53 protein-coding genes (1 of these 53 running past the window's edge) are annotated in these 57,671 nt (G+C 67.8%); 33 read left to right on the top strand and 20 right to left on the bottom strand.

Annotated elements, in window-relative coordinates; all coding sequences use genetic code 11:
• Positions 1–1,217, top strand: partial view of an ABC transporter substrate-binding protein gene (locus tag ACFTWF_RS25130; RefSeq protein WP_378463877.1) — the 3' portion only. Its footprint begins 106 nt before the window's first position; only the last 1,217 of its 1,323 coding nucleotides appear in the window; its start codon lies beyond the left edge, outside the window; its stop codon occupies positions 1,215–1,217.
• A gap of 61 nt (positions 1,218–1,278) precedes the next feature.
• On the opposite strand, the gene ACFTWF_RS25125 is transcribed toward ACFTWF_RS25130, so the two are convergent.
• Genes ACFTWF_RS25125 through ACFTWF_RS25110 form a run of 4 tightly spaced genes read right to left on the bottom strand, consistent with a single transcriptional unit; the run spans position 1,279 to position 5,446 of the window.
• Positions 1,279–2,073 (bottom strand): ABC transporter ATP-binding protein, encoded by a 795-nt coding sequence (locus tag ACFTWF_RS25125; protein WP_378463876.1) that lies wholly within the window; start codon positions 2,071–2,073, stop codon positions 1,279–1,281.
• Positions 2,070–3,089: an ABC transporter ATP-binding protein gene (locus tag ACFTWF_RS25120; RefSeq protein WP_378463875.1), complete on the bottom strand. Its 1,020-nt coding sequence runs from the start codon at positions 3,087–3,089 to the stop codon at positions 2,070–2,072. Before ACFTWF_RS25120 ends, ACFTWF_RS25125 begins: the two co-directional genes overlap by 4 nt.
• Positions 3,082–4,071 carry a branched-chain amino acid ABC transporter permease gene (locus ACFTWF_RS25115; protein WP_378463874.1) on the bottom strand — a complete coding sequence of 330 codons (990 nt, stop codon included), beginning with the start codon at positions 4,069–4,071 and terminating at the stop codon, positions 3,082–3,084. The genes ACFTWF_RS25120 and ACFTWF_RS25115 overlap by 8 nt, the downstream gene beginning before the upstream one ends.
• A gap of 4 nt (positions 4,072–4,075) precedes the next feature.
• Positions 4,076–5,446, bottom strand: coding sequence for a branched-chain amino acid ABC transporter permease (locus ACFTWF_RS25110; protein ID WP_378463873.1), 1,371 nt, complete (start codon positions 5,444–5,446; stop codon positions 4,076–4,078).
• Positions 5,447–5,670: 224 nt separating this feature from the next.
• Here ACFTWF_RS25110 and polA point away from each other — a divergent pair, with 224 nt between their 5' ends.
• On the top strand, positions 5,671–8,415 hold the full coding sequence (gene polA / locus ACFTWF_RS25105) for a DNA polymerase I (protein WP_378463872.1): 2,745 nt from the start codon (positions 5,671–5,673) through the stop codon (positions 8,413–8,415).
• Between the two features lie 19 nt (positions 8,416–8,434).
• Here polA and trxA read toward each other — a convergent pair whose 3' ends face one another.
• Positions 8,435–8,803, bottom strand: a complete 369-nt coding sequence (trxA, locus tag ACFTWF_RS25100) for a thioredoxin (RefSeq protein WP_378463871.1) — start codon at positions 8,801–8,803, stop codon at positions 8,435–8,437.
• 72 nt (positions 8,804–8,875) lie between these two features.
• Positions 8,876–9,874 carry a helix-turn-helix domain-containing protein gene (locus tag ACFTWF_RS25095; RefSeq protein WP_378463870.1) on the bottom strand — a complete coding sequence of 333 codons (999 nt, stop codon included), beginning with the start codon at positions 9,872–9,874 and terminating at the stop codon, positions 8,876–8,878.
• Positions 9,875–10,068: 194 nt separating this feature from the next.
• Between ACFTWF_RS25095 and ACFTWF_RS25090 the strand changes: the two genes are divergently transcribed.
• On the top strand, positions 10,069–10,974 hold the full coding sequence (locus ACFTWF_RS25090) for a DMT family transporter (protein WP_378463869.1): 906 nt from the start codon (positions 10,069–10,071) through the stop codon (positions 10,972–10,974).
• On the opposite strand, the gene ACFTWF_RS25085 is transcribed toward ACFTWF_RS25090, so the two are convergent.
• A complete protein-coding gene (locus tag ACFTWF_RS25085; protein WP_185724332.1) occupies positions 10,975–11,496 on the bottom strand; it encodes a 2'-5' RNA ligase family protein in 522 nt (173 codons plus the stop codon).
• A 19-nt stretch (positions 11,497–11,515) separates the two neighbouring features.
• On the opposite strand from ACFTWF_RS25085, the gene ACFTWF_RS25080 reads away from it, so the two are divergent.
• The 4 genes from ACFTWF_RS25080 (at position 11,516) to ACFTWF_RS25065 (ending at position 15,450) form a co-directional block, all read left to right on the top strand.
• On the top strand, positions 11,516–12,610 hold the full coding sequence (locus tag ACFTWF_RS25080; protein ID WP_378463868.1) for an isocitrate/isopropylmalate dehydrogenase family protein: 1,095 nt from the start codon (positions 11,516–11,518) through the stop codon (positions 12,608–12,610).
• Between the two features lie 148 nt (positions 12,611–12,758).
• Positions 12,759–13,688: an ABC transporter substrate-binding protein gene (locus tag ACFTWF_RS25075; protein ID WP_378463867.1), complete on the top strand. Its 930-nt coding sequence runs from the start codon at positions 12,759–12,761 to the stop codon at positions 13,686–13,688.
• 20 nt (positions 13,689–13,708) lie between these two features.
• Positions 13,709–14,692 (top strand): amino acid ABC transporter permease, encoded by a 984-nt coding sequence (locus ACFTWF_RS25070; protein WP_378463866.1) that lies wholly within the window; start codon positions 13,709–13,711, stop codon positions 14,690–14,692.
• Complete coding sequence (locus ACFTWF_RS25065; RefSeq protein ID WP_378463865.1) at positions 14,689–15,450, top strand: amino acid ABC transporter ATP-binding protein; 762 nt, start codon at positions 14,689–14,691, stop codon at positions 15,448–15,450. The genes ACFTWF_RS25070 and ACFTWF_RS25065 overlap by 4 nt, the downstream gene beginning before the upstream one ends.
• Before the next feature lie 39 nt (positions 15,451–15,489).
• Here ACFTWF_RS25065 and ACFTWF_RS25060 read toward each other — a convergent pair whose 3' ends face one another.
• Positions 15,490–16,383 carry a class I SAM-dependent methyltransferase gene (locus tag ACFTWF_RS25060; protein WP_378463864.1) on the bottom strand — a complete coding sequence of 298 codons (894 nt, stop codon included), beginning with the start codon at positions 16,381–16,383 and terminating at the stop codon, positions 15,490–15,492.
• Positions 16,384–16,632: 249 nt separating this feature from the next.
• On the opposite strand from ACFTWF_RS25060, the gene rpsA reads away from it, so the two are divergent.
• Complete coding sequence (gene rpsA, locus ACFTWF_RS25055; RefSeq protein ID WP_378463863.1) at positions 16,633–18,117, top strand: 30S ribosomal protein S1; 1,485 nt, start codon at positions 16,633–16,635, stop codon at positions 18,115–18,117.
• A gap of 162 nt (positions 18,118–18,279) precedes the next feature.
• Here rpsA and ACFTWF_RS25050 read toward each other — a convergent pair whose 3' ends face one another.
• Positions 18,280–18,498: a hypothetical protein gene (locus tag ACFTWF_RS25050; RefSeq protein WP_378463862.1), complete on the bottom strand. Its 219-nt coding sequence runs from the start codon at positions 18,496–18,498 to the stop codon at positions 18,280–18,282.
• Between the two features lie 169 nt (positions 18,499–18,667).
• On the opposite strand from ACFTWF_RS25050, the gene coaE reads away from it, so the two are divergent.
• Complete coding sequence (coaE, locus tag ACFTWF_RS25045; RefSeq protein ID WP_378463861.1) at positions 18,668–19,882, top strand: dephospho-CoA kinase; 1,215 nt, start codon at positions 18,668–18,670, stop codon at positions 19,880–19,882.
• Position 19,883: 1 nt separating this feature from the next.
• Here coaE and ACFTWF_RS25040 read toward each other — a convergent pair whose 3' ends face one another.
• Positions 19,884–20,402: a DUF402 domain-containing protein gene (locus ACFTWF_RS25040; protein WP_378463860.1), complete on the bottom strand. Its 519-nt coding sequence runs from the start codon at positions 20,400–20,402 to the stop codon at positions 19,884–19,886.
• Between the two features lie 78 nt (positions 20,403–20,480).
• On the opposite strand from ACFTWF_RS25040, the gene uvrB reads away from it, so the two are divergent.
• The 3 genes from uvrB (at position 20,481) to ACFTWF_RS25025 (ending at position 24,202) form a co-directional block, all read left to right on the top strand.
• Positions 20,481–22,643 (top strand): excinuclease ABC subunit UvrB, encoded by a 2,163-nt coding sequence (gene uvrB, locus ACFTWF_RS25035; RefSeq protein WP_378463859.1) that lies wholly within the window; start codon positions 20,481–20,483, stop codon positions 22,641–22,643.
• A gap of 46 nt (positions 22,644–22,689) precedes the next feature.
• Positions 22,690–23,562: a hypothetical protein gene (locus ACFTWF_RS25030; RefSeq protein WP_378463858.1), complete on the top strand. Its 873-nt coding sequence runs from the start codon at positions 22,690–22,692 to the stop codon at positions 23,560–23,562.
• Positions 23,563–23,749: 187 nt separating this feature from the next.
• Positions 23,750–24,202, top strand: coding sequence for a universal stress protein (locus tag ACFTWF_RS25025; RefSeq protein ID WP_005247414.1), 453 nt, complete (start codon positions 23,750–23,752; stop codon positions 24,200–24,202).
• Between the two features lie 13 nt (positions 24,203–24,215).
• Here ACFTWF_RS25025 and ACFTWF_RS25020 read toward each other — a convergent pair whose 3' ends face one another.
• From ACFTWF_RS25020 to ACFTWF_RS25005, 4 genes are all read right to left on the bottom strand, one after another.
• Positions 24,216–24,602: a DUF732 domain-containing protein gene (locus tag ACFTWF_RS25020; protein WP_378463857.1), complete on the bottom strand. Its 387-nt coding sequence runs from the start codon at positions 24,600–24,602 to the stop codon at positions 24,216–24,218.
• Positions 24,599–26,881, bottom strand: coding sequence for a HelD family protein (locus ACFTWF_RS25015; RefSeq protein ID WP_378463856.1), 2,283 nt, complete (start codon positions 26,879–26,881; stop codon positions 24,599–24,601). Before ACFTWF_RS25015 ends, ACFTWF_RS25020 begins: the two co-directional genes overlap by 4 nt.
• Positions 26,882–27,040: 159 nt before the next feature.
• The gene (locus ACFTWF_RS25010) at positions 27,041–28,003 is read right to left on the bottom strand and encodes a DoxX family membrane protein (RefSeq protein ID WP_378463855.1); all 963 of its coding nucleotides are present in this window, start codon (positions 28,001–28,003) and stop codon (positions 27,041–27,043) included.
• 170 nt (positions 28,004–28,173) lie between these two features.
• Positions 28,174–28,863 carry an MBL fold metallo-hydrolase gene (locus ACFTWF_RS25005; protein WP_378463854.1) on the bottom strand — a complete coding sequence of 230 codons (690 nt, stop codon included), beginning with the start codon at positions 28,861–28,863 and terminating at the stop codon, positions 28,174–28,176.
• Between the two features lie 151 nt (positions 28,864–29,014).
• Between ACFTWF_RS25005 and uvrA the strand changes: the two genes are divergently transcribed.
• Complete coding sequence (gene uvrA, locus ACFTWF_RS25000; RefSeq protein WP_378463853.1) at positions 29,015–32,005, top strand: excinuclease ABC subunit UvrA; 2,991 nt, start codon at positions 29,015–29,017, stop codon at positions 32,003–32,005.
• A 6-nt stretch (positions 32,006–32,011) separates the two neighbouring features.
• On the opposite strand, the gene ACFTWF_RS24995 is transcribed toward uvrA, so the two are convergent.
• Positions 32,012–32,758, bottom strand: coding sequence for an alpha/beta fold hydrolase (locus ACFTWF_RS24995; RefSeq protein WP_378463852.1), 747 nt, complete (start codon positions 32,756–32,758; stop codon positions 32,012–32,014).
• A gap of 119 nt (positions 32,759–32,877) precedes the next feature.
• Between ACFTWF_RS24995 and ACFTWF_RS24990 the strand changes: the two genes are divergently transcribed.
• On the top strand, positions 32,878–33,579 hold the full coding sequence (locus ACFTWF_RS24990; protein WP_378463851.1) for a helix-turn-helix transcriptional regulator: 702 nt from the start codon (positions 32,878–32,880) through the stop codon (positions 33,577–33,579).
• 7 nt (positions 33,580–33,586) lie between these two features.
• Here ACFTWF_RS24990 and ACFTWF_RS24985 read toward each other — a convergent pair whose 3' ends face one another.
• Together ACFTWF_RS24985 and ACFTWF_RS24980 are read right to left on the bottom strand one after the other, a co-directional pair.
• Positions 33,587–34,000 carry a DUF1801 domain-containing protein gene (locus ACFTWF_RS24985; protein WP_378463850.1) on the bottom strand — a complete coding sequence of 138 codons (414 nt, stop codon included), beginning with the start codon at positions 33,998–34,000 and terminating at the stop codon, positions 33,587–33,589.
• Position 34,001: 1 nt separating this feature from the next.
• Entirely contained in the window at positions 34,002–34,385 is a 384-nt protein-coding gene (locus tag ACFTWF_RS24980) for a DUF1844 domain-containing protein (protein ID WP_378463849.1), read from the bottom strand.
• 401 nt (positions 34,386–34,786) lie between these two features.
• On the opposite strand from ACFTWF_RS24980, the gene infC reads away from it, so the two are divergent.
• The 17 genes from infC to ACFTWF_RS24895 all read left to right on the top strand — a co-directional run bounded on the left by infC (position 34,787) and on the right by ACFTWF_RS24895 (position 53,172).
• A complete protein-coding gene (gene infC, locus ACFTWF_RS24975) occupies positions 34,787–35,431 on the top strand; it encodes a translation initiation factor IF-3 (protein ID WP_185729731.1) in 645 nt (214 codons plus the stop codon).
• A gap of 58 nt (positions 35,432–35,489) precedes the next feature.
• A complete protein-coding gene (gene rpmI, locus ACFTWF_RS24970; RefSeq protein ID WP_005247390.1) occupies positions 35,490–35,684 on the top strand; it encodes a 50S ribosomal protein L35 in 195 nt (64 codons plus the stop codon).
• Positions 35,685–35,748: 64 nt separating this feature from the next.
• Positions 35,749–36,138 carry a 50S ribosomal protein L20 gene (gene rplT, locus ACFTWF_RS24965; protein WP_005247385.1) on the top strand — a complete coding sequence of 130 codons (390 nt, stop codon included), beginning with the start codon at positions 35,749–35,751 and terminating at the stop codon, positions 36,136–36,138.
• Between the two features lie 38 nt (positions 36,139–36,176).
• A complete protein-coding gene (locus ACFTWF_RS24960; protein WP_378463848.1) occupies positions 36,177–36,986 on the top strand; it encodes a TrmH family RNA methyltransferase in 810 nt (269 codons plus the stop codon).
• A 94-nt stretch (positions 36,987–37,080) separates the two neighbouring features.
• Entirely contained in the window at positions 37,081–38,166 is a 1,086-nt protein-coding gene (pheS, locus tag ACFTWF_RS24955) for a phenylalanine--tRNA ligase subunit alpha (protein WP_378463847.1), read from the top strand.
• A 67-nt stretch (positions 38,167–38,233) separates the two neighbouring features.
• Positions 38,234–40,720, top strand: a complete 2,487-nt coding sequence (gene pheT / locus ACFTWF_RS24950; RefSeq protein WP_378463846.1) for a phenylalanine--tRNA ligase subunit beta — start codon at positions 38,234–38,236, stop codon at positions 40,718–40,720.
• A gap of 44 nt (positions 40,721–40,764) precedes the next feature.
• Positions 40,765–41,163, top strand: a complete 399-nt coding sequence (locus tag ACFTWF_RS24945) for a hypothetical protein (RefSeq protein ID WP_378463845.1) — start codon at positions 40,765–40,767, stop codon at positions 41,161–41,163.
• A gap of 68 nt (positions 41,164–41,231) precedes the next feature.
• A complete protein-coding gene (argC, locus tag ACFTWF_RS24940) occupies positions 41,232–42,287 on the top strand; it encodes an N-acetyl-gamma-glutamyl-phosphate reductase (RefSeq protein WP_378463844.1) in 1,056 nt (351 codons plus the stop codon).
• Complete coding sequence (gene argJ, locus ACFTWF_RS24935) at positions 42,284–43,528, top strand: bifunctional glutamate N-acetyltransferase/amino-acid acetyltransferase ArgJ (protein ID WP_378463843.1); 1,245 nt, start codon at positions 42,284–42,286, stop codon at positions 43,526–43,528. The genes argC and argJ overlap by 4 nt, the downstream gene beginning before the upstream one ends.
• On the top strand, positions 43,525–44,451 hold the full coding sequence (gene argB, locus ACFTWF_RS24930; protein WP_378463842.1) for an acetylglutamate kinase: 927 nt from the start codon (positions 43,525–43,527) through the stop codon (positions 44,449–44,451). Before argJ ends, argB begins: the two co-directional genes overlap by 4 nt.
• On the top strand, positions 44,448–45,647 hold the full coding sequence (locus tag ACFTWF_RS24925; RefSeq protein WP_378463841.1) for an acetylornithine transaminase: 1,200 nt from the start codon (positions 44,448–44,450) through the stop codon (positions 45,645–45,647). The genes argB and ACFTWF_RS24925 overlap by 4 nt, the downstream gene beginning before the upstream one ends.
• An 8-nt stretch (positions 45,648–45,655) precedes the next feature.
• Positions 45,656–46,591, top strand: a complete 936-nt coding sequence (argF, locus tag ACFTWF_RS24920) for an ornithine carbamoyltransferase (protein WP_378463840.1) — start codon at positions 45,656–45,658, stop codon at positions 46,589–46,591.
• Complete coding sequence (locus ACFTWF_RS24915; RefSeq protein WP_378463839.1) at positions 46,588–47,127, top strand: arginine repressor; 540 nt, start codon at positions 46,588–46,590, stop codon at positions 47,125–47,127. Before argF ends, ACFTWF_RS24915 begins: the two co-directional genes overlap by 4 nt.
• Before the next feature lie 47 nt (positions 47,128–47,174).
• Positions 47,175–48,374 carry an argininosuccinate synthase gene (locus tag ACFTWF_RS24910; RefSeq protein ID WP_378463838.1) on the top strand — a complete coding sequence of 400 codons (1,200 nt, stop codon included), beginning with the start codon at positions 47,175–47,177 and terminating at the stop codon, positions 48,372–48,374.
• A 2-nt stretch (positions 48,375–48,376) separates the two neighbouring features.
• Entirely contained in the window at positions 48,377–49,825 is a 1,449-nt protein-coding gene (gene argH, locus ACFTWF_RS24905) for an argininosuccinate lyase (RefSeq protein ID WP_378463837.1), read from the top strand.
• Between the two features lie 111 nt (positions 49,826–49,936).
• The gene (locus ACFTWF_RS24900; RefSeq protein ID WP_378463836.1) at positions 49,937–52,921 is read left to right on the top strand and encodes an acyl-CoA synthetase; all 2,985 of its coding nucleotides are present in this window, start codon (positions 49,937–49,939) and stop codon (positions 52,919–52,921) included.
• A gap of 38 nt (positions 52,922–52,959) precedes the next feature.
• Positions 52,960–53,172 carry a Trm112 family protein gene (locus ACFTWF_RS24895; protein ID WP_378463835.1) on the top strand — a complete coding sequence of 71 codons (213 nt, stop codon included), beginning with the start codon at positions 52,960–52,962 and terminating at the stop codon, positions 53,170–53,172.
• Here the strand turns inward: ACFTWF_RS24895 and ACFTWF_RS24890 are convergent, their stop codons facing one another.
• The 3 genes from ACFTWF_RS24890 to ACFTWF_RS24880 are packed head-to-tail and all read right to left on the bottom strand — an operon-like array spanning position 53,173 to position 55,282.
• Positions 53,173–53,799: a TetR family transcriptional regulator gene (locus tag ACFTWF_RS24890; protein WP_378463834.1), complete on the bottom strand. Its 627-nt coding sequence runs from the start codon at positions 53,797–53,799 to the stop codon at positions 53,173–53,175. It abuts the gene before it with no gap.
• A complete protein-coding gene (locus ACFTWF_RS24885; RefSeq protein ID WP_378463833.1) occupies positions 53,796–54,551 on the bottom strand; it encodes an ABC transporter permease in 756 nt (251 codons plus the stop codon). The genes ACFTWF_RS24890 and ACFTWF_RS24885 overlap by 4 nt, the downstream gene beginning before the upstream one ends.
• Positions 54,551–55,282: an ABC transporter ATP-binding protein gene (locus ACFTWF_RS24880; RefSeq protein ID WP_378463832.1), complete on the bottom strand. Its 732-nt coding sequence runs from the start codon at positions 55,280–55,282 to the stop codon at positions 54,551–54,553. The genes ACFTWF_RS24885 and ACFTWF_RS24880 overlap by 1 nt, the downstream gene beginning before the upstream one ends.
• 92 nt (positions 55,283–55,374) lie before the next feature.
• On the opposite strand from ACFTWF_RS24880, the gene ACFTWF_RS24875 reads away from it, so the two are divergent.
• Positions 55,375–55,992, top strand: coding sequence for a DNA-3-methyladenine glycosylase (locus tag ACFTWF_RS24875; protein ID WP_378463831.1), 618 nt, complete (start codon positions 55,375–55,377; stop codon positions 55,990–55,992).
• Positions 55,993–56,000: 8 nt separating this feature from the next.
• Positions 56,001–57,278 (top strand): tyrosine--tRNA ligase, encoded by a 1,278-nt coding sequence (gene tyrS, locus ACFTWF_RS24870; protein ID WP_378463830.1) that lies wholly within the window; start codon positions 56,001–56,003, stop codon positions 57,276–57,278.
• Positions 57,279–57,671 lie beyond the last annotated feature (393 nt).

Below are 57,671 nucleotides of genomic sequence, written 5' to 3'. Positions count from 1 at the left end.
GCAGCTCTGCCTCGGCCACCACTGTCTCCACCGACTGCACCCCCGAACAAGCGACGGCAGCGGGGGCACCGTCCACCGCGCCCCTGAAGATCGGCACCCTGCTCCCCGACACGGGAAGTCTCTCCTTCCTCGGACCGCCGATGGTGGCAGGCACCCAGCTCGGTGTCAACGACGTCAACGCCGCCGGTGGGGTTCTCGGTCAGCCCGTCCAACTGATTCCCGGCGACTCGGGCGACACCACCACCGACACCGCGAACACCACCGTGGACCGGGAACTGGCCGCGGGCACTCAGGTGATCATCGGCGCGGCGTCGTCGTCGGTGTCGCTGAAGGTCATCGACAAGGTGTCCAGCGCCGGCGTCGTGATGTTCTCCCCGGCCAACACGTCCGACCAGTTCGTCTGCTACCCGGACAAGGGCCAGTACTTCCGCACCGCGCCCACCGACGTGCTGCAGGCTCAGGCCGTGTCGCAGCTCATTTCGGACGACGGCGGCCAGCGAGTGTCCATCCTGGCGCTCAACGACCCGTACGGAACCGGGCTCGCCGACAACATCCAGAAGAACCTGGTCGATGCCGGCATCCCCGAGGACCAGATCCAGAAGATCATCTACGACCCCAACGCGCAGTCCTTCAACTCCGAGGTCGATCAGGTCAAGGACTTCGCACCCGACGCCGTCGCCGTGGTCGGATTCGAGGAGTCGGCGAAGATCATCACCCGCATGCACGAGGTGGGCATCGGCCCGTCCGACGGCATGAAGGTCTACGGCGTCGACGGCAACATGGGTAACGCGCTCGGCGAATCGGTCGCCGCACCGCTGCTCGACGGCATGCAGGGCACCACGCCTCTCACCGACGTCGGTCCGGCTTTCCAGGATCGCCTCAAGGCCATCAACCCGGGGTTGATCGACTTCAACTACGCCGGTGAGTCCTACGACGCCGTGGTCATCTCCGCGCTCGCCGCAGAGGCCGGGAAGTCGACGGCGGGTCGCGACATCGCCGCCAACATCAACGCCGTCACCGAGGGTGGCACCCCGTGCACGTCGTACCAGGAGTGCCTGCCGCTCGTGCAGGCCGGAACGGACATCGACTACAACGGCATCACCGGCAAGCTCGACTTCGCCGCGGCGGGCGAGCCGTCCATCGGTTCGTACGGCAAGCTGAAGTTCGGCGCCGACAACAAGCTGACGACGGAGGGATACATCGTCGTCGGCGGGTGATCGGACACATCTGAAACGGACTGTGGGCCAGGGAAACCTGGCCCACAGTCGTGTGGTGGAACTACTTCTTCTCCTGACTTCCCGCCAGGGTCCCGAGGTACAGCTCGATCACCTTCGGGTCGTGCATCAGGTTGAGGCCGGAGTCGGTGTAGGCGTTGCGGCCCTGGTCCAGGACGTACCCGCGGTCGCAGATCTGCAGACAGCGGCGGGCGTTCTGTTCCACCATGATCACCGAGACCCCCGCCGCGTTGATCTTCTTGCAGCGGATGAACACCTCGTCCTGGAACATCGGGGACAGCCCGGCGGACGGCTCGTCGAGCAGCAGCACGGACGGGTCCATCATCAGCGCGCGGCCCATCGCGACCATCTGGCGTTCGCCGCCGGACAGGGCGCCGGCCTTCACCTTCTTCCGCTCGACGAGCAGCGGGAACAGGTCGCCGACGAAGGCGAACCTTTCGGCGAAGAGCTTGGGGCGCAGATACATCCCCATCTCGAGGTTCTCCTCGATGGTGAGCGAGGGAAAGACGTTCTGCGTCTGCGGGACGTAGCCGACGCCCTTCTGGACGAGGACGTGGGCCGGCTGGGACGTGATGTCCTCGCCGCGCAGGGTCACGGCGCCCTCCCGCACCGGGATCAGCCCGAACAACGACTTCAGGAGCGTGGATTTTCCGGCGCCGTTGGGGCCGATGATGCCGACGATCTCCCCCTCGCGCAGGAAGAAGTTGCATTCACGCAGGATGTTGACGCCGGGGATGTAACCGGCCACCACCCCGTCCGCGCGGACGAGGGCCCCTTCGGCGAGCCGGGCATGCTCCTCGGGGGTGGCCGCGAATTCCGCTGGTGTCGGTTCGGTCATGGGTGCTCACGCCTCAGCTCGGTGATGTCGGGTTCGGAGAGGTCGCCGCCGGTCTCGAGGGTTTCGGCCTCGGCGCTCTCGAGCGCTTCGGCGAGGACCGCCGTCGCGCCCACCGGGTTGCCCTCGGCGTCGAACTCGAGTGCCTGATCGTGGTGGCTGCCGAGATAGGCGTCGACCACCGCGGTGTTGGTCGAGAGATGCTCCGGCGTGGATTCGGCGATCACGCTGCCCTGCGCCATCACGACCACCCAGTCGCTGATGTCGCGGATGACGTCCATGTCGTGCTCCACGAACACAACGGTCATGCCCTCGTCCCGCAGCGACTTGATGTGCCCCAGGAGACTCTGTGTCAGTGCGGGATTCACCCCGGCCATCGGCTCGTCGAGCATCACCACCGTCGGCTCCGTCATCAGTGCCCGCGCCATCTCGAGGAGCTTGCGCTGACCGCCGGACAGCGAACCGGCGAGATCGTCGGATTTGGCGTCGAGCTTGAATCGCGCGAGCAGTTCGTTGGCGCGCTCGGTGACGGCCCGCTCCTGCCCCTTCCACGTCCACGGCAGCAGGGTGTTGACGATGCGTTCGCCGCGCTGCCCGGTGGCGCCGAGCCGCACGTTGTCGAGCACCGTCAACTTCGACAGCGCCTTGGTGAGCTGGAACGTGCGGACGACGCCACGGCGCGCCACCTGGTGCGGGTACATCCGGCCGAGGGACTGCCCGTCCATCGACCAGGTGCCGCTGTCCGGCCGGTCGAAACCGGTGAGCAGGTTGAACAGGGTCGTCTTGCCGGCGCCGTTCGGACCGATCAGACCGGTGATGCAGCCGCGCTGAATCTCCAGATGCGCTACGTCGACGGCCTTGAGTCCGCCGAATGTGCGGGACACGTCGTCGACCACGAGGATCGGGTCGGGTTTGGGTGCGCCGGGGGAGTGCGGGACGTCGGCGAAGATGGAGGCCCGTTCCTCGGCGGTGAGCCCGGTCTCGGTCTGCAGACGATCCGGCAGTCTGTGGTCAGGCATTGAGCTGCACCTCCCGCTTGTTGCCCAGTATGCCCTGCGGCCGGAAGACCATCAGCACCGCGATCATGATGCCGAGGAGGACGAACCGCATGGCGCCGACCTGCTGTTCCGTCAGCGGCAACAGCGGGTCGGGACCGGAGATCGCCTGCCGCAACAGGGCGTCCGGGATGGCCAGCAGGAACCAGAACAGCATCGCCCCGACCACCGGTCCGAAGACGGTCGCGGCGCCGCCGAGGATGAGCGCGCCGAACGCGAAGAACGTCTGCGCGGTGGAGTAGAAGTCGGGGTTGATCGACTTGGTCTGCAGCGCGTTGAACACACCGCCGAGCCCACCGATCATGCCGCCGAGGACCAGCGCCTGCATCTTGTAGACGAAGACGTTCTTGCCGAGTGCGCGTGCGGCGTCCTCGTCCTCGCGGACGGCCTTGAGGACGCGGCCCCACGGGCTGTGCGTCAGGAGGTACACGAACCCGCACAGCACCAGGACGAGGGTCCAGCCGACGACCATCGACCACAGGTCGTCGCCGTAGAACTTCACACCGAGGAAGTTGTACTGCTTACCCGAGTCGAACGGGCTGAGCGTGGTGAACGGATCGGCGAAACCGAACAGGCCGTTGGTGGATCCGGTGATGGAATCCGAAGCGGTGGAACGGAAGATCAGCCGCAGGATCTCCGACGCGGCGATGGTGACGATGGCGAGGTAGTCGGCCCGCAACCGCAGTGTCGGGATACCGAGGACGACGGCCAGCAGCCCGGCGGCGGCGAGACCGACGAGGATGCCGACCCACAGCGGCTGATGGTACGTGACGGTCATGATCCCGACGCCGTAGCCGCCGAGGAGTGCGAAACCGATCTGGCCGAAGTTCAGCAGTCCGGCGTAGCCGAAGTGCAGGTTGAGGCCGATCGCCAGCAGCGCGTAGAAGATCGCCGACGGGCCGATCAGCTGGGCGAGCGAGACCTGGAGTGCTCCGGTGACGTCCATGCCCTCACCCGATCCTTTGCCGGCTGCCGAGAATGCCCTGAGGCCGGACGATCAGGATGACGATCAAGATGAGCAGTCCTCCGATGTACTTGAGGTCGGGGTTGATCACCAGCGTCGACAACTGGACGAGCAGGCCGACGATCACGCAGCCGAGCAGCGCGCCGTAGGCGGTGCCGAGCCCACCGAGCGTGATGCCGGCGAACATCAGCAGCAGGAGCTTGAAACCCATCTCCCACTGCACGCGTCCGCCGAGTTCGGAGATGCCGAACAGGACACCGCCGAGTGCGGCGAGCCCGCCGCCGAGACCCCACACGAAGCGGATCACCCGTTCGACGTCGATACCGGACGACGCGGCCAGGTCGCGGTTGTCGGACACCGCGCGCATGGCCTTGCCGATGCGGGTCTTCTGCAGCAGCAGGGCCACTCCGACGAGGACGACGAGACTGATGACGATGCACACCAGGTTGGCGTCGGTGATCGCGATCGGCCCCCAGTGCCGTTCGACCTGCGCCTGGTAGTCGACGAACGGCTCCGCGCGATCGGAGAAGAAGATCAGGATCAGGTACCGCAGGGAGATCGCGAGGCCGATCGACACCACCAGCTGCGCGATCAGGCCGGTCTTCCGCTTCCGCAGCGGTTTCCAGATCGCGGCGTTGTTCAGGAGACCGATCAGGATTCCCACGATCACGGCGAGGACGGTGGCCGGAATCAGCTGCACCCCGAACGTCACGTTGATCCCCCACGCCGCGACCGCGCCGAGGGTCACGAGCTCGCCGTGCGCGAAGTTCGTCAGGCCGGTGGTGCCGTAGATCAGGCTCAGTCCGACGCCGGCGATCGCGATGACGAGACCGAATCGGAGTCCGTCGATGGTCTGGCGAATCAGTTTCTCGTAGAACGGGACCGCGGAACCGGTGCGGGCCTCGCCGAACGAGAAGATCACCGTGTTGGAGCGACCGGCCACCACGTCACGTTCCACCGTGGCCTGCACACTGACGTTCTCGGGAAGGGTGTCCGCGACGATCTCGAAGGTGTAGGTGCCGGGCGCGACCTGAAGTTCCCAGCGGCCGCTGGACTCCGACGTCGCCTTCGCGACCTCGGTGCCCGAGGAGTCGAGCGCGCGCACCTCGACGCCCGCGAGCCGCTCGCCGGCGTTGTTGAGATTGCCGCTGACCCGCACCGCGTTCGCGGGGGGCGCCGGTTGCTCACTGCTCGCGGGCGGTGGGGGCGGTGGGGTGGGTTCCTGTGCCGCCGCGGGACCGCCGAGAGCGATCGCCGCGACGAGGCCGAACAGGACGAGGACGAACGCACGGCCGAGCTGCCGGCTGACCGGCCCTCGTCTCGTGCGTCTCCTCGCGGATGTCGGTCGCGTCCTCACTGCAGGGAGTCGCTTCCTCACGGTTGGGGCCACGCAGGTCCTCCGGGGACGTGTAGTCGGTCAGGAACATGCGGTGACGGACTCGACTACCGAGCCCGTGCCGCGATTTCCGGACTCTAACGGCTCCGGCCGCACGAAATGGGGTTCTCGGATTTCCGGCACGTTTCGGTTGGGTATCGCATCCGGCTGATCGGTGTCGGATCCGCTCCCTAGACTGGGCAACCGTGAGCCCTGCAACCACCCCCCGGTCCACCACGTCCTCCGCGTCCGGCGCCGCCGCGTCGTCCGACGATCGCCCCACCCTGATGCTGCTCGACGGCCACTCGCTGGCCTTCCGTGCGTTCTACGCCCTGCCCGCCGAGAACTTCAAGACGCACAGCGGACAGGTCACCAACGCCGTCTACGGGTTCACCTCAATGTTGATCAACCTGCTGCGCGACGAGCAGCCCAGCCACGTGGCGGCGGCGTTCGACGTGTCCAGGCAGACGTTCCGGGCGGAGAAGTTCCCCGAGTACAAGGCCAATCGCAGCACGGCCCCGGACGAGTTCAAGGGGCAGGTCGAGATCACCAAGGACGTCCTCGGTGCGCTCGGCATCCCGGTGATGGCCGAGGCAGGCTTCGAGGCCGACGACATCATCGCCACGCTCACCACCCAGGCCGAGGCGCTCGGGTACCGCGTTCTCGTCGTGACCGGCGACCGTGACTCGCTCCAGCTGGTCACCGACGGCGTGACGGTGCTCTACCCGAAGAAGGGCGTCTCGGACCTCACCCGGTTCACGCCGGCGGCCGTCGAGGAGAAGTACGGGCTCACACCTGCGCAGTACCCCGATTTCGCCGCCCTGCGCGGCGACCCGAGCGACAACCTGCCGGGCATCCCGGGGGTGGGGGAGAAGACCGCCACCAAGTGGATCAAGGAGTACGGCGATCTCGTCGGCCTGGTCGACAACGTCGACAAGGTCCGCGGCAAGGTCGGGGACGCGTTGCGGGAGAACCTGCCGAACGTCCTGCTCAACCGGGAACTCACCGAGATGGTGCGCGACGTCCCGCTGCCGTATACCCCGGACCAGTTGATGCTTGCGCAGTGGGATCGGGACAAGATCCACGCGCTGTTCGACGATCTCGAGTTCAAGGTGCTGCGCGATCGGCTGTTCGCCACGCTCGCCCCGGTCGAAGCCGAGGCCGAGGAGGGGTTCGAGGTCCGCGGGAGTGCGCTCGATCCCGGAGCGGTCGCGGACTGGTTGTCGGCGCACGCGTCGACGGGTGAGCGGTCCGGCGTGTCGGTCGTCGGCACCCGCAGCCCGTACGGCGGCGACGTGACGGCGATCGCCATCGCGGCTGCCGACGGCGAGGGCGCCTACATCGCCACCGCGTCCGCCACCCCGGAGGACGAGAAGGCGCTCGGCAGCTGGCTCGCGGACGTGGACAAGCCGAAGGCCCTGCACGAGGCCAAGTGGGCGATGCACGCGCTGCGCGGACGCGGCTGGGTGCTCGGTGGCCTCACCAGCGACACCGCGCTGGCCGCCTACCTGGTTCGCCCCGGGCAGCGGACGTTCAACCTCGACGACCTGTCGCTGCGGTACCTGCGCCGGGAACTGCGGGTGGAAGAGACCGGCCAGGAGCAGCTGTCGCTGCTCGACGACGCCGACCAGGTCGACGCGGAAGCCGCCGAGACCGAAATTCTCAGCGCCCGCGCCGTCCTCGACCTCGCGGACGCGCTCGACACCGAACTCGCGACCATCGAATCGACGGCGCTGCTGTCCGAGATGGAGCTGCCGCTGCTGGCGGTGCTGGCCGACATCGAGGCGTCCGGTATCGCCGTCGACGGCGACCACCTGCACGACCTGCAGAGCCGGTTCGCGGCGCAGGTCTCCGAGGCGGCGGACGCGGCCTACGGGGTCATCGGCAAGCAGATCAACCTGGGGTCGCCCAAGCAGTTGCAGGTCGTGTTGTTCGACGAGCTGGAGATGCCGAAGACGAAGAAGACGAAGACGGGCTACACCACCGACGCCGAGGCGCTGCAGAACCTGTTCGAGAAGACGTCGCACCCGTTCCTCGAGCACCTCCTCGCGCACCGCGACGCGACGCGGCTGAAGGTGACCGTCGACGGTCTGCTGAAGACGGTCGCCGAGGACGGCCGCATCCACACGACGTTCAACCAGACCGTCGCGGCCACCGGCCGGCTGTCGTCCACCGAACCCAACCTCCAGAACATCCCGGTGCGCACCGACGCGGGCCGGCAGATCCGGGACGGTTTCGTCGTCGGCGAGGGGTACGACTCGCTGCTCACCGCCGACTACAGCCAGATCGAGATGCGGATCATGGCGCACGTGTCCGGTGACGAGGGTCTGATCGAGGCGTTCAACACCGGAGAAGACCTGCACAGCTTCGTCGGCGCGCGGGCCTTCGGCGTGCCGATCGAGGAGGTCACCCCGGAGCTGCGCCGCCGCGTGAAGGCGATGTCCTACGGCCTGGCCTACGGGCTCAGCGCCTTCGGGCTGGCAGCCCAGCTCAAGATCTCCACCGAGGAGGCCAAATCGCAGATGGAGGCGTACTTCGCGCGGTTCGGCGGAGTCCGCGACTACCTGCACGAGGTCGTCGAACAGGCCCGCAAGGACGGCTACACGTCCACGCTGTACGGGCGCCGCCGCTACCTGCCCGACCTCACCAGCGACAACCGTCAGCGCCGGGAGGTCGCCGAGCGCGCCGCGCTCAACGCCCCCATCCAGGGCACCGCCGCCGACATCATCAAGGTCGCGATGATCGACGTGCAGCGTGCGCTGCGCGAGGCGGGCCTGAAGTCGCGGATGCTGCTGCAGGTTCACGACGAACTCGTGCTCGAGGTCGTCGACACGGAACGGGCGCAGGTGGAACAGTTGGTCCGCGACAAGATGTCCACGGCCATCGAACTGTCGGTGCCGCTCGACGTGTCCGTCGGCACCGGTCGCAGTTGGGACGCCGCCGCACACTAGGCGGCGGCGGTCCGCCGCCCTATTCGGCCGGCGCCTGCTCGGCGATCTGCTTGCGCACCTCGTCCATGTCGAGGGCCTTGACCTGCGTGACCAGATCCTCGAGCGCCGCCGGCGGCAACGCGCCCGGCTGGCTGAACACCAGCACACCCTCGCGGAACGCCATGATCGTCGGGATCGAGCGGATGTTCGCCGCGGCGGCGATGCCCTGCTCCGCTTCGGTGTCGACCTTGGCGTGCACCACGTCGGGGTGCTGCTCGGACGAGGCCTCGAAGGTGGGTGCGAAGGAGCGGCACGGTCCGCACCACGACGCCCAGAAGTCGACCAGAACGACATCGTTGCCGGTCACGGTCTCGTCGAAGTTCTGCTGAGTCAGAGTTGTGGTGGCCACGAGGGTCCTTTCGTTCGGTGATTGTGTTGCCTGTGCAACGCCGGATCGCCGACGATTCTTCCCCGCGCGTTCTCAGCCGGTGCGCTCCGTGTCGCGGAACGTGCGGCGGTACGCCTGCGGGGTCGTGTGGCGGAGTCGCAGGAAATGCTGCCGCAGCACCGCACCGCCGCCGAAGCCGACGCGCTCGGCGATCACGTCGACCGAGAGGTCCGAGTTCTCGAGCAGGTGCTGCGCGGCCAGTACCCGCTGGTCGCTGAGCCACCGGGCGGGTGTGGTCCCGGTCTCGGCCTGGAAGCGCCGCGCGAACGTGCGGGGCGACATGTTGGCCTTGGCGGCCACGGCGGTCACCGACAGATCGAGGGCGAGGTGCTCGGTCATCCAGTCGAGCAGCGGTCCGAGGGTGTCGATCGTCGTCGACGGCAGTGGCATCGCCACGTACTGCGCCTGACCGCCGTCCCGGTGCGGCGGGACCACCATGCGCCGCGCGATCCCGTTCGCTACCCTGCTGCCTTGTTCCTTGCGGACGATGTGCAGGCACAGGTCGATGCCGGCGGCCGTGCCCGCGCTGGTCAGAACGGGATCGTCGTCGACGTAGAGGACGTTCGGGTCGACGGTGGCCGCCGGGTGGAGGTCGGCGAGCCGCTGGGCGTGCCGCCAGTGGGTGGTGCACTTGCGGCCGTCCAGCAGTCCCGCCGCACCGAGCACGAACGCGCCGCTGCACAGGCTGGCGACCTTGGCGCCCCGGTTGACCGCAGCCCGGAGTTTGTCGAGGAGGGGGTCCATGCAGGGATCGGGGTCCTTCGCGCAGACGAAGGTGCCGTCCGACTCGGCGTAGGTTCCGCCCGCGGGGACGACGATGAGGTCGGCGTCGTCGAGCCGGTCCAGGTCGTACGGGACGTCGATGCCGTATCCGAAGCGGGTGCGGATGGGTTCCGTCGAGCCGGCGACGAGGGAGAAATCGTAGGTGGGCAGTCCGTCGTCGGATCGGTCGAAGCCGAAGACCTCGCAGGCGACGCCGAGTTCGAACGCCTCGGTGAGCGGCATGAGCGGCACGACGACCTTTTTCAGCACCTCGCCAGTATGGCAGAAATATGACTAACAATGTCTTTTCTGCCACTTTTTCTTCGGGCCCGGTGGAACAAGGCTGAAGACATGACAATCCTGGTCGTGATACTCCTCGTGTTCCTGGCGCTCGACGCGCTGGCGCTCGCCGGCCGCACGCCCGACACCCACAACGAAGTCATCCAGCACGGGGACTTCCGGTTTTGAAAGGGAATCTGGCGGTCCAGTACGCGAGCACGGCGCTCGCCTGGGGCGCGAGTTTCCTCTTCATCAAGGTCGGGCTCGAGGGCCTGTCCTTCACCCAGGTCGTCCTCTGGCGGCTGGTGTTCGGGGCGGTGACCCTCGGTGCCGTGCTCGGGCTCACCCGGACGCGGCTGCCGCGTGACGCGGCGACGTGGGCGCACCTGTCGGTGCTGGCGCTCGCGCAGTGCCTGGTGCCCTGGTTGCTGTTCAGCTGGGCGGAGCAGAGCATCAGCTCGGGTCTGGCCAGCATCTACAACGCGACCACACCGCTCATGACGATGTCGGTGGCCCTGGCGTTCCTGCCGGGTGAGAAGCTCACCGACGCAAAGCTGTTCGGCCTCCTGCTCGGATTCACCGGGGTGGTCGTGGTGCTGGCGCCGTGGCAGGCGGGAATCGTCGGCAGCGTGCCCGCCCAGCTCGCGTGCCTGGGGGCCACCGCGTCGTACGGCGTGGCATTGGTCTACCTGCGGCGGTTCATCCTTCCGCGGGGCGTCGGCACACCCACCATCGCGTTCATGCAGGTGTCGATCGCCGCGGCCGCCATGGTCCTCGCCACCCCGTGGGTCGCGAGCACGCCGATGCACCTTACCCCCGCGATCGTCGCGTCGATGATCGGACTGGGGGCGTTCGGAACCGGGCTGGCGTTCGTGTGGAACACGAACGTGGTGCGCGGCTGGGGGCCCACCGCGGCCTCCACCGTCACCTACCTGACGCCGGTGGTCGGAGTCGTGCTGGGCGCGGTCGCCCTCGACGAGCACATCTCGTGGAATCAGCCCGTCGGCGCGCTCGCGGTGATCGCGGGGATCGTCGTGACCCAACGGTCTTCGCGCAAGGCCGCCGCGATGGTCACCGCGCCCACACCGTGATCACGGAGGAGCCGTGACGACCCACTCGCGTTTGGCCTCCCCGTCCCAGCGGCGCACCACCGACGCCCGGCCGATGATGTCGCCGCCGTCGAGGAGCCGTGCGGCTTCCGGAATCTGATCGGCAGGCAGTCGCCGCGCGAGGGTCACGTGCGGTGTCCACTCGCCGGGGCGGATGTGCGGCGTGATCTCGGTGGCGCGTTCAGCGAGATCGAACACGCTGCGGTGCAGGGACAGCAGGGCTCTCGACGGAACCACCAGCCGGGACAGCGTGACGTGCCTGCCGCCGAACATCACGAGTCCGCCCAACCTGATGTGGAAGGAGGGCGTCGCGATCCGCCGCCCGAGCAACTCGTCGATCTCCGGTGGGATATGGCGCGCCACGAACAGGGTGATGTGGGGCCGATTCGACTCCGCGCGAACGCGTGTGCGGCTGGGCATGCCCGCATCCCACAGACGTTGCCACTCGGCGCGCACGGCAACGTCGGTCGCTTCGTCGAACAGCAGTTCCACCGACTGGACCATGGTAGGCAATGATGGCCTCATGAGCGGTGGTACGGCAAACATTTCCGATACCCGGATCGGGGTGCTCCTCGGCGACGGCATCGGTCACGAGATCGTTCCGGCGACCCAGCGGGTGGTCTCGGCGGCGGTGACGGCAGCGGGAGGCGGCGTCGACTGGGTGGAACTGCCTCTCGGCCTGGGCGCCATCGAATCGCACGGAACGCCGATTCCCGACTCCACGCTCGCGGCGCTGGACGAACTCGACGCCTGGATCCTGGGCCCGCACGACAGCGCCGCCTATCCGGAACCGTTCCACGGCCGGCTGACCCCCGGCGGGGTGGTCCGCAAACGATTCGGCCTCTTCGCGAACATCCGGCCCGCGCGCTCGCTCGAGGGCGTCGCCGCCACGGTGCCCGACATGGACCTGGTGATCGTCCGGGAGAACACCGAAGGGCTGTACGCGGACCGGAACATGTTCGCCGGCAGCGGCGAGTTCATGCCGACTCCCGACGTGGCCCTGGCCGTCGGCGTCGTGACGAGGACGGCATGTGAGCGCATCGCGCACACTGCATTCGCGCTGGCGCGCACGCGCGGCCGACACGTCACGATCGTCCACAAGGCCAACGTGTTGTCGATGACCACGGGACTGTTCCGGGACGTGTGCCGCGAGGTGGGGGAGCGCGACTACCCGGACGTCCGGATCGACGACGAGCACGTCGACGCCATGACGGCGCACCTGGTCCGCAGGGGGCGAGACTTCGATGTCGTGGTGACGGAGAACATGTTCGGCGACATCCTGTCGGATCTGACGGGTGAGCTGTCCGGCTCGCTCGGCACGGCGCCGTCGATCAACACGTCCGAAACCCAGGTGATGGCGCAGGCGGCGCACGGCGCCGCGCCCGACATCGCCGGTCACAACCGCGCCAACCCGACGGCGCTGATGCTGTCCGCCGCCATGATGCTGGACTGGCTCGCGGACCGTCACTCGGACCGGCATCTGGCCGGCGCGGCCCACCGGATCCGTGACGCCGTGCGCGCGACGATCGCATCCGGAGTCGCCACGGCTGACCTGGGTGGACTCGCGTCGACCAGTGAATTCACGGAGACCGTCCTCGCTCGCACACTCCGTCGCTGAAACCGCCGTCACGGGCCGCGGTCGGCCGTTAGTGTTCGGTAACGACGTCCGCAGATGTGGGTGTCGTGACCTACCGTTCGACTATTCGGAGTTCGAGAGTTCTCCGTCGCCGTAGCTCGCTCGGTGAACCACGATCTTCTGGGAGGACATGCCAGTGTCTGGTCGATCCGTCTTCGCGCGAGGCCGCGTGGCCCGCACCATTTGCGCACTGGCGGGCGGCAGTGCTCTGCTGCTCGCGGGATGTGCCAGTAACACGGAGGGCGGTGGATCGCCGTCCGGAAACGACACCGTCGCCGTGGAAGTCGACAAGGTGGATGCGATCGCGGCGACCCTACCGGAGAAGATCGCCTCGTCCGGCAAGATCATCGTCGGCGTCAATATTCCGTACTCGCCCAACGAGTTCAAGGATCCGAGCGGCAAGATCGTCGGGTTCGACGTCGACCTCGTGGATGCCGTCGGCAAGGTGCTCGGCGTGACGCCGGAGTACACCGAGGCGGACTTCGACAAGATCATCCCGTCGATCCAGGCCGGCAGCTACGACATGGGTATGTCGTCGTTCACCGACACCAAGGAACGCGAGCAGTCCGTCGATTTCACGACGTACTTCAGCGCCGGCGTGCAGTGGGCGCAGCCCGCCGGGAAGTCCGTCGACCCCACCAACGCGTGCGGACTGAGGGTGGGCGTGCAGACGACCACGATCGAGGATCTCGAGGAAGTGCCCGCCAAGAGCGCGGCGTGCGTCGCGGCCGGTAAGCCGCCCATCGAGATCGTGAAGTTCGACAGCCAGGACGACGCCGCCAACGCCGTCGCCCTCGGCAAGGTCGACGCGATGTCCGCCGACTCGCCCGTCACCGCATACGCGATCAAGCAGAGCGACGGCAAGATCGAGGCCGCGGGCGAGGTCTTCGACGCCGCACCCTACGGCTGGCCCGTCGCGAAGGGCTCGCCGCTCGCGCAGACCCTCCAGCAGGCGCTGCAGCACCTCATCGACGACGGCACCTACCGGAAGATCGCCGAGAACTGGGGCGTCGAGGCGGGCGTCATCACGACGTCGCAGATCAACGGCGCCACGAGCTGAGCGGTTGACGAGTGTCTGACGTGGAGAAGGCTTCGGACCGGTCCGGCACCGAGCCGGACCGGGAACCGGAACCGATCAAGGCGATCCCGTTGCGGCGACCCGGCCGGTGGATCGCCGCGATCGTCGTCGGTCTGCTGCTGGCGCTGTTCGTCAACGGTGCGCGCACCAACGAGGCGTACCGCTGGGACGTCTACGCCCGCTATCTGTTCGACGCACGAATCTCGGCTGCGGCGTGGAACACCATCCAGTTGACGATCCTGTCGATGGCCATCGCCATCGTGCTGGGTGTGATCCTCGCCGTGATGCGGCTGTCGCCGAACCCCGTGCTGAAGGCGGCGTCGTGGGGATACCTGTGGATCTTCCGCGGCACCCCGGTCTACGTGCAGTTGGTGTTCTGGGGACTGTTCCCCTCCATCTACAAACAGCTGGATCTGGGAATCCCGTTCGTCCACCAGTTCGTGCACATCGATCTGCAGGGAATCAACGCGGCGTTTCTGTTCGCGGTGATCGGACTGGGTCTCAACGAGGCCGCGTACATGGCCGAGATCGTCCGAGCCGGCGTGAACTCGGTGGCCGAGGGGCAGACGGAGGCGTCGGTGGCGCTCGGCATGACGTGGTCGCAGACCATGCGCCGCACGGTGCTGCCGCAGGCGATGCGGGTCATCATCCCGCCCACCGGCAACGAGTTGATCAGCATGCTGAAGACGACGTCGCTGGTCACCGCCGTGCCGTACAGCATGGAGTTGTACGGCCGTGCCAGAGATATCTCGGGCGCCAACTTCCAGCCCATCCCGCTGCTGATGGTGGCCGCCACCTGGTACCTCGCCATCACCAGCCTGCTCATGATCGGCCAGTTCTACTTGGAGCGCTACTACTCGAAGGGGGCGTCCCGCAAGCTCACCGCGCGGCAACTGCAGGCGCTCGCTGACGCGCAGGGCAAGCCCTTGGTGGTCGAACCGGGCCCCGAAACCTTGCCCGACACTCCCGGAGGGGAACGACGATGACGCCGATGGTCGTGGCGGACCGGGTCTGCAAGAACTTCGGGGCGTTGAAGGTGCTCAAGGGTGTGTCGCTGGAGATCGGTGCCGGCCAGGTCCTGTGCCTGGTCGGACCGTCCGGATCCGGGAAATCGACGTTCCTGCGGTGCATCAACCACCTCGAGCAGGTCAACGCTGGACGGTTGTACGTCGACGGCGAGATCGTCGGGTACTCCGAGCGGGGCGGCAAGCTGTACGAACTCCATCCGCGGGCGGCCGCGAAGCAACGCCGCGACATCGGGATGGTCTTCCAGCACTTCAACCTGTTCCCGCACCGGACGGCCCTCGAGAACATCATCGAGGCACCCATCCAGGTGAAGAAGCTGAGCAAGAAGAAGGCGCTCGAGCGGGGACGGGATCTCCTCGATCAGGTCGGCCTCAGTGAGAAGGCGGACGCCTACCCCGCGCAACTGTCGGGTGGCCAGCAGCAGCGCGTCGCGATCGCCCGCGCGCTCGCGATGGACCCGAAGCTGATGCTGTTCGACGAGCCGACGTCGGCCCTCGACCCGGAATTGGTCGGGGAGGTGCTCACCGTGATGAAGGATCTCGCAGCCGGCGGAATGACCATGGTCGTCGTCACCCATGAGATGGGCTTCGCCCGGGAGGTGGCCGACCAGTTGGTGTTCATGGACGGCGGCGTGGTCGTCGAGTCCGGCAATCCCCGGGAGCTGCTGGCCAATCCCCAGCACGACCGCACCAAGGCGTTCTTGTCGAAGCTCCTGTGATGGCCTTCGGCCCCGTGAGTACTTCTCAACCGCCCGCGGTTAAGAAGTACTCACGGGCTTGCGGCAGCTGAAGATGGCGGTGCCGGGGAAGATCTGTCCGCGCAGCGGGCTCCACTGCCCCCATTCGCGGTCGAGCCATTCGGGCCACTCCGGTTCGATGATGTCGCGCACCTCCAGTCCGGCCGCGACGATCTCGCGCACCCGGTCGCCGATGGTCCGGTGGTGTTCGACGTAGGTGGGGACGCCGTCGCCGTCGACCTCCACGTAGGGCGTGCGGTCGAAATAGGGGAGCGAGGCGGTCAGCCCGCGGGGGCCCGGATCGTCCGGGAAGATCCAGCGGATCGGGTGATTGACGGCGAACACCCACAGCCCGCCCGGGCGAAGTACGCGCGCGACCTCACGCATCACCTGCTGTGAGTCCGCCACGAACGGAACAGCGCCAAAAGCCGAACACGCGACGTCGAAGCTCGCGTCGGCGAAGGGGAGGTGTTCGGCTCCCGCATGCACGAGCGGCACCGTCGCACCGCCGGCCCGCATGGCCTCGACGCCGCGGGCCAGCATCGACATCGACAGGTCGAGGCCGACGGCCCGGGCGCCGCGGCCGGCCAGCCACCGCGCGCAGGGCGCGGAACCGCAGCCCACTTCGAGGACGTCCTTGCCCGCCACGTCACCGAGTAGGTGGTAATCGCCCTCATGAAGCCCTTCCGGGCACCAGACGAACTCGCCCTCGGCCGAGTCGACGCCGAGGAACTCGCCGTGCGTGCGGTGGTAGTCGTCGGCGTCCGCGTCCCACCAGGCACGGCTCGCGCGCTCACTGGATTCGGAATCGACGCGGACGCGGCTCACCCCGGTGGTCCCGAGGACGCTGTTGGCGATGCCGTGACGGTCGTCTTCGGGGGAGAGGGAAGAATCGGACGGGCGGGGATCGGACATGGGCAACAGAGTAGAGCGTGGGAGGGTGCCCGGGTTTGCCCAGCTTGCCCAGGGGCGCGTAGCCTATTGCACGCGAGTGTCTATGTGTGCGGCATCGGATCGGTTCAGTTCGAGTTCGTTCGGTTCCAGTCGGGTGTCGTTCATTGCGCTTGCGGTGATCTGATTCGGCGGGATTGTTTCGTCGGAGCAGGTTGCTTGTCCGACAGAACACCATCAACCGACCACAACCCGTCCGGAGCAACTCAACACATGCCCTCCACCACCGTGACCTCGCCGCAGGTAGCCGTCAACGACATCGGCTCCGCCGAGGACTTCCTCGCCGCCATCGACGCAACGATCAAGTACTTCAACGATGGCGACATCGTCGAAGGGACCATCGTCAAGGTCGATCGCGACGAGGTCCTGCTCGACATCGGTTACAAGACCGAAGGTGTCATCCCTTCCCGTGAGCTCTCCATCAAGCACGACGTCGACCCCAACGAGGTCGTCTCCGTGGGCGATGAGGTCGAAGCTCTCGTCCTCACCAAGGAGGACAAGGAAGGCCGACTGATCCTGTCGAAGAAGCGCGCTCAGTACGAGCGTGCCTGGGGCACCATCGAGGAGCTCAAGGAGAAGGACGAGGCCGTCAAGGGCACCGTCATCGAGGTCGTCAAGGGCGGCCTGATCCTCGACATCGGCCTGCGCGGCTTCCTTCCCGCTTCGCTCGTCGAGATGCGCCGTGTCCGCGACCTCCAGCCGTACGTCGGCAAGGAGATCGAGGCCAAGATCATCGAGCTCGACAAGAACCGCAACAACGTCGTCCTCTCGCGCCGCGCATGGCTCGAGCAGACGCAGTCCGAGGTTCGCAGCGAGTTCCTGCACCAGCTGCAGAAGGGCCAGGTCCGCAAGGGCGTCGTGTCCTCCATCGTCAACTTCGGTGCCTTCGTGGACCTGGGCGGCGTCGACGGCCTGGTGCACGTGTCCGAGCTGTCCTGGAAGCACATCGACCACCCGTCCGAGGTCGTCGAGGTCGGCACCGAGGTCACCGTCGAGGTTCTCGACGTCGACCTGGACCGCGAGCGCGTGTCGCTGTCGCTCAAGGCCACGCAGGAAGACCCGTGGCGTCAGTTCGCCCGCACGCACGCCATCGGCCAGATCGTGCCCGGCAAGGTCACGAAGCTGGTTCCGTTCGGTGCCTTCGTGCGCGTCGAAGAGGGAATCGAAGGCCTCGTCCACATCTCCGAGCTGGCCGAGCGCCACGTGGAGGTCCCGGACCAGGTTGTCGGCGTCAACGACGATGCACTCGTCAAGGTCATCGACATCGACCTCGAGCGTCGCCGGATCTCGCTGTCGCTGAAGCAGGCCAACGAGGACTACAACGCCGAGTTCGATCCGTCCAAGTACGGCATGGCGGACAGCTACGACGAGCAGGGCAACTACATCTTCCCCGAGGGCTTCGATGCCGAGACCAACGAATGGCTCGAGGGCTTCGACAAGCAGCGTGAAGAGTGGGAGAACCGCTACGCCGAGGCTGAGCGTCGCCACAAGATGCACACCGCTCAGATGGAGAAGACCGCTGCAGACGAGGCCGCCGAGGCTGCCACCGCTGCTGCCGGCTACTCCTCCGAGTCGGGTGCCGGCGACGCCGACGCCGCTTCGTCCTCCAGCTCCTCGTCGTCCGAGTCGGCCGGCGGATCGCTGGCCAGCGACGCACAGCTTGCCGCTCTGCGCGAGAAGCTGTCGGGCAACGCCTAGCAAGTCCGCCTGACTCGTCAGGCACAGTCGAAAACCCCGCTCCTGCACTGCAGGGGCGGGGTTTCGTCGTTTCAAGACCGATGTCGTTCCAAGGCTCTGGATATGACTGTGGCCCAACCTCTTCGGAGGTCGGGCCACAGTGCGTGGGTTGTGCTCGGGCGCTCAGTTCGCGGTGGCGGGAATCCAGTGACCCGACGAGGCCTGCACCTCGGTGCGCTTACGCATCGTCGCGAAGCTGTGCCTGCCCTGGCCGATGAGTGCCGTGAACCAGGTCCGGCGATGCTCGGCGAGCGCGGAGGCCACCTCGGGAATCTCGATGCAATGCACCCCACCTGCAATGCCGAGGCGGTGCCGACCGAACTGGTTGCGGTGATCGCGCATGGCGTTCCTCTTCTTCGAGAAGGTGCAGGTCGGTGCGTTCGCTCGAACATAACCGACCGTGTCGGACTTCTGTGGTATTTGGGGCTGGTGAGTCTGCCGGGAGGGATGTGGGCGATGATCGGCACGGGACGTGCGTGCTCGCTGCGCGGGGGATGCAACACTGGGGGACGTGTTGAGAATCGGCCTCACTGGAGGCATAGGAGCCGGTAAGTCCACCGTGTCGAAGGTCCTCGCGGAACTCGGGGCCGTGATCGTCGATGCCGATCTGATCGCGCGGGAGGTCGTCGAACCCGGAACGCCGGGCCTCGCGGCTCTCGTCGAGCGGTTCGGCCAGGAGATTCTGACCGCGGACGGGACGCTGGACCGGCCCGCGCTGGCGGCGCGCGCCTTCGCGGACGACGAATCCCGGCTGGCACTGAACTCGATAGTTCACCCGCTCGTCGGGGCGCGCACCGCGGAGATGATCGAGTCGGCGCCCAAGGACGCGATCCTCGTCCAGGACATTCCGCTGCTGGTCGAGGGCGGAATGGGCGCCGCGTTCCACCTGGTTGCTGTCGTGTTCGTCGACGCGGAGGAGCGGGTGCAGCGGCTCGTCGGGTCGCGGGGGATGCCCGAGTCCGACGCGCGGGCGCGGATCGCCGCGCAGGCGGACGACGATCAGCGGCGGGCCGCCGCCGACGTCTGGCTGGACAACAGTGGGGCCCCGGGAGCGCTCGAGCCGGAGATCCGCGCGCTGTGGTCGGATCGTCTCGTGCCGTTCGAATCGAATCTCCGGACGCGGACCGCGGTCCGGGTCCTGCCCGAGCTCGCGCCGCCGAATCCGCGGTGGCCGGCACAGGCGGACCGGTTGATCGCCCGGCTGGGTGTCGTCTGCGGCGACCGCGCCGTGCGGATCGACCACATCGGGTCGACCGCCGTCGAGGGACTGCCCGCCAAGGACGTCATCGACCTGCAGGTGACGGTGGCGAACCTGGACGCCGCGGATGCCCTCGCCGACTCACTCGCCGACGCCGGCTTCCCCCGCCTCGAGCACATCACTGCCGACGACCCCAAGCCCGCCTACCAGGGGGGCGAGACCGATCCGGCGTTGTGGGGTAAACGAATCCACGGCGGCGCCGATCCCGGTCGGCCGGTCAACGTCCACCTCCGCGTCGACGGGTGGCCGGGGCAGCAGTTCGCGCTCGTGTTCCGCGACTGGCTCCGCGCCGACGCCGACGTCCGCGCCGAATACCGCGAGATCAAGGAGGCCGCAGCGGAGAAGGCGGCCGCGCACACCGACTACCGCGACGCGATCACTGCCTACGTCGACGCGAAGACGCCGTGGTTCGACCGCGCGTACCACCGGGCGTGGGAGTGGGCCGAGCGGACCGGGTGGAGCGCGTAGGTCACCGCCAGTCGATCGGCATGCCGAGCGAAGCGAGCCACCGCCCGAGGTCGTGGCCGTGCGCGGCGATCCCGTCGATCGCCGCGGTCGCGGTGAGGATCGCCTGCTCGGCCGTTGCAGCGTCGAGCAGGCCGGTGCTGTGCGCTTGCATCAGTTCGTCGACGTCGAGGAGTTCGGTGTCGCGGCCGGTGCGGATCACCAGATCCAGATAGTGGTCCTCGGACTTCCACACGTCGTCGCCCCGGGTGAAGGTGCCGATGTCGACGTAGTGGTCCTGATCGCGCTGGTGGTAGGGGTGGTAGTGGAAGATCGACGCGCGCAGACCGAGGTCGGGGAGCAGCCACGACTCCAGGTAGTGGAACTGCCGGTGGTCGGAGGTGCGTGCCATGTACAGACCCCACGGCTCCACGCGGTAGTGGTCGACGTGGCGGACGAAACCCTTGGGGTCGGTGTTGGTGTGATCTCGTAGGTCGAAGTACTCGACCTTCGGTGGGTGGATGCCGTGACTCGCGCCTGCCATGGTGGGGAACCTACCGGGATTCTTCTGCCGACGGAGATCGACGGGGAGTTTGTCGGTACCTCGGCCTACCCTGGTTCCATGGCGTTTGCATCCGAGCACCCCGTGGTGGCACATTCCGAGTTCCGTCCCATCGGGGAGATCGAGCGGTCGGAAGCGCGCTTCGAGGTCGTCAGCGACCACAAACCGGCCGGTGACCAGCCGACGGCGATCGCGGACCTCGAACGGCGCATCAACGCCGGTGAGAAGGACGTGGTCCTGCTCGGTGCCACCGGTACCGGCAAATCCGCGACCACGGCGTGGCTGATCGAGAAGGTGCAGCGGCCCACGTTGGTGATGGCGCCCAACAAGACGCTCGCCGCGCAGTTGGCCAACGAGTTGCGCGACATGCTGCCCCACAACTCCGTCGAGTACTTCGTCTCGTACTACGACTACTACCAGCCCGAGGCGTACATCGCGCAGACCGACACCTACATCGAGAAGGACTCGTCGATCAACGACGACGTCGAGCGGTTGCGGCACTCGGCCACGTCGAGCCTGCTGTCGCGGCGGGACGTGGTCGTGGTGGCGTCCGTGTCCTGCATCTACGGTCTCGGCACCCCGCAGTCGTACCTCGACCGTTCGGTGCAGCTCGAGGTCGGTGTGGAGGTGCCGCGCGACGCCCTGTTGAGGCTGCTGGTCGACGTGCAGTACAACCGCAACGACGTGGCGTTCACCCGCGGATCATTCCGGGTGCGCGGTGACACGGTCGAGATCATCCCCTCGTACGAGGAATTGGCGGTACGCATCGAGTTCTTCGGCGACGAGATCGAGGCGCTGTACTACCTGCACCCCCTCACCGGGGACGTCGTGCGGCAGGTCGACTCGGTGCGCATCTTTCCGGCCACGCACTACGTCGCCGGTCCCGAACGGATGGAACGCGCCGTCAAGGACATCGAAGCGGAACTCGAGGAGCGGCTGGCCGACCTAGAGAACAAGGGCAAGCTTCTCGAGGCGCAGCGGCTGCGGATGCGCACCCAGTACGACCTCGAGATGATCAAGCAGGTCGGGTTCTGTTCCGGCATCGAGAACTACTCGCGTCACATCGACGGTCGTGGTCCGGGCACGGCGCCCGCGACGCTCATCGACTACTTCCCGGAGGACTTCCTCCTGGTCATCGACGAGTCCCACGTGACGGTTCCGCAGATCGGTGCGATGTACGAGGGGGACATGTCGCGCAAGCGCAACCTCGTGGAGTTCGGGTTCCGGTTGCCGTCCGCCACCGACAACCGTCCGCTGACGTGGGAGGAGTTCACCCAGCGCATCGGGCAGACGGTGTACCTGTCGGCCACACCGGGCAAGTACGAGCTGGGGCAGGCCGGCGGCGAATTCGTCGAACAGGTCATCCGCCCGACGGGTCTCGTCGATCCCGAGGTGGTGGTCAAACCGACCAAGGGGCAGATCGACGATCTGGTGCACGAGATCCGCGAGCGCGCCGACCGCGACGAGCGTGTCCTCGTCACCACCTTGACGAAGAAGATGGCGGAAGACCTCACCGACTACCTCCTCGAGCTGGGCATCCGGGTGCGGTATCTGCACTCGGACATCGACACGCTGCGACGCGTCGAACTGCTCCGGCAACTCCGGCTGGGGGAGTACGACGTCCTGGTGGGTATCAACCTGCTACGTGAGGGTCTCGACCTTCCCGAGGTGTCGTTGGTCGCCATCCTCGACGCCGACAAGGAGGGCTTCCTCCGCAGCTCGACGAGCCTCATCCAGACCATCGGTCGCGCGGCTCGTAACGTCTCCGGCCAGGTCCACATGTACGCCGACAAGATCACCGACTCGATGCAGCACGCGATCGAGGAGACGGAGCGGCGCCGCGAGAAGCAGGTGGCCTACAACGAGAAGATGGGTGTCGATCCGCAGCCGCTGCGGAAGAAGATCGCCGACATCCTCGACCAGGTGTACGAGGAAGCGGACGACACGGCGAGCGGCGTCGAGGTCGGTGGGTCGGGGCGCAACGCCACCCGCGGTCGCCGCGCCCAGGGCGAGGCGGGACGCTCGGTCAGCGCCGGCGTGTACGAGGGCCGTGACACCAAGTCGATGCCCAGGGCGGAGTTGGCGGATCTGGTCAAGCAGTTGACCGATCAGATGATGAACGCGGCCCGCGATCTGCAGTTCGAACTCGCCGGGCGACTGCGTGACGAGATCGCCGATCTGAAGAAGGAACTGCGAGGCATGGATGCGGCGGGCCTGAAGTAGCCGCGGGTCTGAAACAGCTGGGACCCGAGGCAGTACGGTCGCAAGTATGGATGCACACACCGCAGGTCGCACGGCTCGGTCCTTGGAGTTACTCCATTCGCTGAGTTATTTCGTTCCCGAGGTCGAGGAGCGCCTGGTCGAGGCGGGTCTGGAACCGGGACGGATGGGCTATTTCGCGGGTCGTTCCGCGCCGATGGGCGCGGTCGGTGCGAGCGTCGTCACTGCCACGTTCTTCAACTTCAGTCCGGCCGTGATCAAGTCGGTCGTTCCGCGCGCCTGGGATCTGGCCACTCCCGCGGCCGTCGTCGAGGCGCGGTACCGGGCGGTCGGGGAGGCGTACGTTCGACTGCTCGGTGAGTCGGTGACCGATTCACCGGAGATGGCTGAGGCAGCCGAACTCGCATCGATTGCGGCACGGGGCATCCCGGGTGTCGAGGGCCGGCCGCTGTATGCGGGATACGCGGATGTGGAGTGGCCGGACACACCACATCTCGCGTTCTGGCATGCGCTTACCTTGCTGCGCGAGTACCGCGGCGACGGTCACGTCGCCGCCCTGCAGACGGCGGGCCTGAGCGGACTCGAATCGCTGATCACGCACATCGCCACAGGATTCGGATTCCAGAAGAAGTTCGCGATCACCCGCCGCGCCTGGACCCAGGATCAGTGGGATTCGGCGTGCGACGGCCTGCGAGACCGGGAGATCCTGGACGCCCGGGGCGAACTCACCGCGGACGGCAAGGAACTGCGGGAACTGGTCGAGGATCTCACCGACGATCTGGCGCTGGCTCCGTGGGCCGCGCTGGGCGAGGACGGGGCGGCCAGGCTCGTCGAACTCGCGTCCCCGTGGCGTGACGTGATCGTTGCCGACGGGGTGTTCCCCGCCGGCGTGTTCGGTCCCAAGGTCCGCACGTCACGCTGACGCCGATCACAGCCTGTACGCACCCGGAATGTGATCCGTCATGCACTGGGGGCATCCCTTGTGGCGTGTGCTGCAAATGCACCTATGCGGGCACCGATACCGCTAGGGTCAGCGCAGTGGCTGCTGGGTCCAGGCACGACGTGCGTCTGACCCCGGCCAATCGACCACCGCAGACATGGAGGATTGAATGAGCGCCTACCGGACCGTTGTCGTCGGAACCGATGGCTCGGAGTCGTCGTTTCTGGCCGTCGAGAAGGCCGCCGCGATCGCGGGGGACGCCGGTGCCAAGCTGATCATCGCCTGCGCGTACTACCCGGCCGACCCGAAGGACGTCGGGCAGGCCGCCGACGCTCTCGGTGATGAGGCATACCAGATCACCGGTTCGGCCCCGACCTACGAGATCCTGCGCACCGCAAAGGAGCGTGCCCACGCCGCCGGCGCCAAGGAGGTCGTGGAACGTGCCGTCGTCGGTGCCCCTGTCGAATCGCTGCTGAACCTGGTCGACGAGGTCGAGGCCGGCCTGCTGGTGATCGGCAACCGTGGACTCAACACCCTCACGGGGCGACTCCTGGGCTCGGTGCCGTCCGATGCCGCGCGCAAGTCCACGTCCGACGTCCTCATCGTTCACACGGTGCGCTGACGAAACGAGAAGATCAGCAGTAATTCGCCTCGGCGGCATCGAGATAGACCTGCGCCACCTGTTCGGTGGTGAGGCCGTTCTCGGATGTCGCCGAGGCGAACTGCGCCATCGGGGTCAGGTGCGCGAGGATGGTCGCCTCGTCGGTGCCTCGAGACAGCTGGCCGCAGATCCCGTTCGCCAGAGCCATGATCGTGTCGTCGGGTAGCGGCGGGATCCCGGCGTCGGTCAACGACTCCTTGTAGCGCTGACCGCGGGCGTCCAGATGCGACGCCGCGGTGGTGGAGGCAGCCGGAGCCGGCGAAGGCGGATCCGAGGCGACCGCCTCCGAACACGCCGTCAACGCGACCGTGGCGAGGACGAGTCCGCACCCGACCAGCCGGGCCCGGCCGCCCGGCGTCACGACTGGGTCCCGGCCTCGGCCGGAGCGAGAGCGGTCAATACCTCGGGCAACGGCGCGGAGTGCACCACACCGAGTCGTTGCGTCGCGCGGGTCAGGGCCACGTACAGATCATTCATGCCCCGCGGCGACTCGTCCAGGATGTCCTGCGGCTCGGCGATGAGGACCGAGTCGAATTCCAATCCCTTCACATCCCGCACCGTCAGCACACTGACGGAGTCGGATCGGAGGTCGGCGAGGGCCGCGACAAGGTGGTGGCCCCCGATCACGACAGTGGTGCCCGGTCCGGTTTCCCGGGACACACAGGTCCGCACGGCATCGGCGAGGTCGTCCTCGGAGACCCGCAGAGCCCACGGCGCGAAGCCGGATTCGCGGACCGAGCGCGGTACGGTCTGTTCGGCGTCGATCTCGGCGAGAACCCGCCGTGCCGTCGTCATGATCTCCGCCGGTGTGCGGTAGTTGACGGTCAGTTCCGTCAGCTTCCACCGTTTCGCCACGTACGGCTCCAGGATGCGCTGCCACGACGACGTACCCGCCGGGTCGCCGGTCTGCGCCGTGTCCCCGACGAGTGTCATCCACCGATTCGGTATGCGGCGCATGAGCATTCGCCAGGCCATCTCCGAGAGTTCCTGCGCCTCGTCGACGATCACATGACCGTAGGTCCACGTGCGATCACCCGCGGCGCGCTCCGCGGTGGTCTGGTGCTGCCCCACGTCGTGGCGCTCGGCGAGCTGGCCGGCGTCGATCAGGTCGTAGGCCATCAGGATCTCGGGGTCAAGCTCGTCCTCGAGGTCCTGTGGCGCCGAACCCGTCAGGATGTCCAGAGCGCCCTGGGCATCCGCGATCTGCGCCCGCCATTGGCGGCGGGCGCGCTCCCGTTCCGCGGTGTCGTCGACGCCGAGCAGTTCCGCCAGTTCGTCGAGAAGCGGCGCGTCGGCGGCGCTGAAGCCGCGCATGACGGGGCGGCGCAACGACTCACGTTGCGCGTCGGTCAGATTCGGGGCGGCATCGAGCAACCGATTCGGCGAGGCGTACAGCTCGGCGAGGACCTGCTGCGGCGACAGCTGCGGCCACAGCGCGCTGATCGCCGTCATGATCTCCGGGTCCTCACGCATCTCGTCGCGCATGTCGGCGATGTCGTCCCGGCTCAGCAGGTTGCCGCCGTCGACGACGTTGGCACCCAAGGTGTCCGCGAGTTGCTGGGCGAGCGCCTCGATGACGGCCGAGACGAAGATGGGGCGGGCCAGGTTGTGGGGGCGTCGCGACGACCGCGCACGGCCCCGGGCGCGAGTGACGACCTTACGGTCGAGGGTGATCCGGTAGGTGTCGAACGTCAGCTCGACCGGTCGCGACGGCACTTCCTGCCGATCCCGGACCGCCTTCTTGAGGACGTCCAGCATGTCGAGGGAGCCCTTGACCTCGCCGGCCTCGAGACTGTCCTCGATGGTGGCGCGAACCCCGGGGTACAGATCGCCGATGGTCGACAGCAGCACACCCGTCTCACCGAGCGACGGCAGCACCTGGCCGATGTAGTCGAGGAAGGTGGCATTGGGACCGATGATCAGGACGCCGGCCTTCGCAAGCTGCTGGCGGTAGGTGTACAGCAGGTAGGCGGCGCGGTGCAACGCGACGGCGGTCTTGCCGGTCCCGGGACCGCCCTGGACCACGAGCACGCTCTTGTGCTCGGACCGGATGATCGCGTCCTGCTCACCCTGGATCGTCTCGACGATGTCGTTCATCTGGCCGGTGCGGGCCGCGTTCAATGCCGCGAGCAGCGCGCTCTCACCGGCCACGCCGTCCGAGCCGGTGACGGTGCCCGCGGCCTCCGCGGCCGCCAGATCGAGGTACTCGTCGTTGACGGCCGTCACCCGGCGGCTGCGGGTGCGGATGTGCCGTCGACGGGAGACGCCGTCGGGCGCTGCCGGGGTGGCGAGGTAGAACGGGCGGGCAAGGGGCGCACGCCAATCGAGGAGCATCGTCTCGTAGTCGTTCTCCTCGTCGAGGATCCCGAGCCGGCCGATGTAGCGGTGTTCGCCGTCGAGGTCGATGCGCCCGAAGCAGAGCCCGTTCTCGGCGGCGTCGTACTTCGCGAGGTCTTCGGTGTACAGCTGGTTGAACGACTCCCGCTCGCTGCGGGCCTGCGGCGTCCCTCCGGTTTCGAGCAGTACACGGCTCAGCCGATTCGCCGCGTACTGGCGGAGTCCGTCCAGTCGGGTGTAGAGCATCGTCACGTACTGCTGCTCGAGCTCGCGCTCGTCGCGTGACGTGTCCTCGTCGGGCAAGAGGTCTCCTTGACTGGTTCGGCTGCAACCGGATCGGCTGCAAAAGTGCCTGGACAGTCTAGTCGGCCCCGGAGGCATGCCGCTGACGTCGCAGGTCAGCGGCGATCTCCGGGGCCGATCAGAGCGATTATCCGGCGCCGGTCGGCGCCGCGGCTCGGCTCAGTGGGACAGTTCGTCCCGCTTCTCGCGGGCCTTCTCGAGCGCGGTTTCCGCTTGCTTGCGAGCCCGCTTGCCCAGGACCTCGCCGCGTTCTGCGGCGGTGCCGGCCCATTCGCCGCCCTTCTCGCGGGCGGCCTCGGCCAATTCGGGTCCGTGCTCCTTCGCCGCCTCGACGAGTTCCGCGCCGCGCTCCCTCGCCAGTTCGACGAGTTCCGCGCCGCGCTCCCTGGCCACCTCGGCCCATTCGGAGCCGTGTTCCTTGGCGACATCCGCCCATTCGGCGCTGCGTTCCTTCGCGACGTCCGCCCACTCGGGGCCGCGATCCGCCGCGAGCTTCGCGAATTCGGCGCCGCGGTCTTTCGCGACCTCGAGGAGACCGGACCCGCGCTCGGCGGCCTCGCCGGACAGGATGCGGGCCCGTTCCGATGCCACCGCCAGTACTTCCCCGATCTCGGGACCGTGATGGTCGTGACCCGATCCGAGGGGCAGGGCCTCGGCGACGGTGGCGCGTGCGTGCCGTGCGGCGCGGCGTCCACGCCAGCCGAGGGACGGCTTCGCCTCCGTGTCGACGGCGGCGATCAACAGCCCGCCGAGCAAGCTGACGTTCTTGAGGAACTGGGTACGCTGAGCCGCCTTCTTCGCCGGGTCGGTCTCGTTCCAGAAGTCGTGCCCCACAACGGTAGTGGGTACGAGGCTGCCTGCGAGCGCGAGCGACGCGAGGCGCGGTGCCTTCCCGGTCGCGAGGAGCACGCCGCCGCCGATCTGCACGGCGGCGTTGATCTTGACCAACGTCTCCGGGTCGGACGGGATCTTCTGGGTGACGGACTCGGGAAGCGTCTCGGTGGACTTGTCGATCAGTGGTGCGGCGGCCTGGGCCTTCTGCGCCGGATTTCGAAGTGCATCGATCCCTCCGCTGATGAAGATCGCGGACAGCAGTGGGCGAGCGATACGACGGACGAGCATTCCTGGCCTCCCAATCTCGAGTTCTCCCGTCTCACACTAACGAGAGTTCTGGGCAGTCGTCGGCGTACGGCGCCGTTGCCGAATCGACGTGCTGCCCATTCACCCCAGTACCCAGGGAGGTCGATCGCCAATCGCGGACCGTTCGGTGCGCGATCGGCGATCGGGCGTGGTCACCAGCCGCGTTCGCGCCACTCTCCGAGGTGCGGGCGCTCCGCGCCGAGGGTGGTGTCGTCGCCGTGACCGGGGTAGACGACGGTGTCGTCGCCGTAGCGGTCGAAGAGTTTCGTCTCGACGTCGGAGAGCAGGGACGCGAACGCCTTCGCGTCGGCGGTCTTGCCGACACCGCCGGGGAAGAGGGAATCGCCGGTGAAGAGGTGAGTGCGTCCGCCGCCCGCCTCCCTGAGCGCGAGTGCGATGGAGCCGGGGGTGTGCCCGGCAAGGTGGATCACGTCAAGGGTGACGTCACCGATCTCGATGGTGTCGCCGTCGTCGAGGAGTCGATCGGGACGGACGGGGAGCGCGTCGGCGTCGAGGGGATGGGCGGCGGTGTCGACGCGCGTGGCGGCCGCGACGTCCTCGAGCGCCAGCCAGTGGTCACCGTGTTGGTGGGTGGTGACGATCAAATCGAGGGACGGTGCGTGTTCGCCGATCAGTTGGTTGACGCGGTCCGCCTCGTTGGCGGCATCGACGAGGAGGGATTTTCCGGTTGCGGAACAGACGACCAGGTACACGTTGTTGTCCATGGGGCCGACGGACATCTTCGTGATCGTGGCTCCCGGAACCGTGCGGCGCTGCGGCGCCGAACCGGGGGAGACGTGGCCGGTGTACGAGTCTTCTATCACCATGGGCTGCTCGGTCATGGTGGGGAGGCTACCGTCGAATACAAGCAGGTGAGTGGCAGGGCGGCCATCCGTCGCACAAAACGTGTCGGTGGCCCCGCTTACCATGGCACGGCCGGAGGGCGCAGCGTACGTGCGCGTCCTCGGCCGTCGAACAATGAAGGGACTTGGAGTGGCGGATCGCCTGATCGTGCGGGGTGCCCGTGAGCACAATCTGCGAGGGGTCGATCTCGATCTGCCCCGCGACAGCCTGATCGTGTTCACCGGGCTGTCGGGTTCGGGTAAGTCGAGCCTGGCATTCGACACGATCTTCGCCGAGGGCCAGCGCCGCTACGTCGAGTCGCTGTCGGCGTACGCGCGCCAGTTCCTCGGTCAGATGGACAAGCCGGACGTCGACTTCATCGAAGGCCTGTCGCCGGCGGTCTCCATCGACCAGAAATCGACCAACCGCAACCCGCGGTCCACCGTCGGCACCATCACCGAGGTCTACGACTACCTCCGCCTGTTGTACGCGCGGGCGGGCACCGCGCACTGCCCGGTGTGCGGCGAGCAGATCGCACGGCAGACGCCACAGCAGATCGTCGACCAGGTCCTCGACATGGAGGAGGGCACCCGCTTCCAGGTGCTCGCTCCGGTCGTGCGTACCCGCAAGGGTGAATTCGTCGACCTGTTCGACCAGCTCAACATGCAGGGCTACTCGCGTGTGCGCGTCGACGGCGTGGTGCATCCGCTCTCCGATCCGCCGAAGCTCAAGAAGCAGGAGAAGCACGACATCGAGGTCGTCGTCGACCGCCTCACCGTCAAGACGAGTTCCAAGCAGCGGCTCACCGACTCCGTCGAGACCGCGTTGCGGCTGGCGGAGGGCATCGTGGTCCTCGACTTCGTCGACCGCGAGGAGAACGCCGCCGACCGGGAACGCCGCTTCTCGGAGAAGCTGGCGTGTCCGAACGGCCACGCACTCTCCATCGACGACCTCGAGCCCCGGTCGTTCTCGTTCAACTCCCCGTACGGCGCCTGCCCGGAGTGCACCGGTCTCGGAATCCGCAAGGAGGTCGACCCCGACCTCGTGGTCCCCGACTCCGAGCTGTCGCTGGGGGACGGCGCCATCGCACCCTGGTCGATGGGGCAGAGTTCCGAATACTTCGGCCGTCTGCTGTCCGGTCTCGGCGACATCCTCGGCTTCGACATGAAGACGCCGTGGAACAAGCTCCCCGCGAAGGCGCGCCGGGCGATTCTCGAGGGCAGTGAGGAGCAGGTCCACGTCCGGTACAAGAACCGGTACGGGCGTACCCGTTCCTACTACGCCGAGTTCGAGGGCGTCATGCCCTTCCTGCACCGCAGGCTCGAGCAGACCGAGTCGGACCAGATGAAGGAACGCTACGACGGCTACATGCGCGACACCCCGTGTCCCGCGTGTGGCGGTGCTCGCCTGCGCCCCGAGATCCTGTCGGTCACCATCGCGAACGAGAAGTTCGGGATGAAGTCGATCGCCGAGGTCTGCGAACTGTCGATCTCCGACTGCGCCGACTTCCTCAACAGCCTCACGCTGGGCAGCCGTGAGGAGGCCATCGCCGGTCAGGTGCTCAAGGAGGTGCAGGCCCGTCTCGGGTTCCTGCTCGACGTCGGCCTCGAATACCTGTCGCTCGCCCGCGCCGCCGGGACACTGTCCGGTGGTGAGGCACAGCGCATCCGTCTCGCCACGCAGATCGGTTCCGGACTGGTGGGTGTCCTGTACGTGCTGGACGAGCCGTCGATCGGTCTGCACCAGCGCGACAACCGGCGTCTCATCGAGACCCTGACACGCCTGCGCGACCTCGGGAACACGCTCATCGTGGTCGAGCACGACGAAGACACGATCCGCACGTCCGACTGGGTGGTCGACATCGGACCGCTCGCCGGTGAGCACGGCGGAAAGGTCGTCCACAGCGGGCCGTACCAGGAACTGCTCGACTGCGAGGAATCCCTGACCGGCGCCTACCTGTCGGGCCGCAGTCACATCGAGATCCCCGCGATCCGCCGTCCGGTCGACCGCAAGCGGCAGGTCACGGTGATCGGTGCGCGCGAACACAACCTAGGCGGCATCGACGTCAGCTTCCCGCTGGGCGTGCTCACGTCGGTGACCGGCGTGTCCGGGTCGGGTAAGTCGACGCTCGTCAACGACATCCTCGCGACGGTGATGGCGAACAAACTCAACGGCGCCCGTCAGGTGCCGGGTCGGCACACCCGCATCAACGGGCTCGACCACCTGGACAAGCTCGTGCAGGTCGACCAGTCACCGATCGGCCGCACCCCGCGTTCCAACGCGGCCACCTACACGGGGGTGTTCGACAAGATCCGCACGCTGTTCGCCGCCACCACGGAATCGAAGGTGCGTGGCTACCAGCCGGGCCGGTTCTCGTTCAACGTCAAGGGCGGCCGGTGCGAGGCCTGTTCCGGTGACGGCACGCTGAAGATCGAGATGAACTTCCTTCCCGACGTGTACGTGCCGTGCGAGGTGTGCCACGGCGCCCGGTACAACCGCGAGACGCTCGAGGTCCATTACAAGGGCAAGACCATCGCCGAGGTGCTGGACATGCCGATCGAGGAGGCAGCGGAGTTCTTCGAGCCCATCACCTCGATTCACCGGTATCTCAAGACCCTGGTCGAGGTCGGTCTCGGCTATGTGCGGCTCGGTCAGCCCGCGCCGACGCTGTCCGGTGGCGAGGCGCAGCGCGTCAAGCTCGCCGCCGAACTGCAGAAGCGGTCGACGGGCCGCACCGTGTACATCCTCGACGAGCCCACGACGGGTCTGCACTTCGAGGACATCCGCAAGTTGCTGGGTGTCGTCAACGGGTTGGTCGACAAGGGCAACACGGTGATCGTGATCGAGCACAACCTCGACGTCATCAAGACGTCCGACTGGGTCGTGGACATGGGTCCCGAGGGCGGGTCCGGAGGCGGAACCGTTGTGGCGCAAGGAACCCCGGAAGACGTGGCGCAGGTTCCGGAGAGCTACACCGGGCGGTTCCTCGAGAGCGTCCTCGCGGTGCCGGCGCCTGCTGCCACCAAGTCCAAGGCAGCCAAGCCGTCGACGGCGCGCAAGTCCGCGACGGCGAAGAAGACTGCCGCGGCCTCCGCGGCACCGCGCAAGCGGGCTCCGAAGAAGGCCGCGGCCGTCAGCTGAGTTCGGTCAGGTCGTGGCGGCCGCGTCGATCGCGCTCGCCAGATCTGCCGGTCGCGACCACATCGGCCAGTGGCCGGTCGGCAGATCGACGTAGTCGACCTTCGCGATCTGCGCGAGTTCGGCGGCCATCGGGTGGCCTGCCTCCGCCATTTGCCGGATGACGTCCGACGGGAAGCTGGTGCAGATCACCGTGGTCGGCACGTCCAGGCGGCCGGCGTCGCGGAGGTCGAGCATGTCCCTCGCGGGACCGGCCGGTTCGGGCACCGCACGGCTGCGGAACATCGCGAGCGTAGCGTCGTCCAGTCCGTCCAGGCTGCTGCCTTCGGCCTCCAGTTCGGACCACGACGGAAGTGGGATCTCGGTGACCGCAGGATCGAGGTCGTCGCGGAGTGCGGTGCCGTTCTGCAACGGCCCCGAGTCGACGTAGACCAGCCGGGCCAGCCGGTCGGGCACCCGGTCGCTCGCGGCGTAGGCCACCGGACCGGCACCGCTGTGGGCGACCAGGACCGCACGCTCCGACGGCGGCGTCGCGGCGACCGCGTCGACGACAGCGGAGATGTGGTCATCGAGGCGGATGCCGCGGCGATCGGTGTCGACCGAGTCGAGACCGGGCAGGGTCGGCGTCGACACGTGGTGGCCGCGGCCGGCGAGATCGGATGCCACCGACTCCCAGGCCCACGCACCGAGCCAGAATCCGGGAACCAGAATGACGTGTGTGGTCGAGCTGCCGGGTACTTCGTGTGTCGGAGTCATGAGACAACGATGAACCGGCAACGGTGACATCAGCATGTCACCGTATTTGTCACAGTCGCATAACGGAATTCGCCGGCGAGAACGGCGACTGTGTCGTGCTCGTTCGGCAGAATGCCCTCATGGACCGCCCAGCCCGCCTCCACGCCCTGACGGAAGAACTACGCCGGGCGGGGCCTCGGGGCCGTACCGCGGAGCAGTTGGCGGCGCAGTTCGAGGTGACCACCCGGACGATCAAGCGGGACATCGCGGTGCTGCAGTCCTCCGGCGCCGCGATCCAGGCGACGGCCGGGCCGGGAGGGGGTTACGGGATCATCGGGAACGGCACGCTGCCTCCGGTGAATTTCACTCCCGCCCAAGCGGTCTCGGTCGCCCTCGCCCTCAGGGCGTGTCGCGATGCGCCGTTCTCGACCGACGGCCGGGCGGCGCTGGCCAAGTTGCTGGACGTGATGGATGAGGAGTCGAGGGAGCGGGTGGAGCGGCTCGGCGCGAAGGTGTGGATCCGGCGGGACGCTGATTCGGGCGGCGCGGGACCGCGGATCCGCCGTGTCGTGGAGGAGGGGGTGCAGCGCGACCTGATGGTGTCGCTGCGCTATGTGGACCGTGAGGGCGGTCGCACCGAACGCGTGGTCGAACCGCACCTGCTCGCCCACACGAGGGGGTCGTGGTTCCTCGTCGCGTGGTGCCTGACCCGGTCGGGTGTCCGGTGGTTCCGGCTGGATCGGGTGTCCGACGCGACCCTCACCGGCCGGTCGTTCGTCCCGCGCGATCCGGCCCTCTTCGGTGAACCGCCCGGCGACGCCCGCACGGTGTTCGACCGGTGAGGTCGGATCAGAGCGCGCGGGCGGCCGCCACGGACCGGTTCAGCAGCGACACGAGGATCGACTCGTCGACGTCGGCGAGTCTCTTGATGTAGAGGCAGCCCTTGCCGAGCCTGTGCGTGCCGAGTGCGGCGAGTTCGGCCTCGTGCTCGGTGAAGTCGAGCGAGAGGTAGAGGGTGAGCGCCGCGGCCCGGGGCGAGAAGCCGATCAGGGCGGTATCGCCCTCGTGGCCGCTGGCGTACCGGTAGTGACGGGATCCGAATCCGACGATGCTCGTGCCCCACATCGCGGGCGGTTCACCGCTCGCGGCGGTGAGCAGTTCCACCAGTCGCGCGCTGTCGGAGCGCTTGACCGGGTCGGCGACGGTGGCGAGGAATTCGTCGACGTCGGCCGGCGTCCGCGCGGTCTTGTTGCGTCTCGCCATCTCAGTAGACGGGGCCGGTGTACTTCTCTCCCGGGCCCTTGCCGGGCTCGTCGGGGTGTGACGACGCTTCGCGGAACGCCCGCTGCAGCGCCTGGAGGCCTTCGCGGATCGGTCCGGCATGCGGTCCGAGGTATTCGATGGACGCGGTCACCAACCCGGCGAGGGCGGTGATGACCCGCCGGGCCTCGTCGAGGTCGAGGTGCGGGCTGGACTCGGGATCGGGGTCGGACAGGCCGAGCTTCTCGGCGGCCGAACTCATGAGCATGACCGCGGCGCGGCTGATGACCTCGACCGAGGGCACGTCGGCCAGTTCCCGGACGTCGGTGTTCTGATCGCCGCCATGCGGGGTGCCGTCGTTCGGGGTGTGATCGATGTTGTCCGTCATGCCCTAGAGGATTCCACCAGCGGCCGGGATGATGTCGGCCAGGTGGGCGTGGGGCGCAACGTCCCGGTATCGATTAGCTCACGACGTGCGCAAATGTTACCCTTGACGCAACGACCGCCTTCGGATTTGTCGGGGGCAGCAAGTGGAGTCCGACTCCCACCTCTGCGCGGCAGGTAAAACTGCAGCTCAGTGGTCCGGTCGCTCGGTCCGAGGCTACTCGGCTCGAGTTCCTCGAGTGTGAGGAGATGGCAGATCGGCGTGAGCCGTGAGTTCGTCTGATCGGTCGACATCGGGCCCCGCATGGTGAGAAGGATTCACCGCAGCGGGGCTTTTTTGTTGGGAATCCGGGCGTACGGGCTGCTGGCGGTCTCGAGACAAGACCGTTCAACCTAGGAGGCCCCATCAGCACTGAGACCCGCATCAACGATCGCATCCGAGTTCCCGAGGTCCGCCTCGTCGGACCCGGAGGTGAACAGGTTGGCATCGTGCGTGTTGAAGATGCACTCCGCTTGGCCCTCGAGGCCGATCTCGACCTGGTCGAGGTGGCCCCCGACGCTCGCCCGCCGGTCTGCAAGATCATGGACTACGGCAAGTTCAAGTACGAGGCCGCGCAGAAGGCGCGTGAGTCGCGCAAGAACCAGCAGCTCACGGTCATCAAGGAGCAGAAGCTCCGCCCCAAGATCGACGATCACGACTACGAGACGAAGAAGCGCAATGTCGTCCGCTTCCTCGAAGCCGGATCCAAGGTCAAGGTCACGATCATGTTCCGCGGACGTGAGCAGTCGCGTCCGGAACTCGGATTCCGACTGCTGCAGCGTCTCGGTGCAGACGTCGCGGATCTCGGGTTCGTGGAGACGTCCGCCAAGCAGGACGGTCGAAACATGACGATGGTGCTCGCTCCGCACAAGGGCGCGAAGACCCGGGTGAAGGCGCAGGAGAGCGCCGCGGCGCCGCCGGCGCAGCGGGCTGCTCCGGCGCCTGCCGAACCGGCACAGGCTCCGGCGACACCTGCGGAGCAGGCGCCCGGCGAAGCGCCGACCAGCTAGTCCGACCACACCAGCACGACCCGGATCAATGGTCCGGATACAGAGAACTGAGGACTCCATGCCCAAGTCGAAGACCCACAGCGGCACCGCGAAGCGATTCAAGGTGTCCGGCAGCGGAAAGATCCTGCGCCAGAAGGCCGGTCGCCGCCACCTGCTCGAGCACAAGGCCACGAAGGTGACCCGTCGCCTCGATGGCGTGGCTGTCGTCAGCAAGGCTGACACTCCTCGCATCAAGCGCCTGCTCGACATCTGAGTCGACACCCCTTTTACTGACCACCCGGGGCAGCTCACCGCCCCAAGATTGACAGGATTTTTCAGTGGCACGCGTAAAGAGGGCGGTAAACGCCCAGAAGAAGCGTCGTTCGATTCTCGAAGCCTCCAGCGGCTACCGCGGACAGCGCTCGCGCCTGTACCGCAAGGCGAAGGAACAGCAGCTCCACTCGCTGACCTACGCCTACCGTGACCGCCGTGCGCGCAAGGGCGACTTCCGCAAGCTGTGGATCACGCGTATCAACGCTGCTGCACGGGCGAACGACATCACGTACAACCGCCTGATCCAGGGTCTGCGTCTGGCCGAGATCGAGGTCGACCGCAAGAACCTGGCCGAGCTGGCCGTGTCCGACGCGGCGGCATTCGCCGGCCTCGTGGCACTGGCCAAGGCGGCGCTCCCGGCTGACGTGAACGCTCCTGCCGGAGAAGCGGCCTGAGTCTCGCACCCCGGCCTCTGACACCCCGGAAACGACCCGTGGACCCGCTCACCGAGCGAACCCCGCGGGTCGTTTCTGCTGTCAAGCTGCTGCGCACGGCGGAACGCCGCAAGGTGGGACGTTTCCTGGTGGAGGGCGAGAACTCCGTCGGCGAGGCGCTCGACACGAGGGGCGTGCACGACCTCTTCTACACCGAGGACGCGGAACGTCGGTATGCCCGGTTGATCGACCGGGCGCACGCGGCGGGGGTCCGGACGTCGCTGGTGACGGACCGGGCGGTTCGAGCACTGAGCGACACGGTGACACCACCGGGTCTCGTCGCGGTGTGCGATCTCCTCGACGTACCGCTCGCCGAGGCGGTTGGACCCGGAACGCGGCTGCTCGCGGTTCCGGTCGCGGTCGCGGAACCGGGGAACGCGGGAACCGTCATCCGGGTCGCGGACGCGGTGGGTGCGGACGCCGCGATCCTCGCGGGCGACAGTGTCGACCCGCACAACGGCAAGTGCGTCCGGGCATCCGCGGGCAGCCTGTTCCACCTTCCGGTGGTGCGTGAGCGAGACACCACCGCGGTGCTCGACAGCATCCGCGCGGCCGGAATCCAGTTGCTCGCCACGGCCGCAGATGGCGAAGTCGATCTCGACGACGCCGACGAACTGCTGGCCCGCCCCACGGCGTGGCTGTTCGGCAACGAGGCTCACGGTCTCGACGCGGCAACCTCGGCGCGCGCGGACCACCGCGTGCGGATTCCGATCCACGGTCGTGCCGAGAGCCTCAACCTGGCGACGGCGGCGTCGATCTGCCTGTATTCGAGTGCGCGGATCCAGAACCGCAGCCGAACCGACAGCTGAAACGGCGAAAATCGGATCGCATAAGATTTGACGGCGAGCTGTTTCGGTTTCGTCGTGATTGTTGATCGAAAGAACTTAAGGAGTGGCACCGGTCGTGGCTAAAAAAGAGGGCGCTGCCTCCACGGGGGTCGAAGGCAACGCGGTCGATCCGAGCGCGCTCACCGAAGACGCTCTGACTGCGGCAGCGGAGAGCGCCGAGAAGGCGTTCGCTTCGGCGGTGGATCTCGACGACCTGGCGAAGGCCAAGGTCGAACACATGGGTGACAAGTCGCCGATCGCTCTCGCCCGCCGCGGACTCGGAGCCCTCCCGGGCAAGGAGAAGGCCGACGCGGGCAAGCGTGTGAATGTCGCGCGCACCCGGATCAGTGCGGCGTTCGACGAGCGTCGCGCCGTCCTGCTCGCCGAGCGCGACGCCGCCGTCCTCGTGGCCGAGTCCATCGACGTGACACTGCCGTCGCAGCGTCAGCCGGTCGGTGCCCGCCATCCGATCCGCATCATCTCCGAGCAGGTCGAGGACGTGTTCGTGGCCATGGGCTGGGAGGTCGCCGAGGGCCCGGAGGTCGAGACCGAGCACTTCAATTTCGACGCGCTCAACTTCCTGCCGGACCACCCCGCGCGCACCATGCAGGACACGTTCCACCTCGCGCCCGAGGGCTCGCGCCAGGTGCTGCGCACGCACACGTCGCCGGTGCAGGTGCGCACGATGCTGTCGCGCGAGGTGCCGATCTACGTGGTGTGCCCCGGGCGGACGTTCCGCACCGACGAACTCGACGCGACGCACACCCCGGTCTTCTCCCAGGTGGAGGGGCTCGCCGTCGACAAGGGCCTCACGATGGCGCATCTGCGCGGCACGCTCGACGCGTTCGCCCGCGCACTGTTCGGTCCCGAGACCCGCACCCGGATGCGACCTAACTACTTCCCCTTCACCGAACCGTCCGCCGAGGTGGACGTCTGGTTCCCGAACAAGAAGGGCGGCGCGGGCTGGGTCGAGTGGGGCGGCTGCGGCATGGTCAACCCGAATGTGCTGCGCGCCTCCGGAATCGACCCGGACGTGTACACGGGGTTCGCGTTCGGCATGGGGCTCGAGCGCACGCTCCAGTTCCGGAACGGGATTCCCGACATGCGCGACATCGTCGAGGGCGACGTGCGATTCACGCTGCCCTTCGGGGTTCAGGGCTGACCGGGCGTCACCCGGATCCCGTCCACCACAGTCACGACATTTTCACGAACGAGAGAGCTGAGCAGACGTGCGAGTAGCGCAATCCTGGCTGACCGAGATCCTGCAGCGTGCCACCCCGGACTGGGACGTCACCGCGGAGGAGCTGGACGCAGGTTTCGTCCGGGTCGGGCTCGAGGTCGAGGAAGTCGACCGGCTCGAGCCCGTCGACGGCCCGCTGGTGGTCGGACGGGTTCTCGAGATCACCGAGCTCACCGAATTCAAGAAGCCGATCCGGTTCTGCAAGGTCGACGTGGGGGCGTCCGAGCCGCAGGGCATCGTGTGCGGTGCCCGGAACTTCGCCGAGGGCGATCTCGTCGTCGTGGCTCTGCCGGGCGCTGTCCTTCCCGGTGGTTTCGCCATCGCGTCCCGCAAGACGTACGGCCAGGTCTCCGACGGGATGATCTGCTCGGTCGCCGAACTCGGCATCGGCAAGGATCATTCGGGAATTCTCGTTCTCGAACCGGGAACCGCACTCCCGGGCGCCGACGCCAACGAGTTGATGGGTCTGCACGACACCGTCATCGAGCTCAACATCACCCCGGACCGCGGTTACTGCTTCTCGGTGCGCGGGCTCACGCGTGAACTGGCGTGCGGCTTCGACCTCGACTTCGCCGACCCGGCGTCGGTGGCGCGGTACCCCGCGGAGGGGGAGGCGTGGCCGATCCGCGTCGAATCCGACTCGAAGGCACGGCGGTTCGTCGCCCGTCGGGTCACCGGTATCGATCCGAAGGCGGTCAGCCCCTGGTGGCTGCAGCGTCGGTTGCTGCTGTCGGGTGTCCGCCCGATCTCGCCGGCCGTCGACGTCACCAACTACGTGCTGCTCGAACTGGGCCAGCCGTTGCATGCGTTCGATGCCGCGAAGATCAGCGGTGAGCTCGTGGTGCGGCGTGCGGTGGCGGGGGAGAAGCTGACGACTCTGGACGAGGCCGAGCGCGTCCTCGACCCCGAGGACGTCGTGATCGCCGACGATTCGGGTGTCGTGTCGCTGGCTGGTGTCATGGGCGGCGCATCCACCGAGGTCGGGTCGGACACCACCGACATCCTGCTCGAGGCGGCCACGTGGGATCCGCTCGCGGTGTTCAAGACCGCGCGCAGGCACAAGCTGTCGAGTGAGGCGAGCAAGCGTTTCGAGCGCGAGGTCGACCCGGAGATTCCGGTGGCGGCGCTGGACCGGGCGGCGTCGCTGCTCGTGGACATCGCCGGCGGCCGGGTCGAGCCGGTGCTCACCGACATCGGTGAGGTCACCCCGCACGCGCCCATCCACATGGACATCGACCTTCCCGACCGCGTGGCGGGGGTCGACTACCCCAACGGCACGTCGGCGCGCAGGCTGACGCAGATCGGTTGCAACGTCGAGGTCGGTGTCAGCGACACGGGTCATGGCCAGCTCGTCGCCGGTCCGCCGTCGTGGCGTCCCGACCTGGTGCAGCCCGCCGATCTGGTGGAGGAGGTGCTGCGCCTCGAGGGTCTCGAGAAGATTCCGTCGGTCCTGCCCGCCGCACCGGCGGGTCGCGGGTTGACGCCCGCGCAGCGCCGCCGGCGCGCAGTGGGCCGGGCCCTCGCGTTCTCGGGGTACGTCGAGATCCTTCCCCCTGTATTCCTGCCCACCGCGGTCTTCGACACGTGGGGGCTGGACGCCGACGATCCGCGCCGGGCCACCAGCAAGGTGCTCAATCCACTCGAAACGGATCGTCCGGAGCTGCCGACCACTCTGCTGCCCGGACTTCTCGAGGTCCTCGCCCGCAACGTCTCTCGTGGCCAGCGCGATCTGTCGCTGTTCGGCATCGCGCAGGTCGTGCTGCCGGGCCCCGACACCAAGGCGGTCGAGGCGCTTGCGGTGGACCGGCGCCCGACCGACGAGCAGATCACGACGCTGCTGCGGTCGCTGCCGGACCAGCCGGTGCACGTGGCGGCGGTACTCGCCGGTCAGCGCGAACCGAGCGGTCCGTGGGGGCCGGGCCGGGTCGCGGACGCCACCGACGCATTCGCGGCCGCCCGGACGATCGCGGCTGCGGCCGGGGTCGAACTGGAGTTCCGTGCCACGCAGTACCTGCCGTGGCACCCGGGCCGCGGCGCGGAACTTCTCGTCGACGGCGTCGTCGTCGGACACGCGGGCGAGCTGCATCCGGCCGTGCTCGAGCGGTCCGGACTTCCTCCGCGGACGTGTGCCGTGGAGATCGACGTCGACGCACTGCCCCTGCGAGAGAATCTGCCCGCTCCGAAGGTTTCGCCGTTCCCGGCGGTTCTGCAGGACGTGGCGGTCGTGGTCGACACCGCGGTACCCGCCGCCGAGGTCCAGGCGGCCCTACGGTCGGGCGGCGGCGACCTTCTCGAGGACATCCGGCTGTTCGACGTGTTCGAGGGCGAACAGGTCGGGGACGGCCGGAAGTCGCTGGCGTTCGCGCTGCGCTTCCGCGGCGTCGATCGCACGCTGACCGAGGACGAGGCGAGCGCCGCCCGCGATGCCGCCGTCGCCGCCGCGTCTGCCGCGGTGGGTGCCGAACTGCGCAGCTGACCCGTAGCCTGGGTGGTGGGCCCGAGGCGGTGAGGAGCAGTGCGATGACCGAAGTGCGCGACGTCGTGGCAGCGGCGAGTCAGTTGACCGACGCGGAGTTCCTCGAGGTGGTGCGGGCGGTCGCCGCAGGTCGTCCGGGTCTCGGCGCGCTCCTCGCGGCCGTCGACGTCGGTGCCGCGGTGCCGCCGGGTGAACCGGTGACGGCGGAGGTCGTGCCGCATTTCGCGCCCGGGGTGCCCGAGCCGGACTACACCGCGGGCGGGGTCCCGACCTTCGATCGTGTGCGTGACCGGATCGAGGGACGGTTCGGGACGGCGATGGGATCCTCCGAATTGGCGCACGACAGTCCGTCGGGGCAGTCGCTGGACGAGGCGTGGGAAGCGCGGGAGAAGGCGGGCAAGGCCAAACTCGACGAGATCCGGCGGTCGCTCGGCAAGCAGTGACCGCGGATTTCGCCCTCTCGGGCGACCACCTTGTGTATTAGCTTGCATGATGATGCATAATCAATCGTATGACTGAGCACGCGGGAAAACCGATCAGGATCGCCGTCGCCGGCGCGAGCGGATACGCCGGTGGCGAAGTGCTGCGCCTGCTACTGGGGCACCCGTCGTATGCCGACGGCTCGCTCGTCATCGGCGCGCTCACCGCCGGCGGCAACGCCGGATCGACGCTGGGCTCACATCATCCGCACCTGCTGCCCCTCGCCGACCGGGTGCTCGAGGACACCACCGTCGAGACCCTCGCCGGGCACGACGTCGTGTTTCTCGGTCTGCCGCACGGCAATTCGGCGCAGTACGCGAAGTCGCTGCCCGAGTCCACGGTCATCATCGACTGCGGCGCCGATTTCCGGTTGACGAATGCGGAGGACTGGGAGCGGTACTACAAGAGCCCACACGCGGGTAGCTGGCCGTACGGACTTCCGGAACTCCCCGGCGCCCGGGAGAAGTTGGCCGGTGCCACGCGTATCGCCGTCCCCGGGTGCTTCCCGACGGTGTCCAGCCTGGCGATGGCGCCGGCGGTCGCGGCGGGTGTCGTCGAACCGCGGGTCACGATCGTCGCCGTCACCGGCGCCTCCGGTGCAGGGCGCGCGCCCAAGGCCGATCTGCTCGGTTCCGAGGTGATGGGTTCGGTCCGCGCCTACGGTGTCGGCGGCGTGCACCGCCACACGCCGGAGATCATCCAGAATCTCTCCGAACTCGCCGGTGAGCGCGTCACGGTGTCGTTCACCCCCGTGCTCGCGCCGATGCCGCGCGGCATTCTCGCCACGTGCACCGCGGCCACCACCGCGTCCGAGGACGAAGTGCGCGCGATCTACGAAAAAGCTTATGCGGACGAGCCGTTCGTGCACGTGCTGCCCCAGGGCGTGCTGCCGCAGACGGGCGCGGTGGTCGGATCGAACGCGGTCCAGATCGCGGTGACGGTCGACGCGGACGCCGGTCAGATCGTCGTGATCGCAGTGATCGACAACCTCGCGAAGGGCACCGCCGGGGGAGCGGTGCAATCGATGAATCTTGCGCTTGGCCTACCCGAGACCGCCGGTCTCTCGACAGTGGGAGTTGCCCCGTGAGCAGTGACAGCACGATCGATACGCACCCGACCCGGGAGGTTGCCGGCGGCACCCTGGTCCGAAGCCAGGGAGTGTCGGGGCCCGCGGGCTTCCGTGCGGCCGGGATCAAGGCGGGAATCAAGGCGAACGGCAACGCCGACCTGGCCCTCGTCGTCAACGAGGGACCCGAGCTCGCGGCCGCCGGCGTCTTCACCGCGAACAAGGTGAAGGCTGCCCCCGTGTTGTGGTCGCAGCAGGTGCTCACGACCGGCAGGCTGCGCGCGGTGGTGCTCAATTCCGGTGGGGCCAATGCGTGCACCGGTGCCGGCGGATTCCAGGACTCGCACAAGACGGCCGAGGAAGTGGCGTCGGCGCTGAGCAATTGGGGCACCGAGACCGGCGCCGTCGAGGTCGCGGTGTGTTCGACGGGGCTCATCGGCGACCGCCTGCCCATGGACAAGGTCCTGGCGGGCGTGACGGAGGCGGTGCACGAACTCGCCGGGGGAATCTCGGGCGGAACCGACGCGGCCTACGCGATCATGACCACCGACACGGTGCCGAAACAGGCCGCCCTGCACCACGCGGGCAAATGGAACGTGGGCGGGATGGCGAAGGGCGCCGGGATGCTGGCACCGTCGCTGGCGACCATGCTGTGTGTCGTGACCACCGACGCCGTGGCGACGGCGGCGCAACTCGACGCCGCGCTGCGTGCCGCCACCCGGGTGACGTTCGATCGACTGGACGTCGACGGAGCCACCTCGACCAATGACACGGTGCTGCTGCTCGCGTCCGGTGCGAGCAACGTGACACCGACCCAGGAAGAATTGGATGCGGCCGTGACGGCCGTCTGCGACGATCTGGCAGACCAGATGATGGCCGACGCGGAGGGCGTCACCAAGCGGGTGCGGGTCACGGTCCGCGGCGCGGTCAGCGAGGACGACGCCCTGATCGGCGCCCGGACGGTGGCCCGGGACAGCCTCGTCAAGACGGCACTGTTCGGCTCCGACCCCAACTGGGGCCGGGTACTGGCCGCGATCGGCATCGCGCCGATCGAACTGGACCCCGACAGGATCTCGGTGTCGTTCAACGGCGCGCCGGTGTGCATCGACGGCGTCGGTGCACCGGGCGCGCGGGACGTGGACCTGAGCGACATGGACATCGCGCTCGACATCGACCTCGGGCTGGGCGAGCACGCGGTGACCATCCGGACCACCGACCTCTCGCACGCGTATGTCGAAGAGAACTCGGCGTATTCGTCATGACGGCGACCAGTGAGGCGCTCATCGGCATCACCGATCACCAGAAGGCGCACGTTCTGGCGGAGGCGCTGCCGTGGCTGCAACAGTTCCGCGACAAGGTCGTCGTCGTGAAGTACGGCGGCAACGCGATGGTCGACGACGCGCTGAAGACGGCGTTCGCCGCCGACATGGCGTTTCTGCGGACGGTCGGCATTCAACCGGTCGTCGTGCACGGCGGCGGCCCCCAGATCAATGCCATGCTCGGAAAGCTCGGCATGACAGGGGAATTCAAGGGCGGCTTCCGCGTCACCACCCCCGAGGTGATGGACGTGGTCCGGATGGTGCTGTTCGGCCAGGTCGGCCGCGAACTGGTCGGGCTGATCAACGCGCACGGACCGTATGCCGTCGGCATCTCCGGTGAGGACGCGCACCTCTTCACCGCCACCAAGCGCACGGTGATGGTCGAGGGCACGCCGACCGACATCGGCCTCGTCGGCGACGTGACGACCGTGAACCCGGAGGCCGTCCTCGACCTGATCCGCGCGGGCCGAATACCGGTGGTGTCCACCATCGCCCCCGACTCGGACGGTGTGGTGCACAACATCAACGCGGACACCGCCGCCGCCGCGCTCGCCGAGGCGATCGGCGCCGAGAAGCTCGTGGTCCTCACGGATGTCGAAGGGCTGTACACGAATTGGCCGGATCGCGATTCGCTGGCCACCGAGATCGACGTGGACGCGCTCGCTCAACTGCTCCCGAGCCTCGACGCCGGCATGGTGCCCAAGATGGAGGCGTGCTTGCGCGCGGTCCGCGGCGGAGTGCCCACCGCGCACGTCATCGACGGCCGCGTCGCGCATTCCGTTCTGCTCGAACTGTTCACGGGCGAGGGCATCGGCACGATGGTCACGCCCGGCCCGACGTCACCTACCGAGGGAGTAGCCCCATGACCGGAACCCCGGAACTCCAGCAGCGCTGGTCCGGCGCTCTGATGAACACGTACGGCGTCCCCCGGGTGGCCCTGACGCGCGGTCAGGGCGCGGTGCTCACCGACGCCGACGGCAAGGAGTACGTCGACTTCCTCGCGGGCATCGCCGTCAACATCCTCGGACACGCTCACCCGGCCATCATCGAGGCCGTCACGGCGCAGCTGTCGACCCTCGGGCACGTGTCCAACCTGTACGCCAGCGAACCGGCAATCGAACTCGCCGAGAAGCTGCTCTCCCACCTGGGTGCCCCCGGACGCGTCTTCTTCTGCAATTCCGGGACGGAGGCCAACGAGGCGGCCTTCAAGCTCGCGCGGGCCACGGGCCGATCGAAGATCATCGCGGCCGAGAACTCCTTCCACGGCCGGACGATGGGCGCTCTCGCGCTCACCGGGCAGGCCGCCAAGCGCCTGCCGTTCGAGCCGATGCCCCCGGGTGTCGAGCACATCCCGTACGGCGACCTCGACGCTCTCGACCGTGCCGTCGACGCCGACACCGCGGCCGTGTTCCTGGAGCCGATGATGGGCGAGGGGGGTGTCGTCGTTCCGCCGGAGGGGTACCTCGTGGGCGCACGGCAGATCACCGCCGATCGTGGTGCGCTGCTCGTGCTCGACGAGGTGCAGACCGGGATCGGCCGCACGGGCTGGTTCTACGCGCATCAGTCGGTCGGGATCGTCCCCGACGTCATGACCCTCGCGAAGGGTCTCGGCGGCGGGATGCCGATCGGTGCGTGCATCGCGACCGGTGCGGCCGCAGACCTCTTCGGCCCGGGCAAGCACGGCACCACATTCGGCGGGAACCCCGTCTGCGCGTCGGCAGCCCTCGCCGTGTTGCGGACGATCGCCGAGGACGACCTCATCTCCCGCGCCGACACGCTCGGCAAGTCGCTGTCGGCCGGCATCGAGGGCCTCGGCCATCCGCTCGTCGACCACGTCCGGGGCGCCGGACTGCTGCTCGGCATCGTCCTCACCGAGGACGTGGCCCCCGCGGTGGAGAACTCCGCGCGCGAGGCCGGATACCTGGTCAACGCCGCACAACCGGGTGTCGTGCGGCTGGCTCCGCCGCTGGTCCTGACGGACGAGCAGGCCGACACCTTCGTCGCGGCGCTGCCCGCGATTCTCGACAACGCGCAATCGGCCGCTCAGCCGGGAAAGCAGTGACGACGGACATGAAGCACTTTCTCCGGGACGACGATCTCACCCCTGCGCAGCAGGCCGAGGTCCTCGAGCTCGCCGCCCGACTGAAGAAGGCCCCGTTCGCCGAACGCCCGCTCGAAGGACCCCGCGGCGTCGGCGTGATCTTCGAGAAGAACTCGACGCGCACGCGGTTCTCGTTCGAGATGGGTATCGCGCAACTCGGCGGGCACGCGATCGTCGTCGACGGGCGCAGCACCCAGCTCGGCCGGGAGGAGACGCTGCAGGACACCGGTCGCGTCCTGTCCCGGTACGTCGACGCGGTGGTGTGGCGCACGTTCGGGCAGAAGCGGCTCGAGGCGATGGCCTCCGGCGCGAGCGTGCCGATCGTCAATGCGCTGTCGGACGAATTCCACCCGTGCCAGGTCCTGGCGGACCTGCAGACGCTCGCGGAGCGGAAGGGATCGCTGACGGGGCTGAAGCTCACCTACCTCGGCGACGGCGCCAACAACATGGCGCACTCGCTGATGCTGGGTGGTGTGACCGCAGGCGTCCACGTGACCATCGCCAGCCCCGAGGGGTTCGCACCCCTGCCGTGGGTGGTCGAGGCCGCCCGGACGCGGGCAGCGGAGACCGGCGCGACCATCACCCTCACCGACGACCCGCAGGCGTCGGTCGTCGGCGCGGACGCGCTCGTGACCGACACCTGGACGTCGATGGGTCAGGAGAACGACGGACTCGACCGGGTCGGTCCGTTCCGTCCCTTCCAGATCAACGCCGCACTGCTCGCGAAGGCCGACGCCGACGCGGTGGTCCTGCACTGCCTGCCCGCCCACCGCGGCGAGGAGATCACCGACGAGGTTCTCGACGGACCGCAGAGCGTCGTCTGGGACGAGGCGGAGAATCGCCTCCATGCGCAGAAGGCGCTGCTGGTGTGGCTGCTCGCACAACGAACCGGTGACCGTCCGTGACTGCTCAGCCGCAGAGTCCCGGTGCGGCTCAGCCGCAGAGTCCGCGCGCCGCGAACCCGGCGACGGCACCGACCCGGGCAGGACGGCAGGCGCGCATCGTCGCGATCCTGTCGAACAATCCCGTCCGCAGTCAGACGGAACTCGCGGCACTGCTCGCGGCCGAAGGCATCGATGCCACGCAGGCCACGCTGTCGCGTGACCTCGAGGAATTGGGTGCCGTGAAGCTCCGCGCCGCGGACGGCGGCGCCGGCGTGTACGTGGTGCCCGAGGACGGAAATCCCGTCCGCGGGGTCTCCGGCGGAACCGACCGGCTGTCTCGGTTGCTGGGGGAGTTACTGGTGTCGACCGACTCCAGTGGCAACATGGCGGTGCTGCGAACTCCTCCGGGGGCAGCGCACTATCTGGCGAGTGCACTCGATCGGGCATCATTACCTGACGTCGTGGGAACCATCGCGGGGGATGACACCGTTCTCGTGGTGGCACGTGAGCCGCTGAGCGGGGCGGAACTCGCGGCCAAGATCGAATCCCTCGCCTGACAACTGAATCATCTCTACAGATCTTCAACCTAAGGAGCACAAGGACCATGGCCGATCGCGTCGTACTCGCCTACTCGGGCGGGCTGGACACCTCAGTCGCCATCAGCTGGATCGGCAAGGAGACGGGCAAGGAAGTTGTTGCTGTCGCCATCGATCTCGGCCAGGGCGGCGAGGACATGGAGGTCGTGCGTCAGCGTGCACTCGACTGCGGTGCGGTCGAATCGGTCGTGGTCGATGCGCGCGACGAGTTCGCCGACGAATACTGCCTGCCGACCATCCAGGCCAACGCCCTGTACATGGACCGCTACCCGCTGGTGTCGGCCATCAGCCGACCGCTGATCGTCAAGCACCTCGTCGAGGCGGCCCGGGCCCACGGCGGCACCACGGTTGCGCACGGCTGCACCGGCAAGGGCAACGACCAGGTTCGGTTCGAGGTCGGCTTCGGGTCGCTCGCCCCCGACCTCGACGTGATCGCGCCGGTCCGTGACTACGCGTGGACCCGCGAGAAGGCGATCGCGTTCGCCGAGGAGAACGAGATCCCGATCAGCGTCTCCAAGAAGTCGCCGTTCTCGATCGACCAGAACGTGTGGGGACGCGCCGTCGAGACCGGGTTCCTCGAGGACCTGTGGAACGCGCCGACCAAGGACGTCTACGACTACACCCAGGATCCGACCGTCAACTGGCAGGCCCCGGACGAGCTGATCATCAGCTTCGAGGCGGGCCGCCCGGTCGCGATCGACGGCAAGCCGGTCACCGTCCTCGAAGCCATCCAGGAACTCAACCGCCGCGCCGGCGCCCAGGGCGTCGGCCGTCTCGACGTCGTCGAGGACCGTCTCGTCGGCATCAAGAGCCGTGAGATCTACGAGGCCCCCGGCGCGATGGTGCTGATCAACGCCCACCAGGAACTCGAGCACGTCACGCAGGAACGCGAACTCGGCCGCTACAAGCGGCAGACCGAGCAGCGCTGGAGCGAGCTGGTGTACGACGGCCTGTGGTTCTCGCCGCTGAAGGTCGCACTGGACACGTTCATCGAGAAGACCCAGGAACGCGTCTCCGGCGACATCCGGCTGGTGCTGCACGGGGGTGCGATCATCGTCAACGGCCGACGCAGCAACGAGTCGCTGTACGACTTCAACCTGGCCACTTACGACGAGGGCGACACGTTCGACCAGTCCTACGCCAAGGGATTCGTGCAGATCCACGGGTTGTCCTCGAAGGTCGCGGCGAAGCGCGATCTGGGCCTCTAGGCATGAGTGCTCACGGCACCAACGAAGGTGCGCCTCGTCAGGGTGCGACCGTGACCGGCGCCCTGTGGGGCGGCCGGTTCGAGTCCGGACCGGCGGCCGCCATGGCGGCGCTGAGCAAGTCCACCCACTTCGACTGGGTGCTGGCGCCCTACGACGTGCGCGCGTCCCAGGCGCACGCCCGGGTGCTGCACAAGGCCGGCCTGCTCGGTGACGACGATCTGGCGACGATGCTCGACGGTCTCGGCCGGCTCGCGGCCGACGTCGCGAGCGGTGACTTCGTCCCGAGCGAATCCGACGAGGACGTGCACGGGGCACTCGAGCGTGGCCTGATCGATCGGGTCGGTCCGGAGGTCGGGGGTCGCCTGCGTGCCGGGCGATCGCGCAACGACCAGGTGGCGACGCTGTTCCGGATGTGGCTGCGGGATGCGGTCCGCCGGGTTGCGGAGGGCGTTCTCGACGTCGTCGACGCTCTCGCGACGCAGGCGGCGGCGCACCCGTCGGCGGTGATGCCGGGCAAGACGCACCTGCAGGCGGCGCAGCCGGTTCTGCTCGCGCATCATCTGCTGGCGCACACGCACCCGTTGCTCCGTGACGTACAGCGGTTGCGGGACTTCGACGTGCGAGCGGCCGTGTCGCCGTACGGTTCCGGCGCGCTGGCCGGCTCGTCCCTGGGGCTCGATCCCGAGGCCATCGCCGCGGAGCTTGCGTTCGATTCTTCGGCCGAGAACTCCATCGACGCCACGTCGTCGCGGGATTTCGCGGCCGAGGCGGCGTTCGTCCTCGCGATGATCGGCGTCGACCTGTCGCGGATGGCCGAGGAGGTCATCCTCTGGAGCACCCCGGAATTCGGGTACATCACGCTCGCCGACGCCTGGTCGACCGGCTCGTCGATCATGCCGCAGAAGAAGAACCCCGACGTGTCCGAACTCACCCGCGGCAAGTCGGGTCGGCTGATCGGCAACCTGACCGGCCTGCTGGCGACCCTGAAGGCGCAGCCGCTCGCGTACAACCGGGATCTGCAGGAGGACAAGGAGCCGGTCTTCGATTCCGTAGCGCAGCTCGAGTTGCTGCTCCCGGCGATCACCGGGCTCGTCTCCACCCTCGAATTCCACACGGACCGAATGGCGGAACTGGCGCCGGCAGGGTTCACGCTGGCTACCGACATCGCCGAGTGGCTCGTGCGGCAGGGGGTCCCGTTCCGGGTTGCGCACGAGGCGGCGGGGGCGTGTGTCCGCGTCGCCGAGGCGCGGGGTGCAGGGCTCGAGGACCTCACCGACGAGGAACTCGCCGGGGTCGACGCGGCGCTCACTCCGGACGTGCGCGAGGTGCTCACCGTCGAGGGCTCGATCGCCTCGCGTAACGCCCGCGGCGGTACGGCCGGTATCCGTGTCGCCGAACAGTTGGGCGGGGTCCGCGGGTTGTCGGAGTCGCTGCGCGAATGGTGTCGATGACACCGGTGCCGGACGGCCCGGATCAGGGCTTTGTGACGCGTCGAGCGCAGTAGGGTGAGGGCGGGCGGCAGTGCGAACTGCGTCGCGGAGCGAGAGTCTGGGAGAGTATTCGTGGGATTGAATACCGAAACGGTGATGGGCCCGATCCGTCGCGTGGTGGCGACGGCGCAGAACGGGTTGGAGGTGGTCCGTCTCGGTGGACTCGAGACAGACCTCACCACTTCGCCGTTCGAGGTGGTCGAACGCGCGCCTATGTATCGGCTGCGGCGGTATTTCCCCGACACGGACCCCGCCGACGCCGGGCCCCCGATCGTCCTGATTCCGCCGATGATGATGTCGGCCGACGTGTACGACGTCACGCGGGATCAGGGGGCGGTCGGCATCCTCCGCGGAATGGGGATCGACCCGTGGGTGGTCGACTTCGGATCGCCGGATTCCGAAGAGGGGGGCTGGGATCGGACTCTCGCCGACCACATCATCGCGATCAGCGAGATCATCGACCAGGTGCGGGCGCACACGGGCCGGGACGTCTACCTCTCCGGCTACTCGCAGGGCGGCATGTTCGCGTACCAGGCGGCGGCCTATCGCCGAAGCCGCGACATCGCCGGCCTGGTCACGTTCGGCAGTCCGGTCGACACGCTCGCCGGGCTGCCGTTCGGCATACCCGCAGGTTTCGCCACCGACGCCGCCGGTTTCCTCGCCGACCACGTCTTCAACCGCCTCGCGGTGTCGGGGTGGATGGCGCGCACCGGTTTTCAGCTCCTCGATCCCGTCAAGACCCTGAAGTCGCGGCTCGACTTCCTTCGTCAGTTGCACGACAGGGAAGCGCTCCTGCCGCGGGAGCAGCAGCGGCGATTCCTCGCAACCGACGGCTGGGTGGCGTGGTCCGGTCCGGCCGTCGCCGAGCTGCTCACCCAATTCATCGTCCACAACCGCATGATGACCGGCGGGTTCGTGATCAAGGACCAGGTGGTCTCGCTCGCCGAACTGACCTGCCCCATCCTCGCGTTCGTCGGCGAGGTCGACGACATCGGTCAACCGTTGGCCGTCCGCGGCATCCGTCGTGCCGCGCCACGAGCGAACGTGTACGAATCGACTTTGAGAGCGGGGCATTTCGGCCTCGTGGTCGGTTCGTCGGCGGCGACCCACACGTGGCCCACGACCGGCAAGTGGGTGCTGTGGAACGAGGGGCTCGGAGCGCGGCCCGCCGACATCGATCTGATGCGCTACGACGAGCACTTCGGTAGCGAGTCCGGAGTCTCCATCAGCGACCGCATCATCCACACCGTTGCCTCGGTCGCCGAGGTCGGTGTCGGTGTCGGCAAGGGGATCAGCGACTTCGCATCGGGCGCGCTGCGGGGAACCGTCGAGCTGTCCGGCGAGGCCACCCGCGCCCTGCCGCGGCTGGCACGGCTCGGGCAGATCCAGCCGCACACCCAGATTTCGCTCAGCCGACTGCTGGCCGAACAACGCCGGAAGGCGCCGGGCGGCGAGTGCTTCCTCTTCGACAACCGCGTCCACACCTACGAGGCGGTCAACCAGCGGATCGACAACGTGGTGCGTGGCCTGATCCAGGCCGGTGTCCGCCCCGCCTCGCACGTCGGCGTCATGATGCAGACGCGCCCGAGTGCACTCGCCGCCATCGTCGCGCTGTCCCGTCTCGGTGCCGTCGCGGTTCTCCTGCCGCCGGGCCGCGAGGTCCATACCGCTCTCCGCATCGACGGCGTCGAGCGCGTCGTCACCGACCCCGAGAATCTGGATGCGGCGATCGCGACCGGCATGCAGGTGCTGGTACTGGGCGGCGGCGCCCAGCGTGACCTCGACGTGCACGCCTCGGCCGACGTCGTGGATCTCGAGAAGATCGATCCCGGAACCGTGACCCTTCCCGGCTGGTACCGGCCCGATCCCGGTCTTGCGCGCGAACTGGCGTTCATCATCTGCAGCGAGTCCAACGGGCACTGGGAGACCAAGCAGATCACCAACTACCGGTGGGCGCTGTCGGCGTTCGGGACGGCCTCCGCGGCCGACCTCGACCGCGGTGACACCGTGTACTGCCTTGCGCCGCTGCATCATTCGTCGAGCCTGCTCGCCGCGATCGGTGGCGCGGTGACGGGTGGCTCCCGGATCGCGCTGTCGCGCGGACTCGACCCGGAACGGTTCGCCGAGGAAGTCCACCGGTACGGCGTGACGGTGGTCAGCTACACGTGGACGATGATGCGCGAGATCCTCGACGCGGAGAACCTCGCGCTCGATGGCAGCCATCCCGTCCGGCTGTTCATCGGATCCGGTATGCCGCAGGGGTTGTGGCGCCGCACGACCGAGCGGTTCGCCCCGGCGAAGGTCCTCGAGTTCTACGCCTCGACGGAGGGCGACGTGGTACTCGCGAACGTAGCCGGCGCGAAGGTCGGGTCCAAGGGGCGCCCCCTTCCCGGGAGTGCGGCGGTGCGTCTCGCCGCCTACGACCCGATCGCCGGCCGGCTGCTGGAGGACCAGCAGGGATTCATCCGGGAATGCCTGGACGACGAGGTGGGTCTGCTTCTCGGCAGGGCCGGCGTCCATGCGGAGATGTCCGGTGGAGCGATGCGGGGAATCTTCGCGGCGGGCGACGCGTGGATTCCGACGGAGAACCTCTTCCGCCGCGATGCCGACGGGGACTACTGGCTGGTCGATCACAGGAAGACCGTGATCGCCACACCGCGAGGACCCGTCTTCACGCAGCCGATCGTCGACGCGCTCGGCTCCGTCGATCACGTCGATCTCGCGGTCGCGTATGGCGTCGAGGTGGGTGGCCGGACGCTGGCCGTCGCGGCGTTCACTGTGCGGGAGGGCCGGCCACCGAGGCTTACCGAAATCGCCCAGGCGTTCGACGAGCTTCCGCCCGCGCTGCGACCCGACCTCGTCCAGGTGGTGGCGGACATCCCGCTGGGGTCCTCCTACCGCCCGAACGCCGAGGCCTTGAGTGCCGCCGGGCTTCCGAAACCGGGAACTCGTGTGTGGTACCTCGATCCGGGCTCGCAGCAGTACAAGCGGCTGACGAAGGCGATCGCCGCGGAGTTCCAGGACGGCTCGGCCGGAGTGCCTGCCGGCGCGCGGTAACCTGACACTGCTCACCCGAACGGTTGGAGAGGACTTCCGTGGTTATTGATCCGACACTGCTCGGCATTCTCGCGTGCCCACAGGACAAGGGACCTCTGCTGCTGGTCGGAGACGAGCTGCTCTACAACCCTCGGCTCCGGCGGGCGTATCCCATCGAGAACGGGATTCCCGTCCTCCTCATCGACGAGGCTCGGGACGTCGGCGAGGACGAGCACGCCACGCTTCTGGCCCGGGCCGCCGGCGAGGACTGATCACATCGGCAGATCGCCGGTGAGGTAGCGCTGCAACGTCGGAGCGATGATCGCGATCAGGTCGTCGACGGGCAGCGACGCGAGTGGCTCGAATTCGAGGACATACCGAGTCACCAGGACACCGGCCATCTGGGATGCCACCAACTGCATGCGGAGCATCCCGGTCCCGGGCGGGTCGTCGACCCGCGGACCGAGGTCCCGGAGCACGACCTCCAGCAGGAACGTGCGGATCAGAGTGGGTTCGTCTCCCGACATCGCGGACCGGAACGCCGCGACGACGGCCGGCCGGTGCGGCGACTCCCACACCGAGAGCACGGCACGCGCGAGATGGCGTCCGATTTCGTCGGTGGGGCCGTCGAGCACCGGCGCGATCACCTGCGTCGGATCCACGGGAATGTCCACGGAGGCGAGAAACAGCTGACGCTTGGTGCCGAAGTAGTGGTGGACCAAGGCGGAGTCGACACCGGCGCCGCCGGCCACGGATCGCACGCTCGTCTTGTCGAATCCGTTCTGTGCGAACAGTTTCCGGGCCGTCACCAGGATTCGCGACCGCGTGTCCGGGTTGCCCGGACGGCGTCCCGTACGCAGGGCGGGGGCCGCTTCTTCGGGTGTTGCGGGGTCGGTCATGGGGTGCGGCGCCTCAGCGTTGCGGCCCCCAGCGACAGCGCGAGCAGCGCGAAGGCGGTGACCACCGCCAGGTCGCGCCACATGTCGCCCGTCGCTCCGGGATGGGTGGCGACCTGCTGGAGCGCGTTGACGGCATAGCTGAGCGGGAGGACGTTGCTGATCCACTCGAGCCACGTGGGGAGCTGATCGCGCGGAACGAGCAGCCCGCACAGGAACAGTTGGGGTACGACGACCACCGGCATGAACTGCACCGCCTGGAACTCGGTGCGCGCGAACGCGCTGCACAGCAGGCCCAGCGCCACGCCGAGTATCGCGTTCAGGACGGCGATCAGTAGTACCCACGTGACGCTGCCCTCGGTGGTGAGGCCGAGGAATCCGAACGAGACGATGCAGGCGAGTGCCGCTTGCGCGGCCGCGGCGGTGGAGAACGCAGCCGCGTAGCCGCCGAGCAGGTCGAGTTTGCCCATCGGCGTCGTGAGCAGGCGTTCGAGCGTTCCCGACGTCCGTTCGCGTTGCATCGCGATCGAGGTGACGAGGAACATCACGACGAACGGGAGGATGCCGAGCATCGTGATCGCGACGCGCTCGAACAGCGACAGCTGACCGGGCGGCGCCGGCACGTTCTGGTACAGGAAGTACAGCAGCACCATCAGCAGACTCGGCACCACCAGAATCATGGCGACGGTGCGGTGATCCGTGCGGAGTTGCGCGAGGATCCGGCCGGTGGTGGCCGCGAAGATCGTGATGTTCATCAGTTCTCGCTCCCGACATGTGATGCTCGAATGAGGTTCAGGAAAGCGTCTTCGAGGCTGGTCTCACCGGTCTGCTCCCGGAGTTCGTTGGGGGAGACCTGCGCGAGAACGTAGCCGTCGCGCATGAGGAGTAGTGACGCGCAATGTTCCGCTTCGTCCATGACGTGACTCGACACGAGGAGGGTGGTGCCGGCGTCGGCGAGAGCTTCGAATCGCTCCCAGAGTTCGACGCGCAGGAGTGGATCGAGTCCGACCGTCGGTTCGTCGAGGACGAGGAGTTCGGGGCGGGCCACCAGGGCGCAGGCGAGGGAGACCCGTCCGAGCTGACCTCCCGACAGATCCGCCGCCTTCTGTGTTGCAAAGCGGGTCAGCCCCACCGCGTCGACGGCCTCGATGACGGCGCTCGACGGCTGACCGTAGAGCGCCGCGAAGTAGGCGACGTTCTTCTTCACCGTGAGGTCGGCATACACGCTGGGCGACTGGGTGACGTAACCGACGCGGCTCCGTAACGACACCGAACCGGCGGGGGAGCCCAGCACGGTGACCGTCCCGGATTCCACGATCTGGGTACCCACCACGCAGCGCATCAGGGTGGTCTTCCCGCAACCCGACGGTCCGAGGAGGCCGGTGATGGATCCGCTCGGGACCTCGAGGTCGACGCTGTGGAGTACTTCGTTCTTCCCTCGCCGTACACGCAGATCTCGAATGTCGATCGCAGGGCTGCCGCTCATGGCGTGCCTCAATTCATCACAGGGTGAATTCATTGCTTGATGAATTATGCGACCGTTTCGGTGGCCACGTCAACGGTGTGGAGAATCGGGGCGTGACCATCGATCGACTTGCCCGGGCGGAACCCGTCGACGCCGCGAAGATCGTCCTCGGTTCGACACTGATCGTCGGCGACGTGCGCATCCGCATCGTCGAGGTGGAGGCGTACGGCGGGGAGAAGGACGGCCCGTGGCCGGATCCGGCATCCCACTCGTACCGGGGGCGGACACCGCGGAACGAGGTGATGTTCGGACCCGCCGGCCACCTGTACGTCTACCGCAGTTACGGCATGCATTTCTGCATGAACGTGTCGTACGGACCCGTCGGGACTGCGGGTGGAGTGCTCCTTCGTGCGGGTGAGGTGCTGGGCGGGAGCGGGGCCGTCCGGGCCCGCCGGCCGCGCGTCACCCGACCAGCGGATTGGGCGCGCGGCCCCGGCAATCTCGGGTCGGCGACCGGCGTGACCCTCGCGGAGAACGGTGCGGCGTTGTTCGCCGCCGACTCGCCGGTTCGGCTGGAGGTCGCCGAGTCGGACGGCTGGGTCAGTGGTCCGCGGGTCGGGGTCAGCACGGCCGCCGACCGTCCGTGGCGCCTCTGGATTCCGGAGTCGCCTGCCGTGTCCGCGTACCGGAGAAGCCCGCGTGCGATGCCCGCCGGCGAGCAGATGGGATGATCGAACGCGTGACTGAGAACATCATCGACGAACTGACCTGGCGCGGGCTCATTGCCCAATCAACCGATCTGGACGTGCTGCGCCGTGATCTCGACGCCGGACCGGTCACGCTCTATGCCGGATTCGACCCGACCGGGCCGAGTCTGCATGCCGGCCATCTCGTTCCTCTGCTCGCGCTCAAGCGATTCCAGCGTGCGGGCAACCGCCCCATCGTCCTGGCAGGTGGAGCGACGGGCCTGATCGGCGATCCCCGCGACGTCGGCGAGCGGACGATGAACTCCGCCGATACGGTCGCCGAGTGGGCCGACCGGATTCGAGGTCAGCTCGAACGGTTCGTCGACTTCGACGATTCGCCGAGTGGCGCGGTCATCGAGAACAACATGAACTGGACGGGCAAGCTGTCCGCCATCGACTTCCTTCGTGACGTGGGCAAGCATTTCTCCGTCAACGTGATGCTGGCGAGGGACACCGTGAAGCGGCGTCTCGAATCCGACGGCATGTCCTACACCGAGTTCAGCTACATGCTGTTGCAGGCCAACGACTACCTGCACCTGCGCCGCAGTCACGGTTGCTCGCTGCAGGTCGGCGGGTCCGACCAGTGGGGCAACATCATCGCCGGCGTCGAGCTGAACCGTCGCATCGACGCCGAGTCGGTGCACGGGCTGACCGTCCCGCTCGTCACGTCCGCGGACGGCAAGAAGTTCGGAAAGTCGACGGGCGGCGGCAGCCTGTGGCTCGACCCCGAGATGACGAGTCCCTACGCCTGGTACCAGTACTTCGTGAACACCGGCGACGCCGACGTGATCAAGTACCTGCGGTGGTTCACCTTCCTCACCGCCGAGGAGCTGGCGGAACTGGAGACTGCGACGGCCGAGCGGCCACATGCACGCGAGGCGCAGCGCAGGCTCGCCGCGGAGATGACGACCCTGGTACACGGTGAGGCCAACACTCGTGCCGTGGAGCTCGCGAGTCAGGCACTGTTCGGCCGAGCGGAACTGCAGGACCTGGACGAGTCGACGCTGGCCGCTGCCCTTCGCGAGGCATCCGTCGCGGAACTTGCGCCGGGGGAGCCTTCGAGCATCGTCGACCTTCTGGTTCTCAGCGGTTTGTGTGAGAGCAAGGGTGCGGCTCGCCGCACCATCAAGGAAGGCGGCGCTTCGGTCAACAACCAGAAGATCTCGTCCGAGGACTGGATTCCCGAGGCAACCGATCGGCTGCACGGAACGTGGCTCGTGATTCGCCGCGGAAAGCGCAATTTCGCCGGCATCAAGATCCTGTCGAACTAGCGTGCGGCGGGTCACACAGGCGTAATTCGGCGAACCGCGGCTCGGTGGCCCCCGCGCAGCGCGGGCCACCTGCGGATTTTACATAGCGGATGCCTGTGACCTGGGGATTTGACGCTCCGTTTCCCGTCGCGTAACTTATTCCAGGTCAGAGCGACACGGACACCAACCCCGACCGAGAGGCCGGGGACACGAGGTTGGACGCAGGCGCCTGAACTTCCCGAGGGTACCGAACCTGGTTCGACGCTTTCGAGATGTCCTGATCGCCCCGGTTTGCGCCGGGACGCGGCAGGAGATAAGTTGGAACGGTTGCCCCGGAGCGGCCGAAGTTGATTCTTCGGTGGTGATGGTGTGTGCGTGTTCTTTGAGAACTCAACAGTGTGTCGATGAATGTCA

Source organism: Rhodococcus sp. NPDC056960, from assembly GCF_042674125.1.
Taxonomy (GTDB): Bacteria; Actinomycetota; Actinomycetes; order Mycobacteriales; family Mycobacteriaceae; genus Rhodococcus_F.
This window is presented reverse-complemented; position numbering and strand designations above follow the sequence as displayed.

Coding starts and splice junctions, on each gene's coding strand:
- ACFTWF_RS24885 (WP_378463833.1), bottom strand. CDS start 54,551: ATGAACATCACGATCTTCGCGGCCACCACCGGCCGGATCCTCGCGCAA.
- argF (WP_378463840.1), top strand. CDS start 45,656: ATGAAGCACTTTCTCCGGGACGACGATCTCACCCCTGCGCAGCAGGCC.
- argC (WP_378463844.1), top strand. CDS start 41,232: ATGACTGAGCACGCGGGAAAACCGATCAGGATCGCCGTCGCCGGCGCG.
- ACFTWF_RS24995 (WP_378463852.1), bottom strand. CDS start 32,758: ATGACTCCGACACACGAAGTACCCGGCAGCTCGACCACACACGTCATT.
- ACFTWF_RS24925 (WP_378463841.1), top strand. CDS start 44,448: ATGACCGGAACCCCGGAACTCCAGCAGCGCTGGTCCGGCGCTCTGATG.
- rpsA (WP_378463863.1), top strand. CDS start 16,633: ATGCCCTCCACCACCGTGACCTCGCCGCAGGTAGCCGTCAACGACATC.
- ACFTWF_RS24945 (WP_378463845.1), top strand. CDS start 40,765: ATGACCGAAGTGCGCGACGTCGTGGCAGCGGCGAGTCAGTTGACCGAC.
- ACFTWF_RS25065 (WP_378463865.1), top strand. CDS start 14,689: ATGACGCCGATGGTCGTGGCGGACCGGGTCTGCAAGAACTTCGGGGCG.
- ACFTWF_RS25125 (WP_378463876.1), bottom strand. CDS start 2,073: ATGACCGAACCGACACCAGCGGAATTCGCGGCCACCCCCGAGGAGCAT.
- ACFTWF_RS24985 (WP_378463850.1), bottom strand. CDS start 34,000: ATGGCGAGACGCAACAAGACCGCGCGGACGCCGGCCGACGTCGACGAA.
- ACFTWF_RS25085 (WP_185724332.1), bottom strand. CDS start 11,496: ATGGTCCAGTCGGTGGAACTGCTGTTCGACGAAGCGACCGACGTTGCC.
- ACFTWF_RS25030 (WP_378463858.1), top strand. CDS start 22,690: ATGGATGCACACACCGCAGGTCGCACGGCTCGGTCCTTGGAGTTACTC.
- ACFTWF_RS25080 (WP_378463868.1), top strand. CDS start 11,516: ATGAGCGGTGGTACGGCAAACATTTCCGATACCCGGATCGGGGTGCTC.
- ACFTWF_RS25010 (WP_378463855.1), bottom strand. CDS start 28,003: ATGCTCGTCCGTCGTATCGCTCGCCCACTGCTGTCCGCGATCTTCATC.
- argH (WP_378463837.1), top strand. CDS start 48,377: ATGAGTGCTCACGGCACCAACGAAGGTGCGCCTCGTCAGGGTGCGACC.
- ACFTWF_RS25060 (WP_378463864.1), bottom strand. CDS start 16,383: ATGTCCGATCCCCGCCCGTCCGATTCTTCCCTCTCCCCCGAAGACGAC.
- ACFTWF_RS24910 (WP_378463838.1), top strand. CDS start 47,175: ATGGCCGATCGCGTCGTACTCGCCTACTCGGGCGGGCTGGACACCTCA.
- ACFTWF_RS25040 (WP_378463860.1), bottom strand. CDS start 20,402: ATGGCAGGCGCGAGTCACGGCATCCACCCACCGAAGGTCGAGTACTTC.
- ACFTWF_RS25075 (WP_378463867.1), top strand. CDS start 12,759: ATGCCAGTGTCTGGTCGATCCGTCTTCGCGCGAGGCCGCGTGGCCCGC.
- argB (WP_378463842.1), top strand. CDS start 43,525: ATGACGGCGACCAGTGAGGCGCTCATCGGCATCACCGATCACCAGAAG.
- ACFTWF_RS25005 (WP_378463854.1), bottom strand. CDS start 28,863: ATGACCGAGCAGCCCATGGTGATAGAAGACTCGTACACCGGCCACGTC.
- ACFTWF_RS24890 (WP_378463834.1), bottom strand. CDS start 53,799: ATGACCGACCCCGCAACACCCGAAGAAGCGGCCCCCGCCCTGCGTACG.
- ACFTWF_RS24880 (WP_378463832.1), bottom strand. CDS start 55,282: ATGAGCGGCAGCCCTGCGATCGACATTCGAGATCTGCGTGTACGGCGA.
- uvrB (WP_378463859.1), top strand. CDS start 20,481: ATGGCGTTTGCATCCGAGCACCCCGTGGTGGCACATTCCGAGTTCCGT.
- ACFTWF_RS25050 (WP_378463862.1), bottom strand. CDS start 18,498: ATGCGCGATCACCGCAACCAGTTCGGTCGGCACCGCCTCGGCATTGCA.
- ACFTWF_RS25120 (WP_378463875.1), bottom strand. CDS start 3,089: ATGCCTGACCACAGACTGCCGGATCGTCTGCAGACCGAGACCGGGCTC.
- ACFTWF_RS24990 (WP_378463851.1), top strand. CDS start 32,878: ATGGACCGCCCAGCCCGCCTCCACGCCCTGACGGAAGAACTACGCCGG.
- rpmI (WP_005247390.1), top strand. CDS start 35,490: ATGCCCAAGTCGAAGACCCACAGCGGCACCGCGAAGCGATTCAAGGTG.
- ACFTWF_RS25025 (WP_005247414.1), top strand. CDS start 23,750: ATGAGCGCCTACCGGACCGTTGTCGTCGGAACCGATGGCTCGGAGTCG.
- ACFTWF_RS24980 (WP_378463849.1), bottom strand. CDS start 34,385: ATGACGGACAACATCGATCACACCCCGAACGACGGCACCCCGCATGGC.
- ACFTWF_RS25115 (WP_378463874.1), bottom strand. CDS start 4,071: ATGGACGTCACCGGAGCACTCCAGGTCTCGCTCGCCCAGCTGATCGGC.